Annotated in this window: 47 protein-coding genes (1 of these 47 only partly in view); 27 read left to right on the top strand and 20 right to left on the bottom strand. The window is 66.9% G+C overall.

All coding sequences use genetic code 11. From position 1 onward, the window contains the following. Positions 1–832: 3-hydroxyacyl-CoA dehydrogenase family protein (locus tag AADJ02_RS13525; RefSeq protein WP_341213540.1), on the top strand; the 832-nt coding region annotated here is incomplete at its 5' end. Positions 833–1048: 216 nt separating this feature from the next. Beyond that, positions 1049–2059, top strand: coding sequence for a hypothetical protein (locus tag AADJ02_RS13520; protein WP_341213539.1), 1011 nt, complete (start codon positions 1049–1051; stop codon positions 2057–2059). Between the two features lie 62 nt (positions 2060–2121). Here the strand turns inward: AADJ02_RS13520 and AADJ02_RS13515 are convergent, their stop codons facing one another. The 6 genes from AADJ02_RS13515 to AADJ02_RS13490 all read right to left on the bottom strand — a co-directional run bounded on the left by AADJ02_RS13515 (position 2122) and on the right by AADJ02_RS13490 (position 8103). Further along, positions 2122–3516, bottom strand: a complete 1395-nt coding sequence (locus tag AADJ02_RS13515) for an SPOR domain-containing protein (protein ID WP_341213538.1) — start codon at positions 3514–3516, stop codon at positions 2122–2124. Between the two features lie 64 nt (positions 3517–3580). Beyond that, positions 3581–4222: a uracil phosphoribosyltransferase gene (gene upp / locus AADJ02_RS13510; protein WP_341213537.1), complete on the bottom strand. Its 642-nt coding sequence runs from the start codon at positions 4220–4222 to the stop codon at positions 3581–3583. Beyond that, entirely contained in the window at positions 4219–5205 is a 987-nt protein-coding gene (locus tag AADJ02_RS13505) for an adenosine deaminase (RefSeq protein ID WP_341213536.1), read from the bottom strand. The genes upp and AADJ02_RS13505 overlap by 4 nt, the downstream gene beginning before the upstream one ends. Next, complete coding sequence (locus AADJ02_RS13500; RefSeq protein WP_341213535.1) at positions 5202–6410, bottom strand: phosphopentomutase; 1209 nt, start codon at positions 6408–6410, stop codon at positions 5202–5204. The genes AADJ02_RS13505 and AADJ02_RS13500 overlap by 4 nt, the downstream gene beginning before the upstream one ends. After that, positions 6407–7711 (bottom strand): thymidine phosphorylase, encoded by a 1305-nt coding sequence (locus AADJ02_RS13495; RefSeq protein WP_341213534.1) that lies wholly within the window; start codon positions 7709–7711, stop codon positions 6407–6409. The genes AADJ02_RS13500 and AADJ02_RS13495 overlap by 4 nt, the downstream gene beginning before the upstream one ends. Further along, a complete protein-coding gene (locus tag AADJ02_RS13490; protein WP_341213533.1) occupies positions 7711–8103 on the bottom strand; it encodes a cytidine deaminase in 393 nt (130 codons plus the stop codon). Before AADJ02_RS13490 ends, AADJ02_RS13495 begins: the two co-directional genes overlap by 1 nt. A 127-nt stretch (positions 8104–8230) precedes the next feature. Here AADJ02_RS13490 and AADJ02_RS13485 point away from each other — a divergent pair, with 127 nt between their 5' ends. The 3 genes from AADJ02_RS13485 to AADJ02_RS13475 all read left to right on the top strand — a co-directional run bounded on the left by AADJ02_RS13485 (position 8231) and on the right by AADJ02_RS13475 (position 12857). Then, the gene (locus tag AADJ02_RS13485; protein ID WP_341213532.1) at positions 8231–8431 is read left to right on the top strand and encodes a DUF3072 domain-containing protein; all 201 of its coding nucleotides are present in this window, start codon (positions 8231–8233) and stop codon (positions 8429–8431) included. Positions 8432–8497: 66 nt separating this feature from the next. Continuing rightward, a complete protein-coding gene (locus AADJ02_RS13480; protein WP_341213531.1) occupies positions 8498–10798 on the top strand; it encodes an NADP-dependent malic enzyme in 2301 nt (766 codons plus the stop codon). A 151-nt stretch (positions 10799–10949) separates the two neighbouring features. Continuing rightward, positions 10950–12857, top strand: coding sequence for an AMP-binding protein (locus AADJ02_RS13475; RefSeq protein WP_341213530.1), 1908 nt, complete (start codon positions 10950–10952; stop codon positions 12855–12857). A 7-nt stretch (positions 12858–12864) separates the two neighbouring features. On the opposite strand, the gene AADJ02_RS13470 is transcribed toward AADJ02_RS13475, so the two are convergent. Next, positions 12865–13629, bottom strand: a complete 765-nt coding sequence (locus AADJ02_RS13470; RefSeq protein ID WP_341213529.1) for an NAD kinase — start codon at positions 13627–13629, stop codon at positions 12865–12867. A 170-nt stretch (positions 13630–13799) separates the two neighbouring features. Here AADJ02_RS13470 and glyA point away from each other — a divergent pair, with 170 nt between their 5' ends. Further along, complete coding sequence (glyA, locus tag AADJ02_RS13465) at positions 13800–15095, top strand: serine hydroxymethyltransferase (protein ID WP_341213528.1); 1296 nt, start codon at positions 13800–13802, stop codon at positions 15093–15095. 16 nt (positions 15096–15111) lie between these two features. On the opposite strand, the gene AADJ02_RS13460 is transcribed toward glyA, so the two are convergent. Beyond that, positions 15112–15486, bottom strand: a complete 375-nt coding sequence (locus AADJ02_RS13460) for a hypothetical protein (protein ID WP_341213527.1) — start codon at positions 15484–15486, stop codon at positions 15112–15114. A gap of 88 nt (positions 15487–15574) precedes the next feature. On the opposite strand from AADJ02_RS13460, the gene AADJ02_RS13455 reads away from it, so the two are divergent. The 3 genes from AADJ02_RS13455 (at position 15575) to AADJ02_RS13445 (ending at position 17854) form a co-directional block, all read left to right on the top strand. Beyond that, the gene (locus AADJ02_RS13455; RefSeq protein WP_341213526.1) at positions 15575–16324 is read left to right on the top strand and encodes an alpha/beta fold hydrolase; all 750 of its coding nucleotides are present in this window, start codon (positions 15575–15577) and stop codon (positions 16322–16324) included. 88 nt (positions 16325–16412) lie between these two features. Beyond that, positions 16413–16622, top strand: coding sequence for a DUF3072 domain-containing protein (locus AADJ02_RS13450; RefSeq protein WP_341213525.1), 210 nt, complete (start codon positions 16413–16415; stop codon positions 16620–16622). A 620-nt stretch (positions 16623–17242) separates the two neighbouring features. After that, positions 17243–17854: a hypothetical protein gene (locus AADJ02_RS13445; protein ID WP_341213524.1), complete on the top strand. Its 612-nt coding sequence runs from the start codon at positions 17243–17245 to the stop codon at positions 17852–17854. 11 nt (positions 17855–17865) lie between these two features. Here AADJ02_RS13445 and lepA read toward each other — a convergent pair whose 3' ends face one another. Beyond that, a complete protein-coding gene (gene lepA, locus AADJ02_RS13440) occupies positions 17866–19665 on the bottom strand; it encodes a translation elongation factor 4 (RefSeq protein WP_341213523.1) in 1800 nt (599 codons plus the stop codon). Positions 19666–19873: 208 nt separating this feature from the next. Between lepA and AADJ02_RS13435 the strand changes: the two genes are divergently transcribed. The 5 genes from AADJ02_RS13435 to AADJ02_RS13415 all read left to right on the top strand — a co-directional run bounded on the left by AADJ02_RS13435 (position 19874) and on the right by AADJ02_RS13415 (position 24763). Next, entirely contained in the window at positions 19874–20173 is a 300-nt protein-coding gene (locus tag AADJ02_RS13435; protein WP_341213522.1) for an arginine transporter, read from the top strand. A gap of 37 nt (positions 20174–20210) precedes the next feature. Continuing rightward, the gene (meaB, locus tag AADJ02_RS13430; RefSeq protein WP_341213521.1) at positions 20211–21209 is read left to right on the top strand and encodes a methylmalonyl Co-A mutase-associated GTPase MeaB; all 999 of its coding nucleotides are present in this window, start codon (positions 20211–20213) and stop codon (positions 21207–21209) included. Between the two features lie 123 nt (positions 21210–21332). Next, positions 21333–21623, top strand: a complete 291-nt coding sequence (gene rpmB, locus AADJ02_RS13425) for a 50S ribosomal protein L28 (protein ID WP_341213520.1) — start codon at positions 21333–21335, stop codon at positions 21621–21623. Between the two features lie 148 nt (positions 21624–21771). Next, positions 21772–24180, top strand: coding sequence for an ATP-dependent helicase HrpB (gene hrpB, locus AADJ02_RS13420; protein ID WP_341213519.1), 2409 nt, complete (start codon positions 21772–21774; stop codon positions 24178–24180). 136 nt (positions 24181–24316) lie between these two features. Continuing rightward, positions 24317–24763 (top strand): NUDIX hydrolase, encoded by a 447-nt coding sequence (locus AADJ02_RS13415; RefSeq protein WP_341213518.1) that lies wholly within the window; start codon positions 24317–24319, stop codon positions 24761–24763. A gap of 1 nt (position 24764) precedes the next feature. Here the strand turns inward: AADJ02_RS13415 and AADJ02_RS13410 are convergent, their stop codons facing one another. The 5 genes from AADJ02_RS13410 to AADJ02_RS13390 form a co-directional block, all read right to left on the bottom strand. After that, entirely contained in the window at positions 24765–25436 is a 672-nt protein-coding gene (locus AADJ02_RS13410) for a haloacid dehalogenase type II (protein ID WP_341213517.1), read from the bottom strand. Positions 25437–25493: 57 nt separating this feature from the next. Further along, positions 25494–26015: a GNAT family protein gene (locus AADJ02_RS13405; protein ID WP_341213516.1), complete on the bottom strand. Its 522-nt coding sequence runs from the start codon at positions 26013–26015 to the stop codon at positions 25494–25496. Then, entirely contained in the window at positions 26012–26938 is a 927-nt protein-coding gene (gene argF / locus AADJ02_RS13400; protein WP_341213515.1) for an ornithine carbamoyltransferase, read from the bottom strand. Before argF ends, AADJ02_RS13405 begins: the two co-directional genes overlap by 4 nt. A gap of 88 nt (positions 26939–27026) precedes the next feature. After that, a complete protein-coding gene (locus tag AADJ02_RS13395; protein ID WP_341213514.1) occupies positions 27027–27527 on the bottom strand; it encodes a GNAT family N-acetyltransferase in 501 nt (166 codons plus the stop codon). After that, entirely contained in the window at positions 27517–28701 is a 1185-nt protein-coding gene (locus AADJ02_RS13390; protein WP_341213513.1) for an aspartate aminotransferase family protein, read from the bottom strand. Before AADJ02_RS13390 ends, AADJ02_RS13395 begins: the two co-directional genes overlap by 11 nt. Before the next feature lie 255 nt (positions 28702–28956). Here AADJ02_RS13390 and AADJ02_RS13385 point away from each other — a divergent pair, with 255 nt between their 5' ends. Together AADJ02_RS13385 and AADJ02_RS13380 are read left to right on the top strand one after the other, a co-directional pair. After that, positions 28957–29889 carry an ATP-binding cassette domain-containing protein gene (locus AADJ02_RS13385; protein WP_341213512.1) on the top strand — a complete coding sequence of 311 codons (933 nt, stop codon included), beginning with the start codon at positions 28957–28959 and terminating at the stop codon, positions 29887–29889. After that, entirely contained in the window at positions 29886–30677 is a 792-nt protein-coding gene (locus tag AADJ02_RS13380) for an ABC transporter permease (protein WP_341213511.1), read from the top strand. Before AADJ02_RS13385 ends, AADJ02_RS13380 begins: the two co-directional genes overlap by 4 nt. Here the strand turns inward: AADJ02_RS13380 and AADJ02_RS13375 are convergent. Together AADJ02_RS13375 and AADJ02_RS13370 are read right to left on the bottom strand one after the other, a co-directional pair. Further along, the gene (locus AADJ02_RS13375) at positions 30662–31123 is read right to left on the bottom strand and encodes a GNAT family protein (RefSeq protein ID WP_341213510.1); all 462 of its coding nucleotides are present in this window, start codon (positions 31121–31123) and stop codon (positions 30662–30664) included. The genes AADJ02_RS13380 and AADJ02_RS13375 overlap by 16 nt on opposite strands. Beyond that, a complete protein-coding gene (locus AADJ02_RS13370) occupies positions 31120–31923 on the bottom strand; it encodes an ABC transporter permease (RefSeq protein ID WP_341213509.1) in 804 nt (267 codons plus the stop codon). Before AADJ02_RS13370 ends, AADJ02_RS13375 begins: the two co-directional genes overlap by 4 nt. Positions 31924–32100: 177 nt before the next feature. On the opposite strand from AADJ02_RS13370, the gene AADJ02_RS13365 reads away from it, so the two are divergent. Next, positions 32101–32694 carry a GcrA family cell cycle regulator gene (locus AADJ02_RS13365; protein ID WP_341213508.1) on the top strand — a complete coding sequence of 198 codons (594 nt, stop codon included), beginning with the start codon at positions 32101–32103 and terminating at the stop codon, positions 32692–32694. Between the two features lie 481 nt (positions 32695–33175). Then, positions 33176–33430: a hypothetical protein gene (locus AADJ02_RS13360; protein WP_341213507.1), complete on the top strand. Its 255-nt coding sequence runs from the start codon at positions 33176–33178 to the stop codon at positions 33428–33430. 278 nt (positions 33431–33708) lie between these two features. On the opposite strand, the gene AADJ02_RS13355 is transcribed toward AADJ02_RS13360, so the two are convergent. Together AADJ02_RS13355 and AADJ02_RS13350 are read right to left on the bottom strand one after the other, a co-directional pair. Further along, the gene (locus AADJ02_RS13355; RefSeq protein WP_341213506.1) at positions 33709–34185 is read right to left on the bottom strand and encodes an SRPBCC family protein; all 477 of its coding nucleotides are present in this window, start codon (positions 34183–34185) and stop codon (positions 33709–33711) included. Then, on the bottom strand, positions 34182–34523 hold the full coding sequence (locus AADJ02_RS13350) for a metalloregulator ArsR/SmtB family transcription factor (RefSeq protein ID WP_341213505.1): 342 nt from the start codon (positions 34521–34523) through the stop codon (positions 34182–34184). Before AADJ02_RS13350 ends, AADJ02_RS13355 begins: the two co-directional genes overlap by 4 nt. Positions 34524–34794: 271 nt before the next feature. Here AADJ02_RS13350 and AADJ02_RS13345 point away from each other — a divergent pair, with 271 nt between their 5' ends. The 9 genes from AADJ02_RS13345 to AADJ02_RS13305 all read left to right on the top strand — a co-directional run bounded on the left by AADJ02_RS13345 (position 34795) and on the right by AADJ02_RS13305 (position 41768). Next, entirely contained in the window at positions 34795–35682 is an 888-nt protein-coding gene (locus tag AADJ02_RS13345) for a metal ABC transporter substrate-binding protein (RefSeq protein ID WP_341213504.1), read from the top strand. Next, the gene (locus AADJ02_RS13340) at positions 35682–36569 is read left to right on the top strand and encodes a manganese/iron ABC transporter ATP-binding protein (protein WP_341213503.1); all 888 of its coding nucleotides are present in this window, start codon (positions 35682–35684) and stop codon (positions 36567–36569) included. The genes AADJ02_RS13345 and AADJ02_RS13340 overlap by 1 nt, the downstream gene beginning before the upstream one ends. Further along, on the top strand, positions 36566–37414 hold the full coding sequence (locus AADJ02_RS13335; protein ID WP_341213502.1) for a metal ABC transporter permease: 849 nt from the start codon (positions 36566–36568) through the stop codon (positions 37412–37414). The genes AADJ02_RS13340 and AADJ02_RS13335 overlap by 4 nt, the downstream gene beginning before the upstream one ends. Further along, complete coding sequence (locus AADJ02_RS13330; protein ID WP_341213501.1) at positions 37411–38256, top strand: metal ABC transporter permease; 846 nt, start codon at positions 37411–37413, stop codon at positions 38254–38256. The genes AADJ02_RS13335 and AADJ02_RS13330 overlap by 4 nt, the downstream gene beginning before the upstream one ends. Positions 38257–38275: 19 nt before the next feature. After that, the gene (rimO, locus tag AADJ02_RS13325; RefSeq protein WP_341213500.1) at positions 38276–39655 is read left to right on the top strand and encodes a 30S ribosomal protein S12 methylthiotransferase RimO; all 1380 of its coding nucleotides are present in this window, start codon (positions 38276–38278) and stop codon (positions 39653–39655) included. A 134-nt stretch (positions 39656–39789) separates the two neighbouring features. Continuing rightward, complete coding sequence (locus AADJ02_RS13320) at positions 39790–40836, top strand: HWE histidine kinase domain-containing protein (protein ID WP_341213499.1); 1047 nt, start codon at positions 39790–39792, stop codon at positions 40834–40836. After that, on the top strand, positions 40829–41194 hold the full coding sequence (locus tag AADJ02_RS13315; RefSeq protein WP_341213498.1) for a response regulator: 366 nt from the start codon (positions 40829–40831) through the stop codon (positions 41192–41194). Before AADJ02_RS13320 ends, AADJ02_RS13315 begins: the two co-directional genes overlap by 8 nt. 147 nt (positions 41195–41341) lie before the next feature. Continuing rightward, on the top strand, positions 41342–41500 hold the full coding sequence (locus tag AADJ02_RS13310; protein ID WP_341213497.1) for a hypothetical protein: 159 nt from the start codon (positions 41342–41344) through the stop codon (positions 41498–41500). 46 nt (positions 41501–41546) lie between these two features. After that, positions 41547–41768 carry a GNAT family protein gene (locus AADJ02_RS13305; RefSeq protein WP_341213496.1) on the top strand — a complete coding sequence of 74 codons (222 nt, stop codon included), beginning with the start codon at positions 41547–41549 and terminating at the stop codon, positions 41766–41768. 193 nt (positions 41769–41961) lie between these two features. Here AADJ02_RS13305 and AADJ02_RS13300 read toward each other — a convergent pair whose 3' ends face one another. Together AADJ02_RS13300 and AADJ02_RS13295 are read right to left on the bottom strand one after the other, a co-directional pair. Then, on the bottom strand, positions 41962–43182 hold the full coding sequence (locus AADJ02_RS13300; RefSeq protein ID WP_341213495.1) for an oligopeptide/dipeptide ABC transporter ATP-binding protein: 1221 nt from the start codon (positions 43180–43182) through the stop codon (positions 41962–41964). Continuing rightward, positions 43182–43661: the 3' portion of an oligopeptide/dipeptide ABC transporter ATP-binding protein gene (locus AADJ02_RS13295; RefSeq protein ID WP_341213494.1), read on the bottom strand. 495 nt of this gene lie beyond the right edge of the window; the window shows 480 of its 975 coding nt (coding positions 496–975); its start codon lies off the right edge, out of view — the gene reads right to left on this strand; it ends in the stop codon at positions 43182–43184. The genes AADJ02_RS13300 and AADJ02_RS13295 overlap by 1 nt, the downstream gene beginning before the upstream one ends.

The raw sequence follows: 43661 nt of genomic DNA, 5'->3' as shown, positions 1-43661 counted from the left end.
CTTCATCGGCATCCACTTCTTCTCGCCGGTCGACAAGATGATGCTGGTCGAGATCATCAAGGGCGAAAAGACCGGCGATGTCGCCGTGGCCAAGGCGCTCGACTTCACGCGTCAGATCCGCAAGACGCCGATCGTCGTCAACGACGCGCGCTTCTTCTACGCCAACCGCTGCATCATCCCCTATATCAATGAAGGCATCCGCATGGTCGCCGAGGGGGTGGAGCCGGCGCTGATCGAGAACGCGGCGCGTCTCGTCGGCATGCCGCTTGGCCCACTACAGCTCGTTGACGAGACCTCGATCGACCTTGGCGTGAAAATCGCCAAGGCAACCAAGGCGGCGATGGGCGACGCCTATCCCGACGCGGCGGTGGACGAGGTGTTGTTCTGGATGGCCGATCAGGGCCGGATGGGGCGCAAGTCGAAATCGGGCTTCTATGCCTACGACGACAAGGGCCAACGCACGGGTCTCTGGGAAGGCCTGTCCGAGCGCTACGCGGTCTCCGAAGAGCAGCCCGACCTCGTGGAGGTGCAGCAGCGGCTGCTCTTCGCTCAGGTGCTTGAGGCCGTGCGCGCCTTCGAGGACGGGGTGTTGACCGACATCCGCGAAGGCGACGTGGCGGCCATTCTCGGCTGGGGCTTCGCGCCGTGGTCGGGAGGTCCGTTCTCGTGGCTCGACATGATCGGCGCGGGCTTTGCCGCCGAGCGCTGCGACGCGCTCACGGCGAAGCATGGCGACCGCTTCGCCTGTCCGGCGCTGCTGCGCAAAATGGCGCAGTCGGGAGCCTCCTTCTACGACCGTTACGGCGACGGCCGCGCCGCGCGCGCCGCTTGACCCAACGAGGCCCGCGACAGACTTGCCCCTGTCGCGGGCCACTTCCTATCCTTCCGACTAGGTTTCTTCCGACCCTGTCGCGATCCGGTGTCGACACGGCCTCGGTTCCTGTGCGTCTCGCATGCCACAGGCTCTCGCAGCCCCTGTTCCTCGCCCAACCCCAGAGCTATGTTCACCGAAACGGCAGGCCGGGACATTCGGGCCGCGAAAGGAACGATGACCGCACTCAAGGAATTCGCTCGGTTGGAAACGGAAGGCGTCTGGTTCTCTGAACCGGAGGCGGAGCCGCGTCCGGTGACGATCTCCTTTGGCGAAGCCACCCTTGTGCTCTCGGACGAGAGCGGCCTGCCGGTGACGCATTGGTCGCTGCCCGCCCTGCACCGGCTCAACCCCGGCACGCGCCCGGCAATCTATGCCCCCGACGCCGAGGCGAGCGAGACGCTCGAGATCGAGGACGACACCATGATCGGCGCGCTCGAGAAAGTGCGCCGTGCCGTCGCCGCGCGTCAGCCCCGCCCGGGCCGCCTGCGACAGGGCGTGATCGCGGGCAGCGTGGCGCTCGGACTGGGGCTCGCAGTGTTCTGGCTACCCGGCGCGCTGATGCAGCAGACGCTGAGCGTGGTGCCGCCGGGCAAGCGGTCGGAGCTCGGGGCGACGCTCTTGGGCATGGTGCAGAAGATCACCGGCCCCACTTGCCGCGACCCTTTGGGCAGCGAGGCGCTAGGGCGTATGCGCGACAGGCTTCTGGGCCGGGGCGGCGGGCAGATCGTGGTGGTGCCCGAGGGGCTCGCCGGTCCGCTGTACCTTCCGGGCGGCATCATCGTGTTGCCACAGGAACTGGTCGAGACCGCCGAGGAACCGGCGGTGATCGCGGGCCACGTGTTGGCCACGGCGGCAAGTCGCAAGGCCCATGATCCGCTCGACGATCTGCTGCGCGAAGCGGGTTTTGGCACCGTGCTCAAGCTGCTGACAACCGGGGACATCCCGACCGAAACGCTGCAAGCGCAGGCGGTGCATCTGGCTGAGACCCCCGCCCCGCGCCCCGATGACTCGCAGTTGCTCGAGCAGTTCGCGGCCGCGGGCGTGCCGATCGGCCCCTGGGCGCGCGCCACCGATCCCGAGGGCGCGGTGTCGGCGGTGCTGATTGCCGCCGAGCCCGCGGCAAGCGCGGGACCCGTGGTCTCGGACGGCGACTGGGTCAGCCTGCAGGGCATCTGCCGCGGCTGACCCGGCAATCGAAAGTCCCTGACCCTACCCTACAGCCACGACGCCGCGCGCAGGCTGTAGGCTCAGTTGCGCGTGAAGGCGTCGCGGTAGCCCGCTGCCCGCACCGCGCCCAGCGCCTGCGCCAGCGGTGCGCCTTCGGCATAGGGACCGGTCGCGACCACCTGCAGCCCGCCGCTCTGGCCCCGCGCCACCTGCATGCCCATCGCCCGGAGCCGGGCAGCGGCGCGCTCGGCGTTGGCGGCTTCGCCGTAGCTTCCGACCTGCACGAAGCGCCCCGTAGCCGACGACGCTGGCCCAGAGACGGGTGCCGAACTGGTCGACACCCGTGCGACGATTGCCGTGGGCACCGTCACGGGGGCCGCGAGCACCGGCGCGCGCACCTGCCTCGCACCCGCGCGCTCGATGATGCGCACGCCGCGGTTCCGGTTGAGCCGCCCGTCATCCCAAGCACTGCTGTAGCCCAGCGGCGGTGCGACGGGATCGGGAAGCGGCACGGCGGCGGCGGCACGGCGCAGCGCGTCGGCCTGCGGATCGAGGAAGGCCAACACCCCCGCCGCGCCCTGCGGCTCGATCCGGGCGGCGTTGCCGAGGCCCGAGGGCGATTGCGCCTGTGGGCCGCACCGGCGCGGATAGGCCCCCGGACCGATCAACGCATGGCCGGACTCGGGGCCGAGATCGCAGCGTCCGACCACCGAGGCCACGACCGGCGCACGTCCGGCAGCGATCGGGGCACCGGGGACGACACCCGAGGCGGGGCCGGACGGGACCGCAGGCAGGCGGGTCGCGGCGAGGCGCGTGCCCGGCATGTGCGCCGTGGCGCGCTGCGGGCCGCAGCTTACCGGCTCACCGCTGCCTTGCAGCACGTAGCGTCGCCCCGTGGCGGCCATATCGGCACAGACCGCGGCCAATGTGTAAGCACCGCGCAACGGCGCCGCGGGATCGGCCCGGCGGGGCGCGCCGCACACGATGGTCTCGCCGGTGGTGCTGCTCACATAGCCTGGCTGCGGACCGCTCCGGCCATCACAGAAGGCCGAGCGGGTCAGCACCGGCGGTGTCGCGCGGGTAGCGGCGGGTTCGGGAGCGCGCACCCGCGCCGAGACCGGGGCCGACGTCGAGGTCGCGCGTGTCGGCGCAGCGGCGGACGCGGGCGTGGGGTTGGCGGCGGGCTTGGCCGCGGCGGGGCGCTCGGGTGCCGGATCGGCGATCACGGGAAGCGCCGCGGCAGCGGTGCGGCTGGGTTGAAAGCCGCACAAGGGCTCGCGCTCGCGGCTCATCCGCGGGATCCAGTTGGTCATGCCGCCGATGCCCGCGCGGATGAAGGCGCAGCCTTCGCTGTCGACATACTGGTTCGCACTGTAGCTTTCGGGCGGGAATTCCGCCGGAAGCTTGTCCTGCGCCATGGCCTGTCCCGCGACGGCCAGTGCCGCCGCCGAGACGGCGAGGAATGTCCTGATCATGCTGCCCCTGCCCCCGGAGTTTTCGGCAGCATGCTACAGGGCCGCTTTTGTGTAAAGCATGCCGCTACTTGGTGCCGAACATCCTGTCACCCGCATCCCCCAGTCCGGGCACGATATAGCCGTGATCGTCGAGCCGCTCGTCCAGCGAGGCGGTGACGATCGGCACATCCGGATGCGCCTCCTTCATGCGCGCCACACCTTCGGGGGCGGCCAGCAGGCAAAGGAAGATGATATCCTTGGCGCCCGCCTTCTTCAGCATGTCGATCGCCGCGACCGAGGAGTTGCCGGTGGCCAGCATCGGGTCGACCGCGATGGTCAGCCGCTCGTCGAGGCCCTTGGGCACCTTGAAGTAGTACTCCACCGGCTTGAGCGTCTCGGGATCGCGGTAGAGACCGACAAATCCGACGCGGGCCGAGGGGACCAGCTCCAGAATGCCGTCGAGCAGGCCATTGCCGGCGCGCAGGATCGACACCAGCGCCAGCTTCTTGCCCTCGATCGCGGGGGCGTCCATCGGCTGCATCGGCGTCTCGATGCGCGTCGTGGTCATCGGCAGGTCGCGCGTGACCTCGTAGGCCAGCAGCAGGCTGATCTCACGCAGAAGCTGCCGGAAACTCGCGGTCGAGGTGTCGGATCGGCGCATCAGGGTCAGCTTGTGCTGCACCAGCGGATGCGTGACGACGGTCAGGTGTTGGTCGGTATGGCTCATGCCGCCTCCAGTTTCTTCAGGATCTGCGCGCGGGTGTCGTCGTCGCAGAAGGCCGCCTCGGCGGCGACGCGGTTGGAGAGACGCAGACGCTCCTCCTCCCAGCCGAAATGCCGATCCAGCATCTCGTACTCGTGGGTCATCGTGGTGCCGAACCATGGCGGATCGTCGGTCGAGACGGTGACGCGCAGACCACGGTGGCGCAACTCCTCGATCGGGTGCGACTTCCAGTCCTTCACCGCCCCCAGCACGAGGTTCGACACCGGACAGACCTCGAGCGTGACGCCGCGCTCGATCAGGTGATCGCACAGCGCATGGTCCGACACGGCGTTGATGCCGTGGCCGATCCGCTCGCAGCCCAAGAGATCCACGGTATCGCGTACCATGTCCGGCCCGCCCCATTCGCCCGCGTGGGCGGTGAGCTGCAGCCCCGCCTCACGCGCCGCATCATAGGCCCATGTGAAATCACCGGGCCGGTACATCATTTCGGCCCCCGCAAGGCCAAAGCCGGTGATGAAGCGTCCCTTGGTCTCGGCGGCGCAGCGCGCGATGGGCTTGGCAGCCTCGGGGCCGAGGTGGCGCAGGCAGGTGACGATGCCGCGCGAGGCGATGCCAAAGCTGCGCTCGGCCTCGTCAGAGGCATCGACCATCGCGTCGAGGTAATCGCGCCATGCGGCGAGGTCGCCGCCGCCGCAGAAGTCGGGCGACAGGAAGAACTCGGTGTAGACCACCCCTTGCGCCGCGCTCTGCTCGAGCACGGCGAGCGTCAGGCGGCGAAAATCCTCTGGGCTTTGCAGCACGGTGCAGGCCGCGTCATAGGCCTTGAGGAACCATTCGAAGTCGCCGCGCACGAAGCCGCCCTGGCTGTCGAAGATGCGGTCGATGTCGATCGACTTCTCGCGCGCCAGACCGGCGATGAACGACGGCGGGGCCGCCCCCTCGAGGTGCAGGTGCAACTCGACCTTGGGCAGGGATCTGTAGCTCATGGCGTGGCCTCCGGATCGGGTGCGGGAATGCCGAGATGCGCGGAGGCAAGCGCGCCCACATCCACGAAGCCCATCAGGCCAAGCGCGCGCGCGCCGAGGCCATGGCACAGCACCGGCACCCGCTCGCGCGTGTGATCGGTGCCGGTGAAGGTCGGATCGTTGCCGTGATCGGCGGTCACGATCACCAGATCGCCTTCGCGCAGGCGCGGCAGGATTTTTGCAAGCTCGGCGTCGAACCACTCGAGGTGGCGCGCATAGCCCGACACGTCGCGGCGGTGGCCGAAGTTGGTGTCGAACTCCACGAAATTGGCAAAAACCAGCGCGCCGTCGGCGGCCTCATCCACGAGGTCCGACAGGTGCTCCATCAGCTTGTCGTCCGGCCCCTTGCGCAGGTCGGTGATGCCGCGCATCGAAAAGATGTCGCCGATCTTGCCGACAGCATGCACATCGCGCCCTTCGCCCTTGGCGCTGTCGAGCAGCGTGCGGCCCGGAGCGGCGATGGCAAAGTCCCGGCGGTGTGGCGTGCGGGTGAAGCCGCTGGCCTCGTCACCGATGAAGGGCCGCGCGATGACGCGGCCGACCTTCATGTCGTGCAGCATCGGCGCGACGGCGCGGCACATGTCGAGGAGCCGGTCGAGGCCGAAGCGCTCCTCGTGGGCTGCGATCTGCAGCACGCTGTCGACCGAGGTATAGCAGATCGGCCAGCCCGTCTGCATGTGTTCGGGGCCTTCCTCGTCGATGACAACGGTGCCGCTGGCATGGCGATTGCCCAAGATGCCGTCGGTGCCTGCCGCCTGCATCAAGAGCCGCGTCACTTCGGTCGGAAAGGCGGGGATCTCCTTCGGGAAATAGTGCCAGTCCCACGGCACCGGCACGCCCGCGAGTTCCCAGTGGCCCGAGGGCGTGTCCTTGCCGTTCGACACTTCGGTCGCCGCGCCCCAAGCACCGGTCGGCGCGGTTCCAAGGTTCGGCGCATCAAGACCGGAGGCGAGCGCGATGGCGTGGCCAAGACCCATCGCGTCTAGCGTGGGCAACTTCAGCGGGCCGGTGCGGCCCTCTTCGGCCTGCCCGGCGGCGCAGGCCTCGGCGATGTGACCCAAGGTGTTCGATCCGGTGTCCGGGGTGTCGCCGTTGAAGAACTGGTCGGCATCGGGCGCACCGCCGATCCCGGCGCTGTCCATCACCAAAAGAAATACGCGTGTCATGGGTCCACCCTCCCTCGAACGAGGTCATTGATCTGCGGTGCATCTCCGAGCGTGATGGCATCGCGCAGCGCCGTTTCGGCCGCATCGGCGGCTTCCTCGCTTGCGGCATGAATGCGGGCCACGCGGTCTCCCGGCGCGATCCTTGCACCAAGCCGGGCCACGTCCGACAGCCCCACCGCCGGGTCGATCCGGTCGGTTTCGACCCGGCGCCCGCCGCCCAGCGCCACGACGGCATGGCCGAGCGCCTCACCGTCGATGGCAAAGAGATGCCCGGCCTCGGTCGCGGTCACGTCGCGGATCACGGGGGCGGTCGGCAGGTGCGCGCGCCAGTTGTCGGCCATGTCGGAAGGACCGCCAAGCCCGTGCAGCATCGCGGCGAACCGCTCCATGGCGCGGCCCGAGGCGATGGCATGGGCGATCATCTCCTCGCCCTCGCCCTCGGCCCCGCCCGCCAGTGCCATGAGCCGCCCGCCCAGCGCCACGGTAAGATCATGCAGGCGCGGCGCGGCAAGATGGTCGCCGCCCAACACCTCCATGATCACCGCCATCTCGGTCGCGTTGCCCAAGGCGGGGGCCAGCGGTTCGTCCATGTCGGTCAGAAAGGCCGCCGTCGGGCAGCCTGCGCCATTCGCGGTCGTCACCAGCGCCTCGGCCAGCGCGCGGGCCTCATTTTCGGACTTCATGAAGGCGCCCGAGCCGACCTTCACGTCAAGCACGAGGCCCTCGAGCCCGGCGGCGAGTTTCTTCGACAGGATCGAGGCGGTGATCAGATCGACGCTGTCCACCGTGCCGGTCACGTCGCGCACCGCGTAGAGCCGCTTGTCGGCGGGGGCGATGCGCCCCGTGGCGCCGACGATGGCGCAGCCCACCTCGCGGGTGATGTCGCGCAGCTTGGCTTCATCGACCTGCGTCGACAGTCCCGGCACCGCTTCGAGCTTGTCGAGGGTGCCGCCGGTGTGGCCAAGGCCGCGCCCCGAGATCATCGGGACATAAACTCCGCAGGCCGCAAGCGCGGGCGCCAGCAGGAGCGACACCGGGTCGCCCACGCCGCCGGTGGAATGCTTATCGAGCACGGGCCCCGGCAGATCCCACGCCAGCCGGTCGCCGCTGTCGCGCATGCCGGTGGTCAGCGCGACGCGGCCCGCCTCGCCCAAGCCTCGCAGGCAGACCGCCATGGCGAAGGCCCCGGCTTGCGCGTCGGAGACGGTGCCGTCAGCCAGCCCCTGTGCGAAGGCCCGGATATCCTCGGGCGGCAGCGTCTCGCCACGGCGCAGCGCGGCAATGAGGCGACGTGCCTCCATCAGGCGCGTTCCATCTGGGTCTGATCGAAGGCGCCGGGCAGCAGATCGCCCAGCGTGGTTTCGCGCGTGGTGCCATCGGTGGTGGCGAGGGTGACCTTCACCTCGCCACGACCGAACTCGGCGAGCTTCTGGCGGCAGCCGCCACAGGGCGACACCGGCACCGGGCTGTCGGCGATCACCGCGACCTCGGCAATCTCGCTGTCGCCCGCGGCGCACATCGCGGCGATGGCGCCGGCTTCGGCGCAGGTGCCTTCCGGATAGGCCACGTTCTCGACGTTGACGCCGAGATAGACCTCGCCAGAGGCGGCGCGGATCGCCGCGCCGACCTTGAAGTTGGAATAGGGGGCATAGGCGTTCTCGCGCACGCGGCGCGCGTCATCGACCAGCGACATGGATGGGCCTCCTGATGGGTTTGCCGGAAACTGTGTCGCGCGGCCCCCCATGATGCAAGTCCGCCCTCGCGGAACCCCTCCCCGCGCGCCGGGGTTTGCCGTCATAGCCCATGCGGAGGGAGATACAATGATCGAACCCACCAAGGCCGTGCTACCCGAAACCGAAGCGCGTACACCCGACGATCCGGACGCGCCGATGAACCCCAAGCAGGCAGTTCTTCTGCGCGACCTGTGCGACAAGGCGGGCGAGGAGTTCGACGCGGCCCTGACCGAGCGGCAAGCCGATGAGCGGATAAGCGTGCTTCAGAAGCAGATCGAGGCGCGATAGGTCTTTCCCGCCCCCTTCGGAAAGGTTTAATGCTGAACCAATTTGATCAGGGGGAGAGACGACGCGATGGCCGACAGCACCGATGACACGAACCGCCCGGGCTCAGACAGCCTGCGTCAGGCCGCGCTCGACTATCACCGGCTGCCCAAGCCCGGCAAGCTGGAGATCCGCGCGACCAAGCCGCTGGCCAATGGCCGTGACCTTTCCCGTGCCTATTCCCCCGGCGTGGCCGAGGCCTGCCTTGAGATCAAGAACGACCCCGACACCGCGCGCGACTATACCTCGCGCGGCAATCTCGTGGCTGTCGTCACCAACGGCACCGCCGTTCTGGGCCTTGGCAACATCGGCGCGCTGGCCTCCAAGCCGGTGATGGAGGGCAAGGCGGTGCTCTTCAAGAAGTTCGCCAACATCGACTGCTTCGACATCGAGCTCAACGAGAGCGACCCCGAAAAGCTCGCGGACATCGTCTGCGCGCTGGAGCCGACCTTCGGAGCGATCAACCTCGAAGACATCAAGGCCCCCGATTGCTTCATCGTCGAGAAGATCTGCCGCGAGCGGATGAACATCCCCGTCTTCCATGACGACCAGCACGGCACCGCCATCGTCGTGGGGGCCGCCGCCACCAATGCGCTGCGCGTGGCGGGCAAGAGCTTCGAGGAGATCAAGGTGGTCTCGACCGGCGGCGGCGCTGCCGGCATCGCCTGCCTCGACATGCTCCTGAAGCTCGGCGTTCGCCGCGAAAACGTGTATCTGTGCGACCTTGCGGGCCTCGTCCACGAGGGGCGGTCCGAGGACATGACGCCGCAAAAGGCCGCCTATGCGCAGCCCGGCGGCGCGCGTGGGCTCGGCGATGTGATCGACGGGGCCGATCTGTTCCTCGGCCTGTCGGGCCCCGGCGTGCTCAAGCCCGAGATGGTCGAAAAGATGGCCGACCGTCCGATCATCTTCGCGCTGGCCAACCCGACGCCCGAGATCATGCCGGACCTCGCGCGCAAGGTGAAACCGGGTGCCATCATCGCCACCGGCCGCTCGGACTTTCCGAACCAGGTCAACAACGTGCTGTGTTTCCCGTTCATCTTTCGCGGCGCGCTCGATGTTGGCGCCACCACGATCAACGACGAGATGAAGATCGCCTGCATCGAAGGCATCGCGGCCTTGGCGCGGGCGACGACTTCGGCCGAGGCCGCCGCCGCCTATAGTGGCGAGCAGCTCACCTTCGGGGCGGAATACCTGATCCCCAAGCCCTTCGATCCGCGCCTCATGGGCGTCGTCGCCTCCGCCGTGGCCCGCGCCGCGATGGAGACCGGCGTTGCCGCCCGCCCGATCGCCGACATGGAGGCCTACAAGACCCGGCTCGACAGCTCGGTGTTCAAATCCGCACTGCTGATGCGTCCAGTTTTCGACGCGGCGCGCTCGGCCGAGCGGCGCATCGTCTTTGCCGAGGGCGAGGACGAGCGGGTGCTGCGCGCGGCCCATGCGATCATCGAGGAGACCACCGACACGCCGATCCTGATCGGTCGCCCGGACGTGATCGAGACGCGCTGCGAACGCGCCGGCCTGACGATCCGGCCCGGCATCGACTTCGAGATCGTGAACCCCGAGAACGACCCGCGCTACCGCGACTACTGGGGCACCTATCACGAGATCATGGCCCGCAGCGGCGTCAGCCCCGACATTGCGCGCGCCGTGATGCGCACCAACACCACCGCCATCGGCGCGGTGATGGTGCAGCGTGGCGAGGCCGACAGCCTGATCTGCGGCACCTTCGGCCAGTACCTTTGGCACCTGAACTACGTCACGCAGGTGCTCGGCACGCCGGATCTGCGCCCGGTGGGGGCGCTGTCGCTGATGATCCTTGAGGACGGACCGCTCTTCGTGGCCGACACGCAGGTTCATGCCGAGCCGAGCCCCGAGCAGATCGCCGAGACGGTGATCGGCTGCGCGCGTCACATCCGCCGCTTCGGCATCACGCCGCAGATCGCGCTGTGTTCGCATTCGCAGTTCGGCAACCTCGACATCTCCTCGGGCCGCCGAATGCGCGCCGCGCTGGAGATCCTCGACGCCGAACCCCGCGACTTTGCCTACGAGGGCGAGATGCATGTCGATGCCGCCCTCGACCCGGCGCTGCGCGAGCGGATCTTTCCCGGCGCGCGGCTCGACGGCGCGGCCAACTGCCTCGTCTTTGCCAACACCGATGCGGCGTCGGGCGTGCGCAACATCCTCAAGATGAAGGGCGCTGGCCTCGAGGTCGGCCCCTTGTTGATGGGCATGGGCAACCGTGCGCATATCGTGACGCCGTCGATCACGGCGCGCGGTCTACTCAACATGTCGGCCATCGCGGGCACGCCCGTCGCGCACTACGGCTGAGACTTCGGGGGAGGCGCGCCCTCCCCCTGCACTTTACTCTCCAAATACTCAAATCCCCCGTTCGCCCCATGCGGACCGAACGGGGGGTTCGCGTAACGCTTGCCCGAACCCCTTGGCCGGGCGTAGGATTCCGCCTCGAGGGAGGACGGACATGACATACGCGGAAGTCTACGAGAGCTGGCGTGCCGACCCCGAGGGGTTCTGGATGCAGGCGGCCAAGGCCATCGACTGGCATCGCTCGCCAAGCCGGGCGCTTTCGGACGAAAACGCGCCCCTTTACGCTTGGTATCCCGATGGCATGGTCAACGGCTGTCACAACGCGGTGGACCGGCACGTGGCCGAAGGGCGCGCGCATGACGTCGCCATCATCCACGACAGCCCGGTGACCGAGAGCCGGACCGAGATCACCTATGGCGACCTTCTGGGTCGGGTGGCCCGGCTCGCGGGCGCGCTCAAAGCGGGCGGCGTGGGCAAGGGCGACCGCGTCGTCATCTACATGCCGATGATCCCCGAAGCCCTCGAGGCGATGCTGGCCTGCGCCCGGATCGGCGCGATTCATTGCGTCGTCTTCGGTGGCTTTGCCGCGCGCGAACTGGCGGTGCGGATCGACGATTGCCGCCCCAAGGTGATCCTTGCCGCCTCCTGCGGGATCGAGCCGCACCGGGTCGTTCCCTACAAGCCGCTGCTCGACCAGGCGCTGCGCGAGGCCAGCCACGCGCCTGAGTTCTGCGTGATCTTGCAGCGCCCGCAGGCGATGGCCGAAATCGAGCATGGGCGCGACATCGAGTGGCATGATTTTCAAGAGGAGGCCGAGCCCGCCGATTGTGTGCCGGTCGAGGCGGATCACCCGGCCTATATCCTCTATACCTCCGGCACGACCGGAATGCCCAAGGGCGTGGTGCGCCCCACGGGCGGGCATCTCGTGGCGCTGCACTGGACCATGAAGAACGTCTATGACACCGCCCCCGGAGAGGTGTTCTGGGCCGCCTCCGACGTGGGCTGGGTCGTGGGGCACAGCTATATCTGCTACGCCCCCCTGCTGCATGGCAACACCACCGTGGTCTATGAGGGCAAGCCCGTGGGCACGCCGGACGCGGGTGCGTTCTGGCGGGTGATCGCGCGCAACAAGGTCCGCACCTTCTTTACCGCGCCCACGGCCCTGCGCGCGATCAAGCGCGAGGACCCCGAAGGCCGGATGGCGCGCGCGCATGACCTTTCGGGTCTGCGTGCGATTTACCTCGCGGGCGAGCGGGCCGACCCGGATACGGTGGCCTGGGCGCGGGAGGTGGCGGGGGTGCCTGTCTACGATCACTGGTGGCAGACCGAGACCGGCTACACCATCACCGGGAACCCGGTCGGGATCGAGGCGCTGCCGGTCAAGGACGGGTCCTCGACCGTGCCGATGCCCGGTTACGACGTGCACATCCTCGACGAAGGCGGTCATGACAAGCCGCGCGGTGAGTTGGGGGCCGTGGCGATCAGGCTGCCGTTGCCGCCCGGCACGCTGTCGGGGATCTGGGGCGACGAGGAACGGTTCCGGCGCAGCTATCTGTCAACCTATCCCGGCTTCTACGCCACCGGCGACGCGGGCATGATCGACGAAGACGGCTATGTCTCGATCCTCGCGCGGACCGACGACGTGATCAACGTCGCGGGCCACCGGCTGTCGACGGGCGGCATGGAGGAGGTGCTCGCCGACCACCCCGACGTGGCCGAATGCGCGGTGATCGGCGTGGCCGATCCGCTCAAGGGGCAGCTGCCGATGGGGTTTCTCTGTCTGAACCGCAGCTGCGCCCGCCCGGCGGAAGAGATCGTGCGCGAGGCGGTGGATCTGGTGCGCGAACGCGTCGGCCCGGTGGCGGCGTTCAAGCTCGCGGTGGTGGTGGAACGCCTGCCCAAGACCCGCTCGGGCAAGATCCTGCGCGCCACCATGGCCCGGATCGCGGATGGCGAGGATTTCGCCATGCCCGCGACGATCGACGATCCCGCGATCCTCGACGAGCTGCGCAGGGCGATGGCCCCTCTGGGCTATGGAGCGCCCAAGGAAGCGGTCGGCTAGGGCCGGTTCAGGCGAACTGCTCGCGGATCAGGCGTTCCTCCAACCCATGGCCGGGATCGAACAGGATCCGATGCCGCACGCGCGGCTCGGAGCGGATCTCGACCGCGATCACGTCGCGCACGAGCCGGCTGTCGGCATCGGCCATCACCGGGCGCTTTTCGGGCTCCAGCACCTCGAAGCGCACCGTGGCGCTGGTGGGCAACAAGGCGCCGCGCCAGCGTCGCGGGCGAAACGGCGCGATGGCGGTGAGCGCCAGAACATCGGCCCCGATCGGCAGGATCGGGCCGTAAGCCGAGTAGTTGTAGGCGGTCGATCCCGCGGGTGTCGCCAGAAGCGCGCCGTCGCAGACCAGCTCTTCGAGACGAACCCGCCCATCGACGATGACCTTGAGTTTGGCCGCCTGCGGTCCCGCGCGCAGCAGGCTTACCTCGTTGATGCCAAGGCCCCGGTGCACCTCTCCCGAGGCGGTTTCGGCGGTCATGGCGAGCGGATTGACGATCGCCTCCTCGGCCGCCGCCAGCCGCTCGGGCAGGTCGTCCTCGGAGAACGCGTTCATCAAAAAGCCCACGGTGCCCCGGTTCATCCCGTAAACCGGCAGGTCGAGCCCTTCGGTCGCATGCAGCGTCTGCAACATGAAGCCGTCGCCACCGAGCGCCACGACGATGTCGGCCTCGTCGAGCGGGCTGTCGCCGTAGCGCGCCGCGAGCCGCTCGCGCGTCTCTTGCGCGACGTTGGTCTCGCTGGCCAGAAAGGCGATGCGGTCGGTGCCCAAGTCTCTCTCCCCCCCGATGTTGCCCCTAGGTTGTCGGCCACGGACCCGCGAAACGCAAGCCGCACACCGTTTCGCCGCGAACGGCTCTCCTCACGACGGTTTCGGGGCTTTTGGCCCTCTTGTCGCTGGGTTAAGAGAGCCGCGACGCAACCCCTCACGAGGTGTCCGAGATGACCGCTTCCACCCGCGACGACGGCTTTTTCACCGAAAAGCTCGCCACCCGCGACCCCGAGCTCGCGAAAGCGATCACCGACGAGCTTGGCCGTCAGCGCCACGAGATCGAGCTGATCGCCAGCGAGAACATCGTCTCGGCCGCCGTGCTCGAGGCCCAAGGCTCGGTGCTCACCAACAAATACGCCGAAGGCTATCCGGGCCGTCGCTACTATGGCGGCTGCGAGTTCGCCGACGTGGCCGAGAACCTCGCCATCAACCGCGCCAAAGAGCTCTTCTCCTGCGACTTCGCAAACGTGCAGCCGAACTCCGGCTCCCAGGCGAACCAAGGCGTGTTTCAGGCGCTCTTGCAGCCCGGCGACACCATCCTCGGCATGAGCCTTGATGCGGGCGGCCACCTGACGCACGGCGCCAAGCCGAACCAGTCGGGCAAGTGGTTCAACGCGGTCCAGTACGGCGTGCGCCAGCAGGACCAGCAGATCGACTATGACCAGATCCAGAGCCTCGCCACCGAGCACAGCCCCAAGATGCTGATCGCCGGCGGCTCGGCCATTCCGCGCATCATCGATTTCGCCCGCATGCGCGAGATCGCCGACAGCGTCGGTGCGATCCTGCTCGTCGACATGGCGCATTTCGCGGGCCTCGTGGCCGCGGGCATCTACCCCTCGCCCTTCCCGCACGCCCATGTCGCCACCACCACGACGCACAAGACCCTGCGCGGCCCGCGCGGCGGCATGATCCTCACCAATGACGAGGCCATCGCCAAGAAGGTCAACTCGGCGATCTTCCCGGGCATTCAGGGCGGCCCGCTCATGCATGTCATCGCTGGCAAGGCCGTGGCCTTCGGCGAGGCGCTGCGTCCCGAGTTCAAGGCCTATCAGGAGCAGGTCGTGAAGAACGCCCAGGCGCTCGCCGACCAGCTTATGAAGGGCGGGCTCGACATCGTCACCGGCGGCACCGACAGCCACCTGATGCTCGTCGACCTGCGCCCCAAGGGCGTGAAGGGCAACGCCACCGAGGACGCTTTGGGCCGCGCCAACATCACCTGCAACAAGAACGGCATCCCCTTCGACCCCGAAAAGCCCGCGATCACCTCCGGCATCCGTCTCGGCTCGCCCGCGGGCACGACGCGCGGCTTTGGTGAGGCCGAGTTCCGGCAGATCGCCGACTGGATCGTCGAAGTGACCGAAGGCCTTGCCGCCAACGGCGCCGAAGGCAACGCGGATGTCGAGGCGAAGGTGCGCGGCGAAGTCGAAGAGCTGTGCCAGCGCTTCCCGCTCTACCCGAACCTCTGAGAACGTCGGCGCGGGGTCAGAGGACCTCGCGCCACAACACCGCCGCGATCGCCGCGGCGATGAGGATCGTGGCGACCGAGCGCGCCCGCTTGATCCACACGGCCCGCCTGAGCGCATGACGCAGCTCGTCCGGCTCCTCGGCCATCAGCCAGCTCTGCACGGTGACATAGGCCGTCTCCACCCGCTCCATGTCGATCGCCTCGGCCCGGCCGGGCATCCGCGCCACGGCCTCGGCGGCGGCAAGGAAGCGCGCGCGCGACAGGATCTCGGGCGGCAGGGCCGGGGCGGCGCGGTCGAGCCGGTCGCCAAGCGAGCGTCCCTCGACGCCTGCCCTGTCGGACAGAAGCCGGGAAATCTCGCGCGTCCAGCCGGTTATCGTGGTGCGGTCCATCCCTTTTGTTAGCGCCCCCGCGCGCCTCACTCAATGGGCGACACGCGGCGGGGGTGGCGTCTTGCGCCACCTGCGCTACAACTCCCCCATGCTGAACACCATTCTCACCGGAGAGCCCTCCGACCGCCCGCCCCTTGTGATCGTCCATGGCCTGTTCGGATCGGCCCGCAACTGGGGCGTCATCGCGCGCCGTCTGGGCGAGGACCGACAGGTCATCGCCGTCGACATGCGCAACCACGGCGACAGCCATTGGACCGAGACCCACGACTATTTCGGCATGGCCGAGGATCTGGCCGAGGTGCTGGAGGCACACGGGGCCGCGGACGTGCTCGGCCACTCCATGGGCGGCAAGGCGTCGATGGTCCTCGCCCTCACCCGGCCCGATCTCGTGCGCCGCCTCGTCGTCGCCGACATCGCGCCGGTGGCCTATGGCCACGATCAGATCGACAACATCCGCAAGATGAAGCAGGTCGATCTTGAGGCCATCGCCAGCCGGGCGGAGGCGACCGAGATGATGGGCGATCTGGAGGCCGCGACGGCGGCGTTCTTTTTGCAGTCGCTGGACCTGCAAGAGAAGCGCTGGAAGCTGAACCTCGATGTGCTGGAGCGCGACATGGAGACCATTCTGGGCTTCCCGGAGGTCGAAGGGCGGTTCGACGGCCCCGCCCTGTTCCTGTCGGGGGCGAACTCGAACTACGTGGGCGAAGAGCGCCACGATGCAATCCACGCGCTGTTCGCCGAGCCGAGCTTCGAGGTGATCGAGGGCGCCGGGCACTGGCTGCACGCGGAAAAACCGCGCGAGGTCGAGACGGCGGTCAGGGGCTTTCTGGAAGACTGAGACCCGCCTCGCGCCGGTGTGATCATCGGCACGGGGAACGCTTCGGCGCGCGGAACATTACATGAACTCCAACACAGGAGATCGTGACATGACCGACAACCCCAAGAGCCACCCGCAGGGCAACGCCGAGAAGAACCCCGAGGATTGGGTCACCGGCGACGAGCCGATGACCGGCGCGCAGGCGAGCTATCTCAAGACGCTGAGCGAGGAGGCCGGGGAAGAGTTCGATGACGGGCTGACCAAGGCCGAGGCCAGTGAGCGGATCGATGTGTTGCAGGAGAAGAGTGGGCGGGTGTGAGCTAGCGATGCTAGAACTCCGCTCCTACGATGCAGGACATTGACTAATGATGGAGAAAAAATAATACTAAGGCATATACTCACATGAACTGAGCGACAACAGAAATCAGATGAGAGAATTTTATGCTGCAACCTTTATTGCGGCGATAACTGCAGCTATCTATATTATTGGGCTCCTCTATCTGGCTACTTCGGAATATACGGAATAGCAACAAAGGAGCTGGACTTAAGCTTATATGATGTTCTGTCTAGCTCCTTCTCGTCAATATTCGCGTTCATCTACAGGCATGGAATATTGTACGGGGCATTTCTATTCGCTACCGCCCTTATATCTTTTTGCGTAGGCGTAAGTCTTGATAACCTAAAGAAATCGGCTGCCCCTTACATACTACTGATACTAATTTCAATGGCTGCGCCTGTTGCATTTTTAAGCTCAGCGTACGGGTATCAAGAGGCAAAATCGAGAATTGGAACAACTCCCCGCGTCAAGTACTTGAAAATTGCCAGTGAAGATCAATCGGCCCTTGACGTAATACGAGAGCAAGCAGAGATAATATATCTCACCTCAAATTCTGACACTATGTTCTTGGCAGGTGTATTTAGCAGGAGGGCAAAAGATAAATGGGTAATTCGCCTGAACAAGGGAAGCAGAAGAGCTATATTTACCTACATTCATCAAGAAAAATACTAGCCCTTTATGGATTGATAGCCGCTTCAATCCCTAGTCAATCCACTTCTCAAACCGAAATATCTGGCGTTGTGCGTGGAGAGACGCAATTTTTTTCTCTAGAAAACGACGGCCGTCCGCGCGTCGGTACAAAGTTATCAAAAGAAATACAGGTCTCTACAGGATTTAACTTTGTCGACTGCGACGGCGAGAAAATGAAAGTCGACTTCTCTCAGCTTCAGGCGACTTCGAGTGATTGCGGCGGCGAAGAGCCTCCAATTAACCCCATCTCTATTGTTGCAGATTCGGAGCCAAGGGTTCCAGTTTTCGACAATACCTACGAACAGGTCGGAACGATCACAGAGCTATCGCTGAGCCCAGACGGCGAATACTTCGCAACAATTCAGTTCAACTCCGCTGAGGAGATTTCCTCTGAAATTGAATCTCTATTCGGGATAGCGGGGAGTGGTGTGGCGCTCAGCCAAGAAGATGTGAATATTACCTACACCGAAGGCTCAAGCGGAAACATTGAGGCAATTATCTCAATCCCAGAGGAAGGGGCCTAAGTTTTATCTAATCAACTATCCATCTTCAGCGCCGAGATGAACGCCTCCTGCGGAATGTCGACCTTCCCGAACTGGCGCATCTTCTTCTTGCCCGCCTTCTGCTTGTCCAGCAGCTTGCGCTTGCGGGTCGCGTCGCCGCCATAACACTTGGCGGTCACGTCCTTGCGCATCGCCGAGAGCGTCTCGCGGGCGATGACCTTGCCGCCGATCGCGGCCTGGATCGGGATCTTGAACATGTGGCGGGGGATCAGCTCCTTGAGCTTTTCCACCATCGCCCGGCCCCGCATCTCGGCGCGGTCGCGGTGCACCATCATCGACAGCGCGTCGACCGGCTCGTCGTTGACAAGGATCGACATCTTCACGAGGTTGTCCTGCCTGTAGCCGGTGATCTGGTAATCGAAGGAGGCATAGCCCTTGGTCACCGATTTCAGCCGGTCGTAGAAGTCGAACACCACCTCGTTGAGCGGCAGGTCGTAGACCACCAGCGGACGCGAGCCCGCGTAGGTCAGCTCCTCTTGGATGCCGCGCCGGTCCTGACAGAGCTTGAGCACGTCGCCCAAGTAGTCGTCGGGGACCATGATCGTCGCCTTGATCCGCGGCTCTTCGATATGGTCGACATGGGTGAGGTCGGGCATGTCGGCGGGGTTGTGCAGCTCGCGCACCTCGCCGTCGCGCATGTGCAGCTTGTAGACCACCGAAGGTGCTGTGGTGATCAGGTCGATGTCATACTCGCGGTCGATCCGGTCGCGGATCACCTCGAGGTGCAGCAGCCCGAGGAAACCGCAGCGGAAGCCGAAGCCCAGCGCCGCCGAGGTCTCCATCTCGTAGGAGAAGGAGGCGTCGTTGAGCGCGAGTTTCTCGATCGCGTTGCGCAAGTCTTCGAACTCGGCCGAATCCACCGGGAACAGCCCGCAGAACACCACCGGCACCGACGGCGCAAAGCCCGGCAGCGGCGTCGTGGCGCCCTTCTTCTCGTGGGTGATGGTGTCGCCGACCTTGGTGTCGCGCACCTGCTTGATCGAGGCGGTCAGGAAACCGATCTCGCCCGGCCCCAGTTCATCGACCGGCAGCATGCCCGGCTTGAACACGCCGATCCGGTCGACCTGATGCACGGTGCCGTTCTGCATGAAGGTGATGCGGTCGTTCTTTTTCAGCACGCCGTCCATGATCCGCACGAGGACCACGACGCCCAGGTAGAGGTCGTACCAGCTGTCGACCAGCATCGCCTTGAGCGGCGCGTTGCGGTCGCCCTTGGGAGCCGGAAGGCGGTGGACGATGGCCTCGAGCGTCTCGCGGATGCCCTCGCCGGTCTTGGCCGAGACCAGCATCGCCTCGGAGGCGTCGATGCCGATCACGTCCTCGATCTGCTCCTTGATCCGGTCCGGCTCGGAGGCCGGCAGGTCGATCTTGTTGAGCACCGGGACGATCTCGTGATCCGCGTCGAGCGCGTGATAGACGTTGGCGAGCGTCTGCGCCTCGACCCCTTGGGTCGAATCGACGACCAGCAAAGAGCCTTCGACCGCGCGCATGGAGCGGGAGACCTCGTAGGCGAAGTCGACGTGACCGGGGGTGTCGATCAGGTTGAGCACGTAGGTCTCGCCGTTGAGCGCCTTGTAGTCGATGCGGACGGTCTGCGCCTTGATGGTGATACCGCGCTCGCGCTCGATGTCCATGCTGTCGAGCAGCTGGGCCTTCATCTCGCGGTCCTGCACCGTTCCGGTCGACTGAATCAGCCGGTCGGCAAGCGTCGATTTACCGTGGTCGATATGCGCCACGATGGAGAAGTTGCGGATGTGCGAAAGCTCGGTCATGGCCCGCATATGCAGGGGTTCGGGCCTTCGGTCAATGGGGCCGCGCGGGCATGGGCGAAGGTTGCCCGCTCACGCCATCGTGAGGGGTGCATGCGACGCAGGCGATACGGTCGAATTGCGCCTGCGCGCGGACTGCGGCATCTTGGCGCCCGGCAGAGCAGCACCGCGATCCGGGCAGAACCCGGGCCGGTCAGACGGGGATACGGGCATGCGCATCACATTTTCCATCATCGCGCTTACGGCACTGGCGGCCTGCGGCGGCGGGCAACCTTCGGGCGCGATCAGCCGTGCTTGCGAAGCGAGCGGCAGGCCGGGGGCGAACGCCTCGCTGTGCTCTTGCGTGCAAGGTGCCGCCGACGCGACGCTGTCGGGCAGCGAACAGCGGCGGGCGGCCAAGTTCTTCAAGGACCCGCAAAAGGCGCAGGACACGCGACAGGGCGACGGCACCTCCGCGTTCTGGAACCGCTACAAAGCCTTCGCCGACCGGGCCGAGGCGATCTGCCGCTAACTCTGGACAGACCGCCCCCGCCCCGCGACAAATGGGCATGAGCATCGACATCGAGGATCTGGCCGCGCGTATCGTCTTGGGCGAACGGCGGGCGCTGGCGCGGGCGATCACGCTGGTCGAAAGCACCCGCACCGATCACCGCGCGGCGGCCGAGGCGCTGCTCGACCGACTGGCCGATCCGTCGCGTGCGGCGCTGCGCGTCGGGCTTTCAGGCACGCCGGGCGTCGGCAAATCGAGCGTGATCGAGGCGCTGGGGCTACAGCTCGTGGAGACCGGGCACCGCGTGGCGGTGCTGGCGGTCGATCCCTCTTCGGCGCGTTCGGGCGGCTCGATCCTGGGCGACAAGACGCGGATGGAGCGTCTGAGCCGCGAAAGCGCAGCCTTTATCCGCCCCTCCCCCGCCGCAGCACAGCTGGGTGGCGTGGCGCGGCGCACGCGCGAGGCAATGCTTCTGTGCGAGGCGGCGGGCTTTGATGTGGTCATCGTCGAGACGGTCGGCGTGGGCCAGTCCGAAACGCTGGTCTCGCGAATGACGGATGTGTTCGTGCTGCTGCTCGCCCCAGCTGGTGGCGATGAGCTGCAAGGCGTGAAGCGCGGCATCATGGAAATCGCGGATCTCGTGCTGGTCAACAAGGCGGATGGCGATCTCGCGGCACAGGCGATGCGCACGCGCGCCGATTACGCGGGCGCGCTGCGGCTGATGCGGACGCGCGACACCGACCCCGAGGGCATCCCGGCGGCACGGGCGATCTCCGCGCACACCGGTGCGGGGCTGCAGGAGGCTTGGGCCGAGGTGGAGAAGCTGGCGGCATGGCGGCGTGAGAGCGGCGTGACGGCGCGGGTGCGCGCCGCGCAGGCCGGTCAGTGGTTCGAGGACGAGCTGCGCGCGGACATCGAGGCGCTTTTGGCCGCGGACGCCGAGCTTGCCGCGCGACTCGACGCGCTGCGGGCCGAGGTCGAGGCAGGGCGCGCGGCCCCTTCGGCCGCGGCACGCGCGGTGCTCGATCCTCTTGCGCGGGCGCTGCGGGACGCTTGACGGGGTCCGGGAATCCCCGTAAGGCCCCCTGACCGAATTCATGGCCCGGCCCCGTTGCCGAAGCCGTATCCCTGCCCCCGGGCGCGGATTTCTGCCAGGCCCCGAGACACGAAGGATGAGACCATGTCGCGCCGTTGCGAACTGACCGGAAAAGGCCCGATGACTGGCAACAATGTCAGCCACGCCAAGAACAGGACCCGTCGCCGGTTCCTGCCCAACCTGCAAGATGTGACGATGCTGTCGGACACGCTGGGCCGCAGCTTCAAATTCCGCATCTCCTCGCACGCGCTGCGCTCGGTCGATCACCGTGGCGGGCTCGACGCCTTCCTGACCAAAGCGAAGGCCGAGGATCTTTCGGATGCCGCTCTGAAGGTCAAGAAAGAGCTCGCGAAGGCCGCTGCCGCCGACGCTTGATCTTTTTGGGATCGCGAACAGAAAGGCCCGGCCCTCCCACGAGGTGCCGGGCCTTTTCGCATGCGACTTTGCTCCTGAAATTTTCCCGGGGAGCCGCCCGGCGGGCGGCGGGGGCAAGGCCCCCGGCCCGGCCGACCCGAGGCGCGCCATGACCCGACTGCCGATCGACGATGCCATTCCCGACCTGCTCGCGGCACTTGAAGCCGAGGGACAGGCGGTGCTGATGGCCCCGCCCGGCGCGGGCAAGACGACGCGCGTGCCGCTGGCCATGCTGCCGCAGACCTCTGGGCGCATCCTCATGCTCGAGCCGCGACGTCTCGCGGCGCGGGCGGCAGCGGCGCGGATGGCCGCCACCTTGGGCGAGCGGGTCGGCGAGACGGTCGGCTTTCGCATCCGAGGCGAGGCCAAGGTGTCGAAGGCGACACGGATCGAGGTTGTTACCGAAGGCATCCTCACGCGAATGGTGCAATCGGACCCGGAGCTGACAGGCATCGGCGCGGTGATCTTCGACGAATTCCACGAACGCTCGCTCAACGCCGATTTCGGTCTGGCGCTGTGCCTCGAGATCCGCGGCGCGCTGCGCGAGGATCTGGTGCTGGTGGCGATGTCGGCCACGCTCGACGCACAGCCCGTGGCCGATCTGATGGGTGCACCGATGGTCGTCTCGGAAGGCCGCAGCTTTCCGGTCGAGACGCGCTGGCTCGACCGCCCTCTCGGCCCGCGTGCAAGGCTCGAAGCGGAGGTCGCCGATCTCGTGGTGCGCGCGGCGAACGAGGCCGAAGGCTCGATCCTTGTGTTTCTGCCCGGCGAGGGCGAGATCCGGCGGGTGCAGGGGCTGCTGACACCGCGCCTGACGGGCTGCGATGTGCTGCCGCTCTATGGCGCGCTGCCGCCTGCGCAACAGACGGCGGCGCTTGAGCCGGGCGCGGGCCGCCGTGTCGTGCTGGCCACCTCCATCGCCGAGACCTCGCTGACGATCCCCGACATCCGCATCGTCGTCGACGCGGGCCGCGCCCGCCGTGCCCGCTTCGACCCCGGATCGGGCATGTCGCGGCTGGTGACGGAGAAGGTCACCCGCGCCGAGGCCGCGCAGCGCTCGGGCCGCGCGGGACGGGTCGCGCCCGGCATAGCCTACCGGCTCTGGACCCGTGGCGAAGAGGGCGCGCTCGCGGCCTTCCCCCTGCCCGAGATCGCCAGCGCCGATCTCGCGCCTCTGGCGCTCGAACTGGCGCAATGGGGCTCGGAATCCCTGCCCTTTCTGACGCCGCCGCCCGGCCCCGCCCTGTTCGAGGCGCAGGCGCTGCTCCGGGACTTGGGCGCGCTCGACGGCGCGGGATCGATCACGGCGCACGGACGCCGCCTCGCGGCGCTGCCGCTGCACCCGCGGCTCGGCCACATGCTGGAGCTTGCCGGCGCGCAGGCGGCGCCGCTCGCGGCGCTGATGGGCGAGCGCGATCCACTGCGGGGTGCGGGCTGCGACCTCTCGCTCCGCCTTGCCGCCATCGCCGGGCGGCGTGATCTGCCCCATGCGCCCGACATGGGCGCGCTCGCCCGCATCCGCGACGAGGCCAAGCGCCTGTCGCGAGGCCGCGCGCAGGGCCCAGAGATGTCGCCCGGTGCGATTGCGGCGCTGGCCTATCCCGACCGGATCGGCCTGCGCCGACCGGGTGACGACCCGCGATGGCTGCTGTCGGGCGGGCGCGGCGCGGTAATGACGGCCACCGACCCGCTCGCGGGGGCGCGGCTGATCGTGACGACGGATCAGTCTGACGACGTGCCCGAGGCCAAGATCCGCATGGCGGCGCGGATCGAAGAGGCCGAGCTGCGCGAGATCTTTGCCGACCGCATCGCGGAGTTCGCGGTCTGCGACTGGTCGCGACGCGAGAACCGCGTGGTGGCGCGGTTGCAAGAGCGGCTCGGTGCCATCGCCCTGTCGGACCGGATCTGGCGCGACGCCCCCGAAGAGGAGATCGCCCGCGCCATGCTGACCGGCGTGCGCCAGCTGGGCCTGCGCCCCTCGCCCGCAGCCGAGAGGTTTCGGTCCCGCGTAACGCTGGTGCGCGGCGGCGGCGCGGACATGCCGGATCTGTCGGACGCGGTGCTGATGGAGACGCTGGAGGACTGGCTGCTGCCCTATCTTGGCGGTGTGAAGAGCGCGGGCGACTGGAAGAGCTTCGATCTGTTGAAGCCATGGCGCGCCCTGCTCGACTGGGGCCAGACCCAGATCCTCGACCGCGAAGCGCCGCCGGGCTTCAACACGCCGCTGGGGCGGCAGGTGCCGATCGACTATGGTGGTGCGGTGCCCGAGGTGTCGCTCCGGTTGCAGGAGGTGTTCGGCGTCACACGGCACCCGACCATCGGTGGCACGCCGCTCAAGATGACGCTTCTGTCGCCCGCAGGCCGCCCGGTGCAGGTCACTGACGACCTGCCCGGCTTCTGGGCCAGTTCCTATTCGGACGTGCGCAAGGACATGCGCGGGCGCTACCCGCGCCACCCCTGGCCCGAGGACCCGACCGAGGCCGCGCCGACCTTGCGCGCCAAGCCACGCGGAACCTGAAGCGAACCTAGCGGCAATCACGCCACATTTTCAGCAAAGCTTTCGGCTATCGATGGGTCAGTTTGCATTACCTGTTCATGATGTTATGTTACCCACCATAAGAACAAGAACGGTACGACTATCGAGGCAGCCTCATATGAGCCCCAAGGACCTACTGGACGACATGTCCGGCAACTACACCACTCCGATCCATCGGCAGCTTGCCGCCCTGTGCCATCGCAAGGGCAAAAAGGGCCGCGAAGTGCTTCTCGTGACCTCCTCCGAGGGCCGCTGGATCCTGCCCAAGGGTTGGCCCATGGAGGGCAAGCACGACAGCGAGGCCGCCTTGGTCGAAGCTTGGGAAGAGGCCGGTGTCCGCGAGGGCAAGGTCAAGCGCAAGCCGATCGGCACCTTCGTCGCGGTCAAGCAGTCCAAGCATGGCGACGAGGATATCTGCATCACGCGGGTCTTCGAGGTGAAGGCCAAGAAGGTGCTCGACGTCTATCCGGAGGTGAAACGCCGCGACCGGCGCTGGGTCTCAGCCAAGGTCGCCGCACGGCTCGTCACCGAGGACGGGCTGCGCGAGATCCTGCGCGCGCTCTGATCTAGGCTTTCAGCAGACGATCCACCACTTCGGTCAATGTCGCCGCCTCGACATCCGCCGGGGCCATGACCGCACCGCGCGGCTGGCCATTGCGGGCGACGTATCCGGTGATCAGCCCGGCGCTGCGCGCGCCCTGCACGTCCCAGCCATGCGCCGCAACGAGCGCGAGCCGCTCCGATGCCACGCCGATCCGAGCGGCGGCATGGTGATAGACCTGCGCCGCCGGTTTCCAGCGACCCACTTCGTCAACCGAGATCACATGCGCGACCAGATCCGACAGCCCGTTTCGCTCGATCAGCGCGCGGGTGACCTTCTTGCTGCCGTTGGTCACCGCGGCGATCGGCACCCCGGCCTGTGTCAGCGCCTGCATCGCGGGCCGCACGTCCGGCTCGGCATCGAGTTCGGTAAAGCCCGACAGGATTGCCTCGATCCGCTCCGCGCGCCCTTCGATGCCCTGCTGCTCCATCATCACGTCGAGCGTCGATTCCGCGACCTCGCGAAACGGCTTGTAGATGTTGAGTGCGCCCAGCGCGAAGGCATCGCGCAGCATCTGCGCGAACCATGTTTCCAACTGATGCGCTTGCAGCCCCGCGTCTGTCAGGCGCGGCCGCAGGCGTTCGAGCGAGAACAGCGTCTCGACCACGTCGAAGGCGATGGCATCGGGGCGGGGCATGGCGGTCTCCGGGATATGGGCTCGGAACCAACGCGAGGCGCGGAGCCGCGTTCCCCGTCACAGATCGCGGGCGTAATGGAGGAGCGTCAGCGGAGCGCCATGCAGTTCGGCCTGCGCGGGCGCCTCCCCCGTGGGTATGAACTCATTGGCCTCCAGCACCTTGATCGAGGCGATGTGATGCTCGGGTACCTTGGCCCTGAGCCGATCGAGGCCGATCTCGCGCGCCACGTGGATCGCCACGCCCAGTGCTGCGCGGGCGAGACCCTTTCCCGCATGGGCGGCACCGATGCGGTAGCCGACCTCTGCCACGCGGCCCTGCGGCCCTTCGGTGATGCCGGTCAGGTTGACCCGGCCCATGATCGTCCCGTCCATGGCACGCACCAGAAAGAAGCGGGCGCGTTCCGCCTCCGGGCCCTCGAGCATCTCGCGCAGGATCTCGCGCAGCGTCTCGGGCGCGAAATAGGCCGGCGGGCGCGGCGGCACCTCGCGCTCGAACCAGTCGCGGCTGGCCAGCTCAAAGGCCGAGAGCGCCTCGGCGTCCTCGACCCCGAGCGGCACCAGCCGAAATTCGGGCGTCACGCGCCCAAGCACCAGCGCATCACCGCCTTTTGCGCGTGCAGGCGGTTCTCGGCCTCGTCGAAGATCACCGAATGCGGCCCATCCATCACCTCGCTCGTCGCCTCGTCGTCGCGGTGCGCGGGCAGGCAGTGCATGAACAACGCGTCGGGCTTGGCGCGCGACATCAGCTCGGCGTTGACCTGATAGCCGCGCAGCTGGTTGTGCCTGCGCTCGCGTGCCGAGACGGGATCATGCATCGAGACCCAAGTGTCGGTAACGACGAGGTCGGCCCCCTCCACCGCCGCCATGGGATCACGAATGATCTCGATGTTGCCGCCCGCCGCGCGCGCCGCCTCGAGGATCTCGGGCTCGGGGTCGAGCGGGCGCGGGCCGGTGAAGACAAGGTCGAACTCGAACTGCGCGGCGGCCTGCGCGAAGCTTGCAAAGACGTTGTTGCCGTCGCCCGACCAGACCACCTTGCGGCCCTTGATCGGCCCGCGATGCTCTTCGAAGGTCATGATGTCGGCCATGATCTGGCACGGGTGGGTGCGGTTGGTCAGGCCGTTGATCACCGGCACGGTGGCGTTTTCGGCCATCTCGAGAAGCGTCTGCTCCTCGAAAGTGCGGATCATGATGAGATCGACGTAGCGCGACAGCACACGGGCCGTGTCGGCGATGGTCTCGCCATGGCCAAGCTGCATGTCGGTGCCGGACAGAACCATGGTCTGCGCGCCCATCTGCCGCGCGCCGACGTCAAAGCTGACACGGGTGCGGGTCGAGGGCTTTTCGAAGATCAGCGCCACCATCCGGCCCGCGAGCGGGGTCTCATCGTCGCACATGCCCTTCGGGCGGTCCTGACGCGCGTCCTTCATGGCGCGGGCCTGGCCGATCATCTGGCGCAGATCGGCAGTGGGCGTGGGCAGGATGTCGAGGAAGTGGGTCATGGCTGTCTCTTCGGTCTGGTGTCGAAAGGCGGGCGCTGCCCGGCGTCGCGGTCGCGACCTCCTCCCGTGTCATTGGTGAATGGTAATCTCATGCCCGCTCCAGCGTCATCAGCCGGATCGGCGAGCCGTCCTCGCAGGGCATCACGGCGTCGCCTGTAAAGCCCGCGCGCAGATAGGCGGCGATGGCGCGGGCATTGTCGGGCGAGGGATCGACCGCGACGAGAGGCGCGCCCGCGGCGATCAATTGCAGCGCCCGCGCACGCAGGAAGGCCGCGCCGTGGCCCTTTCCCAGAAACGCCGGGTCGCCGAGGAAGGCGTCCATGCCCCGCGCGCCTTTGGGCAGATGCGCGTAATGCGGCATGTCGTAGAAATGCGCCTCGTAGTCCTGCACATAGGCAAAGGGATGCCCGTCCTGCTCGACGATGCGCATGTCGGTGCCGGTGTTGCCCTCGGCCCAGTCGCGGGTGATCTCGGCCCATTCGCTGGCCGCGTCGCCCCACCAGCCGCCGATATGCGGCTCCGCCAGCCAGCGGTCGAACAGCCGCCGGTCGGAAGCGACCAGCGGCCTGAAGCGGTAGTTACCCGGCATCGGACCCGATCCGCGCCGCCGCCCGGTCAAGCCGGGACAGCGCCTCGTCGATCTCGGCCTCGGTGATGTTCAAGGGCGGCAGCAGCCGCACCACGTTGTCGGCGGCGGGCACGGTCAGGACCTCCTCGGCATAGCCCGCCTGCACCACATCGCCGGGCGCTGCCTTGCATTTGAGGCCCAGCATCAGCCCCGCGCCGCGCACCCCCTCGAACACCTCCGGGTGGCTGGCAACCAGACCCTCGAGCCCTTGGCGCAGCCGCCCCGACCGCGCCCGCACCCCGTCGAGGAACCCCTCGTCGGCGACGATCTCCACCACCTTCGCGCCCACCGCGCAGGCCAGCGGGTTGCCGCCATAGGTCGAACCATGCGTGCCCGCCACCATAGCCGCCGCCGCGGCTTCGGTCGCCAGCACCGCGCCCAAGGGAAAGCCGCCACCGATGCCCTTGGCGACCATCATGATGTCCGGGGTGACGCCCGCCCATTCATGGGCAAAGAGCTTGCCGGTCCGGCCCATGCCGCATTGCACCTCGTCGAAGATCAAGAGCGCGCCGATGTCGTCGCACAAATCGCGCAGGCCCTTGAGGCATTGATCGGGAACCGGACGAATGCCGCCCTCGCCCTGCACTGGCTCGATCAGGATCGCGCCGACATCCGGCTGTGCCGCCGCTTCGCGCAGTGCGTCGTGATCGCCCCAAGGCAGCTGCGTGAAGCCCGGCAGCAGGGGTCCGAAGCCTTTGGTCATCTTCTCGGTGCCGACGGCGGCGATCGCCGCCGATGAGCGGCCGTGAAAGGCACCCTCGAAGGTCAGGATGCGGGTCCGCTCGGGCTGGCCCCGATCGTGCCAGTATTTCCGGGCCATCTTCACCGCCAGCTCCATCGCCTCGGTGCCCGAGTTGGTGAAGAAACAGGTGTCGGCGAAGCTGTGCTCGACCAAAGCATCGGCAAGCTTTTGCTGCGCCGGGATCTGGTAGAGGTTCGAGACATGCCACAGCGCGTTCGCCTGAGTGGTCAGCGCATCGACGAGATCGGGGTTGGCGTGACCTAGCGCGTTGACCGCGATGCCCGCGCCCAGATCGAGAAATCGCCGCCCGTCCTCGGTCTGCAGCCAGACGCCCTCGCCCTTTACAAAGGAAAGCGGCGCGCGGTTGTAGGTCGGCAGGATCGAGGGGATCATGGCAATGGTCCTGTAAGAGGCCCCGTTGGTGCCGCAGCGGCAGGGGCGAGTCAATTGTCGCTTGGGAAGGAAGACGCAAAAGCGGCCGCGTCGCAAAGCCCGGAGGGCTTCAGCGTCGGCGTCGAGAGGCGGCGAAGGCGGCGATCTGCGTCATGGGCGCGACGTTAGGCGAGGAATGCGCGGACGAAAAGAGGAAAACCGCAGCACATGGCCTGCGCCATGCTAGCCTTTTTCGAAAGACGATGGAGGGACGGCATGCAGGGTGATCTGGCAATCCGCGCGCGCGGGCTGCGCCGCAGCTTCGGCGATCTTCGGGCGGTGGACGGCATTGATCTCGACGTGCCGCGTGGCATGATATTCGCCATTCTCGGCCCCAATGGCGCGGGCAAGACAACGCTGCTGCGCATTCTCGCCACGCTCACCCGCGCCGATGCAGGCGAGGCGCAGGTCATGGGTCACGATCTCGCACGTCACCCCGAACAGGTGCGCGCCGCCATCGCCATGACCGGGCAATTCGCCTCGCTCGACGAAGACCTCACGGGTCGCGAGAATCTCGTGATGCTGTCGCGGCTTTGGGGCTTTGGCTGGCGCGCGGCGCGCGCGCGGGCCGATGCGCTGCTGGAAGCCTTCGACCTCGTGGAGGCGGCCAGAAAGCAGGTCAAGGACTACTCGGGCGGCATGCGCCGCCGACTCGACATCGCAGCCTCCCTGATCGTCAGCCCCGGCGTGCTGTTCCTCGACGAACCGACCACGGGTCTCGACCCTTCGGCGCGCGCCGGTGTCTGGCGGCTGATCCGGGGCCTCGCCTCCGAAGGCGTGACGATCCTGCTCACCACCCAGTATCTCGAAGAAGCCGACCAACTCGCGGGCCGCATCGCGGTGATCGACAAGGGCCGCAAGATCGCTGAAGGCACCAGCCGCGAGCTCAAGGCGCAGACCGGCTCCGGCGTGCTGCATGTCACCCCGCTCGATCCCGGCAATCGCGACATCGCACTGGGCATCTTGGGCGAGACCGCGCAGGCTGATCCCGAGGGCGGGCGGCTTTCCGTTCCTGTAACCGACGATGCCGAGGCCGCGGCGCATCTGGCGCGGCTGACTGAGGCGCATATCCGACTATCGGAGTTCTCGCTCGGCGCGCCGAGCCTGGAGGAGGTGTTCTTTGCCCTGACGGGCCGGGAGGCGACGTGAGCATTCCCCTGCCTCGCGGGCCGCGCCCCGCCGCCCCCTCGCCCGCCTCGACGGCGCTCACTTTTGCATGGCGCGCGGTGCTGAAGTTTCGCCATGTACCCGAGCAGCTCTTCGACCTCGTCATGACGCCGATCATGTTTACCCTGCTCTTCACCTTCATCTTCGGCGGTGCGCTGGCGGGCTCGTCCACCGCCTATCTGCAGTGGTTCATCCCCGGCATCCTCGTGCAGACCACGGTATTCAACACGGTCTATTCCGGCATGGGGCTGTCGACCGACCTGTCGAAGGGGCTGTTCGACCGGTTTCGCAGCTTGCCGATCTGGTCGCTGGCGCCTTTTGCCGGGCTGATGGTGGGCGACATGCTGCGCCACTCCATCGCGGGCTCGATCATCCTCGGGATCGGTCTGGCCTTGGGTTATCGCCCCGAAGCCGGTCTTGCGGGCATCCTCGCCTCCTTCGCGCTGCTGCTGGCGATCGGCTTTGGCTGGGGCTGGATCTTCATCGTGATCGGCCTCGTGGTGCGCACGCCGATGACGGTGATGACGCTGGGCTTCGCGGTGCTGTTCCCGGTGACCTTCGCCTCGAACATTATGGTCGATCCCGTCACCATGCCCGGCTGGCTGCAGGCCTTCGTCGCGGTCAATCCGGTGTCGCTCATGACCACGGCGCTGCGCGCGCTGATGGCAGGCACGGCGACGGTGCGCGACATCGGATTGGCGCTATTGGGGCCTGCATTGCTGACGCTGCTCCTCGCGCCTCTGACCCTCTGGCTCTACCGCCGCAGGTAGCGCCGCCAGCGCAGCCGACCTTCGCGGGTGGGCGGCACCGGGGTGAAGAGGTTGCGCTCCAGCACCCGGATCGAGCCCGCGTTGCCGGGGTCCGTCTCGGCCAGAAGCGCGCCCAGACCCTCCTCGGTCGCGCGCGCCACGAAGGCCGCGACCGCCGCCCCCGCCAATCCGCGCCCGCGCTGACCGGGCGAGACGGCATAGCCGAACTCGGCATGACCACCCGCATCCGCGCACTTGGGCACCACGAAGCCGACCATGAGATCGCCCTCGACGATCAGGCAGGCGCCCCAGCCCTGATGCGCGCGCAGTTCTTCGCAATGTCGCGCGATCAGCATGGCCTCGGGCACCGACACCAGCCCCGTCTCGGGCAGCATCAGCCCCTGCGGCGGCAGGCCGACGGCGAGGCGCTCGAAATCGGCGGGGACGGCGTCGCGCAAGAGGCTCACGGCTTGAGCCTGTAGCCCTTTCGCAGCCAGGTCCAGGCGAGACCGACCACCACCACGCAGGAGATCAGCGCCACACCCAGGCCCAGCACCGGCGAACTGTCGGACACGCCGATCATGCCGTAGCGCGCCCCGTCGATCAGGTAGAAGAACGGGTTCGCGTGGCTCATCACCTGCATGAAGCCTGGCAGCGCGTCGATCGAGTAGAAGGTGCCCGACAGGAAGGCGAGCGGCGTCACGAGAAAATTGGTGATCGCGGCGAGCTGGTCGAACTTCTGTGCGTAGATCCCCGCGATCAGCCCGAGGGAGCCCATGAAGATCGAGCCCAGCACCCAGTAGGTCAGCGCCCAGACCGGATGCGCCAGCCCGACGCCCAGAAACAGCCAGACACCGATGGTGATGACCACCGCGACGATCAGCCCGCGCGCCACCGATCCCGCGACGTAACCTGCCAGAACCTCTGCCGGAGACAGCGGCGCCATCAGCGTGTCGACGATGTTGCCCTGCACCTTGGCCGAGGCCAGCGACGAGGATGTGTTGGCGAAGGCCTGCTGGATCACCGTCATCATCAGCAGGCCGGGGGCGAGGAAATGCAGGAAGGGCACGCCCATCACGTTGCCCCTCTGCGGCCCGATGGCAATGGTGAAGATCAGCAGGAACAGGGCGGCGTTGATCAGCGGCGCCATCACCGTCTGCGCCCAGACGTTGAGAAAGCGGCGGGTCTCGCGGCTTGCGAGCGTGGCGGTGCCCAATGTGTTGAACCGGCCGAAACGGCGGATTCCCTGGTCGGTGTCGATGCTCATATGCGCGCCTCCTGAGATCGGGGTTGTAGCCGTCATGCGCGCGGTGGCAAGGCTGGCGGGGGCCGCAACATATGCACCGCGACGCGCGGTGCGGGTTGAACTGCCCGACGGGACTGTGTAAATCGGCACGTCGCAACTGAAACGGCGGGCCACCGCCCAACCGATCGGAGGCATTGCATGTCCTGGACCGACGAGCGCGTCGAAACGCTCAAGAAAATGTGGAACGAGGGCCAGTCGGCGAGCCAGATCGCCAAGGAACTCGGCGGCGTGACGCGCAACGCGGTGATCGGCAAGGTCCACCGCCTGGGCCTGTCGAACCGCACCGGCGTGGCCCCGCAGCCCGCCCCGGCCGCACCGCAGGCGGCGCCCTCCGCGCCCGCGCAGCCTTCGGCCGCGCGCCCAGAGCCCGCGCCCGCCCCGCAGGCCAAACCCGCGCCCAAGGCCGCCGAAGAAGATGATGACGACGCGCCGATCCCGATGAGCGCCGCGCGCCGCGCCATCATCCCCGCCGGTCAGCCGCTGCCGCCGCAACCCTCGGCCAACGAGATCAGTCCCGAGGCGCTCGCCAAGGTCTCCGAGATCGAGAAGGGTGCCAAGAAGTTGACGCTGATGGAGCTGACCGAAAAGACCTGCAAGTGGCCGGTGGGCGATCCCGCGACCGACAACTTCTGGTTCTGCGGCCTGCCGACCCAGTCGGGCAAACCCTATTGCGAGGCCCATGTCGGCGTCGCCTTCCAGCCGATGTCCTCGCGCCGCGACCGCCGCCGCTGAGGCGCCAGCGCCGGACATAAAAAAGGGCCGCTCCCGAGGGGCGGCCCTTTGCATTTCGCAGTGCAGACGGGCAGACGGGCGAGCGCGCGAAGACGAGGCCTGATGCGGCCATGACCGCTCCGCCAATTTCAATGCCTCGACACCTTCGATACCTGTCATCCTTACCTGGGGTGGCCCGGAAACCTGGATGGCATTGCAAGCGGGATCCGCGCTACGCGGATTTCATCGGGAAGCGAAGCGCGCCCCCTCGGCCCCCATCCACCGATTGCGAGATGTCAGGGCCATCCACTTGGCGGTATCCCGCAACTCGATCTGAACAGGAACGTCTCGGCAGGCCCATCCACGACGCCAATCGGGACGCCAAGGCAAAACGAAAGCCCAAGACCAACGCAACGGCCCAGTGTCATGGGCACCACAGCACGCCGTGCGCGTTGACCAGGTGCAGCCACATCACCGAACAGCCCCCCGGAGGAGTGTTTCAATGGAAGCCAACCTAGTCGCCGCCGTCATTCTATTGCCGATCACGGTGGTCCTCATCTATGCGGGCATCCACGAGTACCGCCGCTACAAATCAGAAGGCCGGGCAAGCTATGGCCTCGCCTACGACAAGGAAACCGGGACGACCTATGTGACCGGAATTTCGGAGGACGAGGATTCGTTCGACCCGAATGATTTCGATCCCAGTGACCACAATGAGCGGCAAAGCAGGAACGAGGCCGATAACGAGAGGGCATAGGAACTTCGCAGTTCATATAGAGCCCGCGGTTTCTGAACGCGCCTCGGCCCGGGCGCAGTCTGCTGTAGTCGTCTTTCCACTGGTTTAATTTTCGTAACGCACCCAAGTGAACCCCCCTTTAACTGGACAGCGGACATCTGCCTCCCATCGCTCCACGCAGTCCATATTTTTCGCCAGCAGCGTTTCTCGTCGACTCGATCACCCCGATTTGCACAAGGAAACGCAAAAGGGCCGCCCTTCAGGGACGGCCCTTTTGCGTGCTCGACACAACTGTTGGATCAGGCCCGCGCCATCAGCGATTGTGCGTAGGCCTCGAGTTGCTCGGCCACAGTGGTCCAGCCCCCGAAGAAGCCCATGTCCTCGTGGGTCTGGCGGGACTCTTCGGAGCGGTGGCGCGCGGTGGCGGTGTAGGTCGTGCCGCCCTGCCCGTCGTCCTCGAACTCGATGATCGCGGTCATGAAAGGGTCGGCGGCGGGCTTCCAGCCCTCGCTATAGGCGTCGGTGAACACAAGCTTGCGGCCTTCGATCACCTCGAGGAAGACACCCTCGCTCTTCATCTCATTGCCCTCGACGTCGAAGGTGGTGTTGAACCTGCCGCCCACCCGCAGGTCGATCTCACAGCCCGTGACCGAATGCGGCTTGGGGACATAGAACTGCCGGATGTGTTCGGGCGTGGTCCAGCACTCCCAGAGAAGATCGCGCGGGGCTTTGAGCTTGCGGGTGAAGGTCAGGTCGGTGCGGGGATCGAGGATCATCGGGTCTTCTCCTTCATGAGGTTGGTGACGTAATCGTCGAGCCGGTCGAGCCTGCCGGCCCAGATCGCCTTTTGTTCGCTGAGCCAGCCTTGCACCGGCATAAATGCATCCGGGGCCAGCTCGCAGACCCGGACCCGCCCCTCCTTGGTGGAGGTGATGAGCCCCGCCTCCTCCAGCTTTTTCAGATGCGCCATCAGCGAGGGCAACGACATGTCATGCGGCGCGGCAAGCTCGCCGACGCTGGCTCGGCCCCGTGCCAGACGGCTCAGGATGCGCCGTCGGGTCGGGTCGCCCAGCGCCGTGAAACACAGATCAAGGTTGGTATCATACTTAGCCATGAGACTAAGTATGCGCCTCAATAGGAGATCTGGCAAGAAAACACTTAGCTCATACACTAAGTATCTGCGCGGCCATTCGCCGATAAGCTTGATCACTGAAATCACTAAGGAATATTCGAAGACGCGCCAGACCTGCTCTGAAAACCGGCCCGACGCGGCCCCGTTTGCCAAGCTCTCCGAAGCCCCAGTTGCGAATTATTCTCAATCCAGTTGACTTCCTGCGAATGGTTCGCATCTTCTGGGCTGCGACGGTTCAATTGATGGAGATCCCATGCGCCCCCTGCCCCTTCTTGCCTTCGGCCTGTCGGTTTTCGCCTTGCCCGCCGTCGCCGCCGAAAAGATCAAGGTGGCGACGAGCTTCACCGTGATCGCCGACATGGTGGCCAATGTCGCTGGTGATGCGGCCGAGGTGGTGTCGATCACCAAGCCCGGCGCGGAGATCCACAACTACCAGCCCACCCCACGCGACATCCTCGGCGTGCGTGACGCCGATCTGGTGCTGTGGAACGGGCTGAACCTCGAGCTGTGGTTCGCGCAGTTCCTCGACAACGCGGGCGACCGGCCCGCCGCCGTGATCTCCGAGGGCATCGAGCCAATCTCGATCTCGGGCGGCGACTACGACGGCAAGCCCAACCCGCATGCCTGGATGAGCCCCGACAACGCCGCGATCTACGTCGACAACATTCGTGACGCGCTGAGCGAGGCCGATCCCGAGAACGCCGAGACCTATGCCGCCAATGCCGAGACCTACAAGGCCGAGATTGCCGCGATGATCGAGCCGCTGCGCGCCGAGATCGAGAAGGTCCCGGAGGAAAGGCGCTGGCTGGTCTCCTGCGAGGGCGCGTTCAGCTATCTCGCCCGCGACCTCGGGCTGAACGAACTCTATCTATGGCCGATCAACGCCGACGCCACCGGTACGCCGCAGCAGGTGCGAAAGGTCATCGACGGCGTGCGCGAGCACGAGATTCCGGCGGTGTTCTGCGAAAGCACGGTCAACACCGACCCGGCCAAGCAGGTCGCACGTGAAACAGGCGCGGCTTACGGCGGCGAGCTATATGTCGATTCGCTCTCCGAGGCCGATGGGCCGGTGCCGAGCTATCTCGACCTGCTGCGCGTCACCACCGAAACCGTCGCGCGCGGCTTGAACGGAGGCCATTGATGGACGCGCGCGCCTTTCCCGAACACGCGACAGGCGCGGGCGCCGGCATCGCCGCCAAGGGCGTCACCGTCTCCTACCGCAACGGCGTCACGGCGCTGCGCGACGCGAGCTTTTCGCTGCCCGTGGGCACGATCTCGGCGCTGGTCGGCGTCAACGGCGCGGGCAAGTCCACGCTGTTCAAGGCGATCATGGGGTTCTTGCCGCTGTCGCGCGGCTCGATCTCGATTATGGCCCAGCCGGTGAAAGCGGCGCTGAAATCCGGCCTCGTCGCCTATGTCCCGCAAGCCGAGGAGGTCGACTGGACCTTTCCGGTTCTGGTCGAGGACGTGGTGATGATGGGCCGCTACGGGCGCATGGGGTTCCTGCGCCGCCCGCGCGAGGCCGACCGCGCCGCCGTCACTTCGGCGCTGGAGCGCGTCGGCATGACCGAGTACCGACACCGCCAGATCGGTGAGCTCTCGGGCGGGCAGCGCAAGCGCGTCTTTCTCGCGCGCGCGCTGGCACAGGACGGTCGCGTGATCCTGCTCGACGAGCCGTTCACCGGCGTCGACGTGCAGACCGAAGAGGCGATCATTCGTCTGTTGCGCGAGTTGCGCGATGAAGGTCGGGTGATGCTGGTCTCGACCCACAACCTCGGCTCGGTGCCCGAGTTCTGCGATCGCACCGTGCTTGTGAAGGGCACGGTGCTCGCACACGGCCCGACGCGTGATGTCTTCACCCGGGCCAACCTCGAACAGGCCTTCGGCGGTGTGCTGCGGCACTTCGTGCTGGGCGGCGCAGAGCTGCATCAGGACGAGGACGCGCGCAAGTTGCGGATCCTCTCGGACGACGAACGCCCGCTGGTCTTCTACGACGACGAACAACGCTCGGGGGGCGGCGGGCGATGATCGAGACGCTCACCTTGCCGTTCACCTACGGCTACATGCTCAACGCCATGTGGGTCTCGGCCCTCGTGGGTGCGGTCTGCGCCTTTCTCTCGGCCTATCTGATGCTCAAGGGCTGGTCGCTGATCGGCGACGCGCTCTCGCACTCCATCGTGCCGGGTGTCGCGGGGGCCTACATGCTGGGCCTGCCCTTCGCGCTGGGCGCGTTCCTCTCGGGCGGGCTGGCGGCGGCGGCGATGCTGTTCCTGAACCAGCGCACGGGGCTCAAGGAAGACACGGTGATCGGCCTGATCTTCACCGGCTTCTTCGGGCTGGGGCTGTTCATGGTCTCGGTTTCGCCCACGCCGGTGGACGTACAGACCATCATCCTCGGTAACATCCTCGCCATTACGCCGGAGGACACGCTGCAGCTTGCCATCATCGGCGCGGTCTGCCTCGTGGTGCTGCTCCTGAAATGGAAGGACCTGATGGTCGCCTTCTTCGACGAGACGCATGCGCGCTCCGTGGGCCTGCGCCCCGGCATGCTGCGCTTCGTGTTCTTCGTGCTGCTCTCGGCGGCCTGCGTCGCCGCCCTCCAGACCGTGGGAGCGTTTCTCGTCATCGCCATGGTGGTGACGCCCGGCGCCACGGCCTACTTGCTCACCGACCGTTTTCCACGCCTCATCGTCATCGCCGTGGCGCTGGGGAGCGTCACAAGCTTTACCGGGGCTTACCTGTCGTTCTTCCTCGACGGGGCGACGGGCGGCGTGATCATCACCTTGCAGACGCTGATCTTCCTTCTCACCTTCGTCTTCGCGCCCAAGCATGGCTGGCTCGCGGCGCGGGCTCGCGCGAGGGCGGCGCTATGAGCGAGCTTCTGCTTCCCTTCCAGCTCGACTTCATGCGCGACGCCTTCATCGTCGGCGGGCTGATCGCCGTGCCTTGCGCGCTGCTGTCATGTTTTCTGGTGCTCAAGGGCTGGTCGCTGATGGGCGACGCGGTGAGCCATGCGGTGCTGCCCGGCGTGGTGCTGGCCTATATACTCAACATCCCGCTGCTAATCGGGGCCTTTGCCGCGGGCATGTCCTGCGCGCTGCTCACCGGCTTTCTCGCCGATCACAGCCGGATCAAGCAGGACACGGTGATGGGCGTGGTCTTCTCGGGCATGTTCGGTATCGGCCTCGTGCTCTACACTTGGATCGAGAGCGAGGTGCATCTCGACCACATCCTCTTCGGCAACATGCTTGGCATTGACGCGGCCGACTTGTGGACCGCTGGCATCGTCGGCGGGCTGGTGAGCCTCGCGCTGCTGGTGCGCTGGCGCGACCTGATGCTGCATGCCTTCGATCCAGCACATGCCCGCGCCTTGGGGCTGCCGGTGGGGCTGTTCCACTACGGGCTTCTGGCGCTTTTGTCGCTGACCATCGTGAGCACGCTCTCGGCGGTCGGCATCATCCTCGCCATCGGCCTGCTGATCGCGCCCGGTGCAATCGCCTTTCTCGTCACCAAGCGGTTCGCGCCGATGCTCGGCACCGCCGTAGCGGTGACGCTGGTGGCGACATGGGGCGGCATCTACGCCAGCTTCTGGATCGACAGCGCGCCCGCGCCGACGATCATCCTCGCGCTAACGCTCATCTTCATCGCCGCCTTCGTGTGGAAGTCGTTCACGATCCGCAGGGCCGAGGCCGGAAGGGCTTCCCAGAACGCTTGAGAGGCATTAGATCGCGCGGATGCAGAATCCTCCCGATCTCCGTCCCGACCTCGCCCCGAAGGCGCGTTTCAACGAGGCCGCCCGTCCCGGCCAGCCCACCATCGGCATGGTGTCGCTCGGCTGCCCCAAGGCGCTGGTCGACAGCGAACGCATCCTGACGCGGCTTCGGGCCGAGGGCTATGCGATCTCGCCTGACTACGCAGGCGCCGACGCGGTGATCGTGAACACCTGCGGCTTCCTTGACAGCGCCAAGGCCGAGAGCCTCGACGCGATCGGCGAGGCGCTCAACGAGAACGGCAAGGTGATCGTCACCGGCTGCCTCGGGGCCGAGCCCGACTATATCACCGGCGCGCATCCCAAGGTGCTCGCCGTTACTGGGCCGCATCAGTACGAGCAGGTGCTCGACGCGGTGCATGGCGCGGTGCCCCCCAGCCCCGATCCCTTCGTGGACCTGCTGCCCGCGCGCGGCATTTCCCTGACGCCCCGGCACTTCAGCTATCTGAAGATCTCCGAAGGCTGCAACCACAAGTGCAAGTTCTGCATCATCCCCGACATGCGGGGACGGCTGCAGTCCCGCCCGGCCCATGCGGTGATGCGCGAGGCCGAGAAGCTCGTGGAGGCAGGGGTGCGCGAGCTTCTGGTGATCAGCCAAGACACCAGCGCCTACGGCCTCGACATCCGCCACGCCGAGGACCGCGGCCACCGCGCCCATATCACCGATCTGGCCCGCGATCTCGGTTCGCTCGGGGCTTGGGTGCGGCTGCACTACGTCTACCCCTACCCGCATGTGCGCGATCTGATACCGCTGATGGCCGATCCGACCTCGGGCCTGCTGCCCTATCTCGACATCCCGTTCCAGCACGGCCACCCGGACGTGCTGAAACGCATGGCCCGGCCCGCAGCGTCGGCCAAGACGCTCGACGAGATCGCGGCGTGGCGCTCGATGGCGCCTGACATCACCCTGCGTTCGACCTTCATCGTCGGCTACCCCGGCGAGACCGAGGCCGAGTTCGACTACATGCTCGACTGGCTCGAAGAAGCGCAGCTCGACCGGGTCGGTTGCTTTCAATACGAGAACGTCGCAGGCGCCCGATCAAACGACCTGCCCGACCATGTGCCCGCCGAGGTCAAGCAGGAGCGTTGGGACCGTTTCATGGAAAAGGCGCAGGCGATCTCCGAGGCTAAGCTGCAGGCCAAGGTTGGCCAGCACCTTCAGGTCATCGTCGACGAGGTCGATGCCGAGGCCGCGACCTGCCGCACCATGGCCGATGCGCCCGAGATCGACGGCAACCTGTTCATCGACGAGGGCCACGAGATCCTCAAGCCCGGCGACATGCTCACCGTCGAGGTCGATGAGGCGGGCGAATACGACCTCTGGGGTCGGATGGTCGGAAGCTGAATTGCACTCGTGACGTGTGGGCGGTGTTGCCGCCCCGCGTCGAACACTAGATTGTCGAGAAATGGCCGCTGGCCGCGCACAAAGACCAATGGCATGGTCTCGCGGACGGCGCTCTCGACGGAGATACGAACCATATGCCCACTTCTCAGTCGCGCCCGCTCGACGACACACAACGACGGCTCCAAGCCGTGCTCAACAACGCGTCCGTGTCGATCTTCCTCATGGATGATCGTCAGAAATGCGTCTTCATGAACCGCGCCGCCGAGCTTCTGACCGGCTGGACCCTCGATGAGGTCATGGAGCTGGACCGGCCGTTGCATGACATCATCCACCACACCTATCCCGACGGCAGCCCGTTTCCGCTGCATGAATGTGCGATCGACCGCGCCTTTCCCGAGCACAACCAGACGCAGGGCGAGGAGGTCTTCGTTCATCGCGACGGGCATTTCTATGCCGTGGGCTTTACCGCCAGCCCGATCCGCGACGAGGAAAGCCAGACCATCGGCACGATCATCGAAGTGCGCGACGTCACCGAGGAGAAGCGCGCGCAGGAGCGCCAGAAGCTCTTGGTCAACGAGCTGAACCATCGGGTCAAGAACACGCTGGCGACGGTGCAGTCGATCGCGTGGCAGACCTTCAAGGGCACCGACGCCGAAACCTTCGAGCGGTTCTCGGGACGCCTCACCACGCTGTCGCGCGCCCATAACGTGCTCACCGAAACCGCATGGGCGCGTGCGCCGCTGCGGGTCGTCGCCGACGCGGCGGTCGACATGGTGCCCACCGATCGGATTTCGGTGACCGGCCCCAATATCGACATCCACCCCAAGGCGGCGGTGAGCCTGTCGATGGCGCTGCACGAGCTGGTCGCCAATGCGCAGAAATTCGGCGCGCTGAGCCGCGAAGGCGGGCATGTCGCGCTTGAATGGGACGCGACTCAGACGCAGGACGAGCGCACCGCCCTCTCCCTCTCATGGCGCGAAACCGGCGGACCCGCCGTGACCGAGCCCACGCACAAAGGCTTTGGCCTGCGCCTGATCGAGCGGCAGGTGGCGATGGAGTTCGGCGGCAGCGCGCAGGTGCAGTTCGCCCCCGAAGGCCTGACCTGCAAGATCGAGATGCTGCTGCCCAAGCTGCCCGATCCCGTGGCCCTCGAGCCCCAGAGGGACTATGCGCATGGGTGAGGTCGGCCTCGATGGTGTGCGGGTGTTGCTGGTCGAGGACGAGAGCCTCGTGGCGATGCTCGGCGAGGACGTGCTGACCGAGGCCGGGTGCAGCGTCACCGTGGCGATGCGCCTCAGCGACGCCTTGCACGCCGTCGATCAGGGCGATCTCGACGTGGCGATCCTCGATGTGAACCTCGGCAATGAGACGAGCTACCCGGTGGCCGAACGGCTGACGCAGCGCGACATTCCCTTCGTTTTCGCGACCGGCTATGCGGCGGCGGGTCTCGCGGGCGGCTTTGCCACGCATCGCTGCGTGCAAAAGCCCTACGACCCTTCGCAGCTTCTCGCGGCGGCACGGGCCGCTTTGGGTGGCTAAAACGGTCTGGCCGCTGGAGGTTCGGCTCGACGCCGACGCGCCAGTCTAAAGCCTCTGCGACCCGAGCACGCCGAAGACCTCGTTCGTGCCGTGGCGGATGGCGATCTGCACCGCTTGTGATTCACCACGATCCCCGCCCCCGACGCCGTGCCCGCCGAGATCACGCGCAGGCTCCAATTGCAGCGGTCGGGCAGCGTGCTGCCCTTCGCGGTGATCAACCGGGCCACGGGCCGCGCCGTCGGCATAACCACCTCCATGAACATCGATGCCACCCACCGGCGGGTTGAAATCGGCTCGACCTTCTAAGCTGCCTTCGGTCCAGCGCGGCCCAATCAACACCGAATGCAAGCGGATGCTGCTGGGTCATGCCTTTGAGGATCTGGATTGCATCGCGGTGGAATTCTGCAGCCATGTGATGAACCACCGCAGCCGCCGCGCCATCGAACGGCTCGGAGCCAAGCTTGACGGGGTGCTGCGCGCGCATCAGCTGATGGCAAACGGCAGCCTGCGCGACACGGCGGACTATTCCAACACCACCGCCGAATGGCCGATGGTGCGGGCGGGGCTCGACTAGGACATGGCGCATCCACGCGGCTGACGCGGTCTTTCGCCGGACAAGCACGAGACCAATGAGCCCGCGTTCCACTTTCCCTGCCCCCGGACGGTGCGCCAACGGGCATGAAAAAGGGGAGCGGCGCACCGCTCCCCCTCCAGCATTCCTTGAACAGACCAACGCAGTTGCATGCCCCGGCCAGTCGCCCGAGGTGTCAGCCCACCATCTGCCGTGCCGCGTCGAGCACGCTGGGCTCTTCGTGGTACGGACAGGCCACCAGATGGCCGCCCTGAAGGTCGATCATCGGCGGCAGCCCTCGGGCGCAGTCGGCATGCGCCTTGGGGCAGCGGGTGCGGAACACGCAGCCCGAGGGCGGGTTCATCGGCGAGGGCAGCTCACCGCCCAGAACGGGCCGCTTGCGCGCGCGCTCCAGCACCGGGTCGGGGATCGGCACGGATGCGATGAGCGCCTGCGTGTAGGGATGCTCGGGGTTGGTCACGAGCGGCTTGGAGCGTGCCACCTCCATCACCCGGCCCAGATACATCACCACGATCCGGTCCGAGACGTGTTTGACGACCGACAGGTCGTGCGCGATGAAGATCATCGCGAGCCCCATGTCGCGCTGCAGTTCCTTCAGAAGGTTCACCACCTGCGCCTGTACGCTGACGTCGAGTGCCGAGACCGGTTCGTCGCAGATCAGCAGCTTGGGGCGCAGGATCAGCGCGCGGGCGATGCCGATGCGCTGGCACTGGCCGCCCGAGAACTCGTGCGGATAGCGGTTCACGAGGTTCGGCAAAAGCCCCACCCGCTCCATCAGCTCGGCCACGCGGCGGCGGACCTCCTTGCGCGGGGTCTTGGGCTCGTGGGTGATCAGCGGCTCGGCGATGATGTCGCCCACGGTCATGCGCGGGTTGAGCGCGGCAAGCGGGTCCTGGAACACCATCTGCACGTCCTTGCGGTGCACACGGCGCTGGCGCTCGGACATCGAGGCGAGGTCCTGACCCTCGAACTCGATCCGGCCGCCGGTCGAGGGGATCGTGCCGACGATGGCGCGTGCCAGCGTCGATTTGCCCGAGCCGCTTTCGCCCACGACGCCTAAGGATTCGCCCGGCGCCAGATCGAAGCTGATGCCGCCCACGGCGTGCAGCTTCTTCGACGGGGTCCAGGGCCAGGCACCGCGCGGGCGGATGTCGAAGGCGACGCGCAGATCCTCGACCCGCAGGATCGGATGGGCCACCTGCCCGGTCCGGTCGGGGCGACCATGCGGGCCGTCGTCCTTGGAGACCGGCGCAGCCTTGTGCGCCACACCGGCGGGTTCGGGCGACGGCGGGGTCGCGACGGGGGTACCGGAGGCCGGGGGGGCGGCCGGGATCGGGTCGCCCGCCTCGTCGGCCCCCGCGGCGTTGGTGAACTTCTCGTCCTTGGGATCGGTCATCACTTCACCTCCTCTACGGGGGCATGGCAGGCACGCCGGATGGCTGGATACCCTTCGGCGGGCAACAGCTCGGGGCGCAGCGTCGGACACGGCCCGTGCGCCCAGGCGCAGCGCGGCGTGAAGGGGCAGCCTTTGGGCAGTCGCGACATGTCCGGCGGCTCGCCCGCGATGGTCGAGAGCGTCTCGTCGTCTCGGTCGATGCGCGGCACAGCGCGCAACAGGCCCAGCGTGTAGGGATGGGTCGGGCGCTCGAACAGCTTGTCGGTCGGGCCGGTCTCCATGATCTGGCCGCCATACATGACGAGCGTGCGTTCGCAGGTGTCGGCGACGATCCCGAGATCATGGGTGATCAGGATGATCGCGGTGCCGAACTCGGCCCGGATCTCGGCCATCAGTTCCATGATCTGCGCCTGCACCGTCACGTCGAGTGCTGTGGTCGGCTCGTCGGCGATCAGGAGCCGCGGCTGGCACAGGAGCGC

The organism is uncultured Limimaricola sp. (assembly GCF_964022235.1).
Taxonomy (GTDB): domain Bacteria; phylum Pseudomonadota; class Alphaproteobacteria; order Rhodobacterales; family Rhodobacteraceae; genus Limimaricola.
This window is presented reverse-complemented; position numbering and strand designations above follow the sequence as displayed.

Excerpts from the sequence above, each read along its gene's own strand:
- AADJ02_RS13520 (WP_341213539.1), top strand. The coding sequence starts at position 1,049 with ATGACCGCACTCAAGGAATTCGCTCGGTTGGAAACGGAAGGCGTCTGG.
- AADJ02_RS13515 (WP_341213538.1), bottom strand. The coding sequence starts at position 3,516 with ATGATCAGGACATTCCTCGCCGTCTCGGCGGCGGCACTGGCCGTCGCG.
- upp (WP_341213537.1), bottom strand. The coding sequence starts at position 4,222 with ATGAGCCATACCGACCAACACCTGACCGTCGTCACGCATCCGCTGGTG.
- AADJ02_RS13505 (WP_341213536.1), bottom strand. The coding sequence starts at position 5,205 with ATGAGCTACAGATCCCTGCCCAAGGTCGAGTTGCACCTGCACCTCGAG.
- AADJ02_RS13500 (WP_341213535.1), bottom strand. The coding sequence starts at position 6,410 with ATGACACGCGTATTTCTTTTGGTGATGGACAGCGCCGGGATCGGCGGT.
- AADJ02_RS13495 (WP_341213534.1), bottom strand. The coding sequence starts at position 7,711 with ATGGAGGCACGTCGCCTCATTGCCGCGCTGCGCCGTGGCGAGACGCTG.
- AADJ02_RS13490 (WP_341213533.1), bottom strand. The coding sequence starts at position 8,103 with ATGTCGCTGGTCGATGACGCGCGCCGCGTGCGCGAGAACGCCTATGCC.
- AADJ02_RS13485 (WP_341213532.1), top strand. The coding sequence starts at position 8,231 with ATGATCGAACCCACCAAGGCCGTGCTACCCGAAACCGAAGCGCGTACA.
- AADJ02_RS13480 (WP_341213531.1), top strand. The coding sequence starts at position 8,498 with ATGGCCGACAGCACCGATGACACGAACCGCCCGGGCTCAGACAGCCTG.
- AADJ02_RS13475 (WP_341213530.1), top strand. The coding sequence starts at position 10,950 with ATGACATACGCGGAAGTCTACGAGAGCTGGCGTGCCGACCCCGAGGGG.
- glyA (WP_341213528.1), top strand. The coding sequence starts at position 13,800 with ATGACCGCTTCCACCCGCGACGACGGCTTTTTCACCGAAAAGCTCGCC.
- AADJ02_RS13460 (WP_341213527.1), bottom strand. The coding sequence starts at position 15,486 with ATGGACCGCACCACGATAACCGGCTGGACGCGCGAGATTTCCCGGCTT.
- AADJ02_RS13455 (WP_341213526.1), top strand. The coding sequence starts at position 15,575 with ATGCTGAACACCATTCTCACCGGAGAGCCCTCCGACCGCCCGCCCCTT.
- AADJ02_RS13450 (WP_341213525.1), top strand. The coding sequence starts at position 16,413 with ATGACCGACAACCCCAAGAGCCACCCGCAGGGCAACGCCGAGAAGAAC.
- AADJ02_RS13445 (WP_341213524.1), top strand. The coding sequence starts at position 17,243 with ATGGGTAATTCGCCTGAACAAGGGAAGCAGAAGAGCTATATTTACCTA.
- lepA (WP_341213523.1), bottom strand. The coding sequence starts at position 19,665 with ATGACCGAGCTTTCGCACATCCGCAACTTCTCCATCGTGGCGCATATC.
- AADJ02_RS13435 (WP_341213522.1), top strand. The coding sequence starts at position 19,874 with ATGCGCATCACATTTTCCATCATCGCGCTTACGGCACTGGCGGCCTGC.
- meaB (WP_341213521.1), top strand. The coding sequence starts at position 20,211 with ATGAGCATCGACATCGAGGATCTGGCCGCGCGTATCGTCTTGGGCGAA.
- rpmB (WP_341213520.1), top strand. The coding sequence starts at position 21,333 with ATGTCGCGCCGTTGCGAACTGACCGGAAAAGGCCCGATGACTGGCAAC.
- hrpB (WP_341213519.1), top strand. The coding sequence starts at position 21,772 with ATGACCCGACTGCCGATCGACGATGCCATTCCCGACCTGCTCGCGGCA.
- AADJ02_RS13415 (WP_341213518.1), top strand. The coding sequence starts at position 24,317 with ATGAGCCCCAAGGACCTACTGGACGACATGTCCGGCAACTACACCACT.
- AADJ02_RS13410 (WP_341213517.1), bottom strand. The coding sequence starts at position 25,436 with ATGCCCCGCCCCGATGCCATCGCCTTCGACGTGGTCGAGACGCTGTTC.
- argF (WP_341213515.1), bottom strand. The coding sequence starts at position 26,938 with ATGACCCACTTCCTCGACATCCTGCCCACGCCCACTGCCGATCTGCGC.
- AADJ02_RS13395 (WP_341213514.1), bottom strand. The coding sequence starts at position 27,527 with ATGCCGGGTAACTACCGCTTCAGGCCGCTGGTCGCTTCCGACCGGCGG.
- AADJ02_RS13390 (WP_341213513.1), bottom strand. The coding sequence starts at position 28,701 with ATGATCCCCTCGATCCTGCCGACCTACAACCGCGCGCCGCTTTCCTTT.
- AADJ02_RS13385 (WP_341213512.1), top strand. The coding sequence starts at position 28,957 with ATGCAGGGTGATCTGGCAATCCGCGCGCGCGGGCTGCGCCGCAGCTTC.
- AADJ02_RS13370 (WP_341213509.1), bottom strand. The coding sequence starts at position 31,923 with ATGAGCATCGACACCGACCAGGGAATCCGCCGTTTCGGCCGGTTCAAC.
- AADJ02_RS13365 (WP_341213508.1), top strand. The coding sequence starts at position 32,101 with ATGTCCTGGACCGACGAGCGCGTCGAAACGCTCAAGAAAATGTGGAAC.
- AADJ02_RS13360 (WP_341213507.1), top strand. The coding sequence starts at position 33,176 with ATGGAAGCCAACCTAGTCGCCGCCGTCATTCTATTGCCGATCACGGTG.
- AADJ02_RS13355 (WP_341213506.1), bottom strand. The coding sequence starts at position 34,185 with ATGATCCTCGATCCCCGCACCGACCTGACCTTCACCCGCAAGCTCAAA.
- AADJ02_RS13350 (WP_341213505.1), bottom strand. The coding sequence starts at position 34,523 with ATGGCTAAGTATGATACCAACCTTGATCTGTGTTTCACGGCGCTGGGC.
- AADJ02_RS13345 (WP_341213504.1), top strand. The coding sequence starts at position 34,795 with ATGCGCCCCCTGCCCCTTCTTGCCTTCGGCCTGTCGGTTTTCGCCTTG.
- AADJ02_RS13340 (WP_341213503.1), top strand. The coding sequence starts at position 35,682 with ATGGACGCGCGCGCCTTTCCCGAACACGCGACAGGCGCGGGCGCCGGC.
- AADJ02_RS13335 (WP_341213502.1), top strand. The coding sequence starts at position 36,566 with ATGATCGAGACGCTCACCTTGCCGTTCACCTACGGCTACATGCTCAAC.
- AADJ02_RS13330 (WP_341213501.1), top strand. The coding sequence starts at position 37,411 with ATGAGCGAGCTTCTGCTTCCCTTCCAGCTCGACTTCATGCGCGACGCC.
- rimO (WP_341213500.1), top strand. The coding sequence starts at position 38,276 with ATGCAGAATCCTCCCGATCTCCGTCCCGACCTCGCCCCGAAGGCGCGT.
- AADJ02_RS13320 (WP_341213499.1), top strand. The coding sequence starts at position 39,790 with ATGCCCACTTCTCAGTCGCGCCCGCTCGACGACACACAACGACGGCTC.
- AADJ02_RS13315 (WP_341213498.1), top strand. The coding sequence starts at position 40,829 with ATGGGTGAGGTCGGCCTCGATGGTGTGCGGGTGTTGCTGGTCGAGGAC.
- AADJ02_RS13305 (WP_341213496.1), top strand. The coding sequence starts at position 41,547 with ATGCTGCTGGGTCATGCCTTTGAGGATCTGGATTGCATCGCGGTGGAA.
- AADJ02_RS13300 (WP_341213495.1), bottom strand. The coding sequence starts at position 43,182 with ATGACCGATCCCAAGGACGAGAAGTTCACCAACGCCGCGGGGGCCGAC.